Source organism: Micromonospora sp. NPDC020750 (assembly GCF_044334565.1).
In the GTDB taxonomy this organism is placed as follows: Bacteria; Actinomycetota; Actinomycetes; order Mycobacteriales; family Micromonosporaceae; genus Micromonospora.
Genome location: NZ_JBIRTH010000003.1, coordinates 392094 through 447597, shown reverse-complemented (window position 1 = coordinate 447597; position 55504 = coordinate 392094). Strand labels below are relative to the sequence as shown.

Below are 55504 nucleotides of genomic sequence, written 5' to 3'. Positions count from 1 at the left end.
CTTTGCCTTGATTGTCATCAGGCGGCCATCTCCCATGCGGTGATCTCGGCACCCGCGTACGTCCGCGAGTGCTCGAACACCTCGGGGCAGGCGGTCGTACCGCAGCGGCACGGCACCGGCGGGCACAGGTCGCAGCCGGGCTGCGGCACGGGGTGCACCGACGGGTGGCCCAGGCGGACCGCGATGTTCGGGTCGGACCAGCCGGCGTCGTCGGATGGGGTTGGCCACCGGGCAATGTCCGTTCGGGGGATGTTGTGCTGTACTTGGAGGGCCATTGGCCGTGTCCTTTCGCTGGGGTCGGTCGTGGCTGCGAGCGCCGCCGGCCGCAATCCGGGGGCGCTCGTCTCGTCAGGGGGTAGGGCGGGCGGACGCCGTGGAGGCCATCTCGACAGCCGAAGTCGGGGCGAGGAAACCGTGGCCGGCGATCCGACGGACCGCCCGGTCCCACGCGAAGCCCTCACCAGCCGGGGTGAGACGCGGCGACGTGCCCGTCTGCGTGCCGTGGCTGTTGGTCGCGTACTCGGTTTCCTTCACCCGCACGTAATCCCGCTCCGCAGCCCACGCTGTCGGCTGGTTGTGGCGGATCGTGTTGCCGCGGATCAGGAACCGGATGTCGCCGAGGAAGTCCCACACCTGCTGATGGGTGACCTTCGCCGCGTGTTCACGCAGCGCCCACGCCTTGACCTTGTTGGCGAAGTCGGGGACGGAGATGAGGCCGTCGGCGGCCCGGTGGAAGTCGGCTTGCTGGGCGCGGGGCTCCAGTTCGGCGATGGCCTTCTGCTGCTGCTCGATGGCACGGGCCTGGTTCGCGGCGAGTTGAAGCGCGTCGGCGAACGACTCCGGGACAGCCGGCGCCGTTTCGTATCGGCCCGTCTTGCGGATCGAGGGCAGAACCTGGTGAGTGATCCACCGGCGGAACGTCTTCGCCCCGGGCGCTTGGCTGGCGAGCGCCAACGTGTAGAAGCCGGGTTCGGTGACGAACCACATCTTCGGATTGATCGATGTCCGGTTTAGGTTAGGGCTGTCCGTTTCCCGTAGGTCGATGAGGACGCGGTCCTCGGCGTCGACCAACTTCAACGCCACCGACGGGTTGGAGTGCTCCAAGCCTCGGCACACGTCGGGCACGCTGAACAGCGGGTCGCCGTCGCGGACCAGAACGCGAATCGGGGTGGCCTGGTACTCGAACACCTGGGCAAGGGCGGTCACGCGGCACGCCGCTGCTTTGGCGGGACAGCGCGGGTGCGGCCCTCGGCGGACTTCTTCGCCAGCCTGCTCATGTGGGCGCGCTGCAACAGGTTCGCGGCCTGCGCCCGTTCCACCGGGTCGGTGATGTGGGCGGGCACCTGCTCGAAGAACCGGCGCATGCGGCCTTCGGCGGCGGCGGCCTTCCGGACGGCTTCGTTGGTCTTGAGGGCACCGCGTACGAGGCCGCCGATCTTGCCGGCCTGCGTGTGGTGTTTGGTGTAGTCAGCCACGGGGTGCCTGCTTGAAGGCTTTGTCGAACGCCAGGCCGATGCGCTCGGCGAGGACGAGGGCTTCGGAAAGGGGTGCTCCTCGCTTGCCGGTGCGGAGCCGCCAGAAGGTTTGGCGGGTGTAGCCGAGCTGGGCGCCGAGGGTGGCGATGTTGTCGGTGTTGAGCCGCCGTTTGGCTTCCTCGACGGCGGCTGGGGTGAGCTGGTAGCGCACTCGGGCATCCCGAATGATGCTCGGTGCGGCTGTCTGCGTATCAGCCATGATGCCATCATGCGGGTATCAGCACTGATACGCAACCCCCCGACTCGCCAATGGTCGACGGACACGGAGTGTGCAGAAGTCGTGACTGTCTATGTATGCTCCCGCGTATCACACTGGTCAAGCTGGGGAGCGCGATCGTGACCGTTGAAACCGTCGGGCATCACACCAGATACGTAACCAACCTGCTACATGACTGGGGCCCTGACCAGCACTATCGTGACGACATGCCCACCGAGGAACCCGGCGTCGCGCGCCTCGCCCAACTCATCAGAGACGCCCGCGAAACCCTCGGCTGGACCCAGGAAGACCTTGCGAGGGAAGCCGATGTCTCACGACCGACAGTGCAACGCTACGAAAACGGCAAGAGCCGCATTCCCGAACCGGACCAGATCCGGCGGATCTTCCTCGCCCTACGGCTCGACCCCCGGGAGTTGCCCGTCCTCCTCGGCTTGGTCACCCGCGAAGAGATCGACCAACCCGCCCCACAGCCGATGCGCCGGTTTAGCTCGGCCACTGAACGGATCATCGCCCTCCTCGAAGACCCCGCCGTCTCCGATGCCGAACGGCACGCCCTCGCCGAACTCCTGGAAGCTCGCGGCCACGCCCTCAGGGCAGCCGGCGAACGTAGCGACCGGAAAGCCGGCTGAGATCATTCAGCGACCCTTCGCTTACGCGTTTTTCGTTCAAAACCGCAGGCAGGTCACCAGCGTGTGCTTAACCGCTCGGGCCGCTTCTCCTTACAAGCGAGGGGTCGCAGGTTCGAAACCTGCCGCGCCCACACTCTGACCAGCACGAGAACGGGCCGCCGGATGACCGGCGGCCCGCTGTCGTCTCAGTCGTCGTCTCAGTTCGGCCTCTTCCCGCCACCGTGGCGCTGAGGGCACTTGCTGGCGCGCCGGATACAGGCGGGTGGGCACGGGGGCGGGCAAGCCTGCTGGTGGCGGCAGAGCGGGATGCGTGAGCCCGGCGCACGCTGCCGCCACCTGATCCGGTCGCCCGGCGGTCCTAACCCGGCAGCCAAGCCCGGAAGTACCAGCCGTTGTATTCGCTGTTGGGCAGGGTGCGGTATTCGCAGTTGCTGCTCACCTCACCCCAGTAGCTGGCATCGATGCGGTGGAGCTCGCACTCGCCGTAGGTCACGAAATAGCCGTTCCAATCGAATTGCACGGCGGCGGCCGGGGCCGGCTGGACGGTGAAGCTGACGGCTGCCGCGGCGGCGGCGACAACCGCGAGGCGGGTGAGCCGGCGGCGGAGTGGCTGGGGCATGGCGAGTCCTCCCGGAGTGGTGACGAACCTGCCCGACCATCATAGATCCACGGTCACCGATTGATGATCCACCATCCGGACAGCCCGGACCCGCCAATATCAGCTGATTTCACCGTCGCTGCCAGCCTGTCGCGCGGCGCTGGCCAGGCCGGGGCCCAGATGAATGAGTCCGAGTCGGGTGAGGTTGGGGCTGGTCTTGACCTGAGGGTGAGGAAGGGCATCGATGTCGTTTTGTGACGAACAACCTCGATTCGCCCGCAGGCATAGAAGAGCGAAGGGCGGGATGGGAGAGCATTCCGCCCTTCTACGCCAACGGCCCTCACTGGCCAGCGGAGGACAAAATCAGACAGCGGGCGTCTCGTCCCCGGGGATCACCGGGACCGCGCGGCGGCGCCGGGCGAGGAGCAACATGATGCCGCCACCCGCCATCATGGCGAGACCGGTGCCGGCGATCAGCCCGACCTGCGACCCGGTGATCGGCAAACCACCACCACCGCCACCGCCACCCCCGCCACCTCCGCCGCCGTCCCCGCCATCCCCGCCGCTGGCGGCGACCACGACGGCGAACCCGTCCTGGTTGTCGCTGTCGTCCACATCCGCTGCGCGTACGGCGACAGCGTTCGCCGGCAGCTCGGTACGCTCCGGGCCGGAGCGGGGGGCCGTTCGCTCGGTCAAGCCCTCGACCTGCACAGTCCCGCCCTTCAATGTGACGGGTGCCTTGGTGGAGGCCGACACCGTGACCAGATTGTGCAACTCGACAGCGGAGTAAATGCTGTCATTCGGGTCGGTGTCCTGGCCGGCGGGTATGAGCGCGAGCCTGTCGTAGGTGCAAACCGCCGACCGTCTGTCGTTGCCGACCGCACACTCCCTCGGCGGTCGGGTGAACGTCACACCCTCGGGCAGGCGCAGCGTGACCTTGACTCCGCTAACCGCCTTCCGGCCCTGGTTGACGACCCGGTACCGCACCGCGGCCGTCTCACCCGGGTTCAACGTCCCGGTGAGTTCGAGCCCGCCACCCGTACCGACCCGCGCCGACTTCTTCACGTCCGGCGCCACCACCGACAGGTCGGCCTCGGGATCATCGACCAACTTGAGCGTGAACCATTTGCTGGCACTGGGTTGCATGCTGTCCTCACCCCAGGCCATGCCAGCCTCGACCTGGAACCTCCCTTCGTAAGGCTCCTGGCTCTCGTGGATGTGAATATCAATAGGAAAGTCCACTGTCCCGCCGGGTGCAGGCATGAGCTCCGGAAGCACACTCGATTCGATACGGCAGTACCATCCCGCAACGTCGCCGTCGCACTCGCCGGAGCCACCGCCCTCCGGCCACGCGAGTGAGGCTTTGTCCGCCCAGTCCAGCTCCAAGGGGCGGACGTAGAAAAGGATCTCCCTCGGGGTCTTGTCGGTCAGATTGGTGAATTTCAGGTGGACCCTCTTCTTGTTGACCCCCAGCGGAATCGTCGTACCGGTCAGATCGAACGTGAACTTCGCGCCTGTTTCCGCTGAGGCGGGACCAGCGGGGGTAGCCATCCCGGCAAGGAGGAGCAGCGCAGCGGCGACTGTTCGCGACAGCCATCGATGACCAAAGGCCATAGCAGAACCCTTCAAGTTAGCGGACGGTGTGGTTGGGGACACTATCCGCAATGGGCTCGCATCGGTATCCTCCGCTCACCCCACACCACCTGGGCGAGGGCTGAATCGGGGTTGGCCGGCCTGCCCACTCGGCGGGAGGATGCCCCAGGTGATGACCAGCAGGACCACCCACACCCTGACCTGCGACCTGCGCCCCCGCAGAACCACCACCACCGGCGGCAGATGACCTGAGGGAATGGTCGCCCCCAGACAACGGCGACCATTCGGACGGCAAGACGGCGGATGGGTGCCACCCGGAGGGCCGCTCACGTTCCCGCCGCCCAGTGGACCGCAGGCGACGTAGCTGTCAGATCGCCTACTCGCAGCGGTCCTCGGCACCGCGCCCGTACGGCTCGCAGCAATCAGGACGGTGCCTGTACACCCTGACCTGCGCACCGTGGCGCTCGTCCAGGCCGGTGGTGCGCTCGTACAGGCACGCCTGCCACACCACAGTCTCACCGGCACCGGCCACCACCTGGCCGTCACCGGGGCCACCACGCAGCAACACCCTCACCTCGGCGACGCTACCCGCGAGCACCGGCGTGACGTCATGACTTCCGCAACAGCAGAAGCCGTCCCCCTCGCTCGCGGATGAGCGGCTTCGTCGGAGTTCAGTGGTTGCAGTAGGTGTGCTCGTACCGGGTGTCCTTCGTGTCGCCGTCGGAGCCGCCATTGTTGTCGGCGTACCAGAGGATCCCGGTGCTGGTGATCTCCTTCACGTAGTGGTTTCCGGTGATGTGCTTGTGGCCCCGCTGCCACGAAGGTGACTCAGCCCCAGCCCCCGTGTTGATCTCAATCCAGTCGCCAGGGTCGCAGCCACCCCCGGCGTGCGCAGGCGTGGGAAGCGGCAGCAGTACGAGAGACGCGGCGGCGGCGACGGCGACAGCAGTACGGGCGGCTAACCGATGCTTCATGGGCACCCCTCAACGTTGGCGGATGCTAATAGGCAAACATCACGGCCCAACGCTTTTGAACGAAGCGTCGGCACCTTGACAAAGCTGGTCCCGCCACCGCCACGCCAACTACCGGCATCCCGCGCCGGCCGTCGGCGCGCGCCTGGTCGAGCACCGCGAACGGGCCGGACCCGTAGTCGACCGGGCGGCCGTGGCCGTCGCACTCCGGCATGCCCAGCAATTCCTCGGAGAACTCGCGTTGCATGTTGCGCCAGAGCGAAAAGCCGAGAGCCGGGCCGCCGGCAGGATGCTCGACGGCTGGAAGATGCCTACGGGATCACCGGCGACATGCACCGGCCGCGGTCACGGCCCTCGGTCGCCGGTGCATCAGGAACTCGGCCCGGTCTCCGTCTCGTCGGATCATCGGCGTCGAGATCGCCGGCATCACCGGGCGGCGCCCGAATCAGCCCGAACTGTGCGGTGGTCCCGCGCCGGACGCCCGGCGCGGGACCACGGATACCTGCCGGTCAGCTCGCGCAGACGGCGTACGCGCGCACCTTCCAGGTGTCGCTGAAGCCGTTCTCGTCCTCCGCGGCGCGGACGGTGACGACGGTCGAGGACGTGGCCCGCATCTCGGTCAGGCGCACCTGGCCCTCGCCGCCGAGGATCTCGCCGCCCACCCCGTGCACGCGCGTGCCGGCGGGGCAGGTGGCCGTGACCGACTGGGTGGCGGTGGAGCTGTAGACGCTGTCGTCGATCACGCGCTGCTCGCCGGGCAGCGGGTCGGCGCAGATCGCCGTGGCGTCCAACCACCACGTGCCGGCGAAGCCGGTGCCGTCCTCGGCGCCCGCCACCACGACGCTGCTCTGGTTGATGCGCAGATCCTCGAGGACGATCTCGCTGTTCGACGCCCCGACGACCGCGCCGCCGACCCCGATGGCGTGCTTGCCGGCCGGGCACGACTTCTCGAACCAGTTCGACGTGCCGAGGCTGGGCGCCGAACTGCCGGAGACGGTCACCAGGCCCGGGGGCAACGGGGCGCACACCGCGTTGGCCGTGACCGCCCAGTTGCCGGACACGCCGTTCTCGTCCTCGCGTCCGGTCACCGAGTACGTGTCCGAGCCCACCAGCGGCACCATGATGTCCATGCCGACCTGCCCGAGGCCCGAACCGGTGATCGCGCCGCCGCCGCCGATGACCTTGGTGCCGACCGGACAGGTCGCGTTCTGCGACTTCGCGACGCTGTTGCTGGGGCCGGTCGTCGTCTTGAAGCTCAGGCCGGGCACCGCCGCGACCGGTCCGGTGAGGGCCACCTGGCCGAGCACGAGCGCGCTCGACACGCACCCGCCCACGACGGCCATCCGACGCGACCAACGGTTCCGGTTCAATCCTTCTCGCATGGTGTCTTCCTTTTCTAGGAGGTGTTCGACACCGGTAGGAGCGCGGTCGGGTCGGGATGCCAACAGAAAGTTCCGAAGAAAAATTTTCCCGGCTTTACTGGCACGGTCGACGAGCAGCGGGGGACACGATGGACACGGCGGCACAGGACGACACCGCGCTGGTCGAGGCGGTGCGTCGCGGCGAGCGGGCCGGGCTGGAGGGCATGTACCGGCGGTACGCCGACCGGCTGTACACGTACGCCCGGACCATGCTGCGCGAGCCGGAGGCCGCCGCGGACGCCGTCCACGACGCGTTCCTCACCGCCAGCCAGCGCATCGACCAGCTCCGCGAGCCCGACCGGCTGCGCTCCTGGCTGTACGCGATCGTGCGCAACGAGTGCCTCCGGCAGCTCCGGGAGCGGTCCCGCTCCCTGCCGCTGGAGGAGGCCGGCGAGCCGGTGGCTGACACCGCCGACCCAACCACGGGCGTCAACGCCGCGCAGGTACGCGACCTGGTGCACGCCGCGGCCGCCGCGCTGAACCCGGGCGACCGTGAGGTGGTCCACCTGGCGATCCGGCACGACCTGTCATCCGCCGACATCGGCGCGGCCCTCGGGGTGCCCACCAACCACGCGCACGCCCGCCTGTCGCGCGCCCGCACCCAGCTCGAACGGGCGCTGGGGGCGCTGCTGGTGGCCCGTACCGGGGCCCGGGACTGCCCCACCCTCGCCGACCTGATCGACGGCTGGCAGGGCCGGCTCACCCCGACCCTGCGCAAGCGGGTCTCGCGGCACATCGAGGACTGCGCGGTGTGCGGGCTGCTCCGGCGGGAACAGCTCAGCCCGGCCGCGCTGCTGTCGGCGTACACGGCACCGGCCTTCCTGGTCGTCGGCGACACGGTGTGGCCGAGACTGGCCGAGGTCTGCGCGACCGACGTCCTCGCCGGCCCGGCGTCCGACGCGGCAGCCGATCCGGCGGGTGCGGTTCCGGCCGGCCCGGCGTCCGACGCGGCAGTCGATCCGGCGAGTACGGTCCCGGCCGGCCCGGCGGCCGACCTGGCGCCGGCGGCCGACGAACCCTCCGGATCCGGCGATGCCGGGCCGGCGGACGGACCGGCCGACGGGCCCGCTCCAGCGGGCGGCGGTGCGACGGCGTCCCCGGGCGGTGCGGCGGTGCCGCGCGGAACGGCGCACGCCGTGCGGGCGACCTCGCGGGCGGACCGCGATCGGCGCCGTCGGCGGCTGGCCGCGACCGTGGCCCTGCTGATCCTCATCGCCGTGTTCGGCACCTGGGCACTGGCCCCCGGTCGCCCGACCGCCGGCCAGGACGGCTCCGGCCAACCGGTGTCCGAAGTGCTCGGCCAGCCGGCCGGGGAGCCGGTGGCACCCCCCGCCGCGCCGCTGCCGTCCGGCACGGCCACGGAAGCCGACCCGCCGGCTCCGGCCGGCGCCGGCGGTGCGACGTCCGGCCCCGTCGCCGGGCCGGCGGACGGCGGCGGGGCCACCCGGACCGATGCGCCCGTCGCGCCCGATCTCGTGCCGGGTGGCACCGCACCGGCACCGACCGTGGCACCGAGCAGACCACCGACCGTGCCCCGGCCGACCGGCGCACCGCAGGTCGCCGTGCCGTTCACGGTCTCCGCCACCGCGCGGGTGCGATGCGGTGCGGAGACGTACAGCCTCGCGGTTCAGGCCACCGGCAGTGCCACGCTCGGCGGCGCCGAGGTCCGCTGGACACCTGCCGGCGGCCGCACGGCGACCCGGGCCACGACGGTGGACGGATCCGCCGGGCGGGTGACCGTCGGAGGGCTGCGCGCGTCGGCGCTGACCTGGTCGGTACGGGCGACCGCGGTGGACGGCCGCATGGCGCAGAGCCCGACCTACACGATCACCGACCCGTGCGTCCGGCCGGGATAGGAGGGGATTCCGGCCGGCACCATCACTGCCCCCGGTGACCGCGTCGGCGGAGGCCCGCGCCCGGACGCCCGCGATGGCTCACCCCGTCGTCCTGGCCGACCCCGGCCTTTCGGGGCGGTCGGCGGCCCCGCTGGACGTCGTCATGGGGTGGGCCGGGGGCGATCCACGCCTGGATTTCGTACGGCTGGTGTTGGATCGGGGCGAGTGGCCGGACGAGCCGGAGGTGCCCTGGTGAGCTACGCGGAGGTCAACGGCCTGCGGCTGTGGTACGAGGTGCACGGCTCCGGCCGCCCGCTGGTGCTGCTGCACGGCGGGTACGGCGCGGTGGAGATGTTCGCCCCGATCCTGCCCGCCCTCGCCGGGCGCCGCCGGGTGGTCGCGGTCGACCTTCAGGGTCACGGCCGCACCGCCGACGTCGACCGCCCGCTGCGGTACGAGTCGATGGCCGACGACGTCGCCGCGCTGATCCGCCACCTCGGCCTCGGCGAGACCGACGTGCTGGGCTACTCGCTGGGCGGCGGCGTCGCCCTGCGGGCCGCGATCCAGCACCCGGACCTGGTGCGACGGTTGGTGGTGGTCTCCGCCCCCTGCCGACGGCAGGGCTGGTACCCGGAGGTGCTGGCCGCGATGGGCACCCAGGACGAGCGGACGGGCGAGCGGATGCGGGGCACCCCGCCGCACGAGCTGTACGCCCGGGTGGCCCCGCGCCCGCAGGACTGGCCGGCGCTCTGGGCCAAGACCGGCGATCTGCTCCGTCGCGAGTACGACTGGTCGGCCGAGGTGGCCGCCCTGGCCCTGCCGACCCTGCTGGTCTTCGCCGACGCCGACTCGATCCCGGTCGGCCACGTGGCGGAGTTCTTCGGGCTGCTCGGGGGCGGCCACCGTGACGCCGGCTGGGACGGCACCGACCGCCCCGCGTCGCGCCTGGCCGTTCTGCCCGGCCTCACCCACTACGACATCGTCGCCTCGCCGGCGCTGCCCGCCGCGGTGATCCCGTTCCTCACCACCCAGGTCCGCGCGCCAACCTGACCGGGCCGCCGTCGGTCGTCGAGTACGGCGGCGAGGTCCCTGGCCCGGGTCCGATGTTGCTCTTAGGCGTATACGTCTACTAGGTTGTCCCGGTGCCCCTGGACGCCTCCCGGAACAGCCTGGTGCTGCCGCTGCTCGGGCTTCTCGTCGAGCAGCCGTCGCACGCCTACGACCTCACGACGCGCCTACGCGACCGGTACGGGCACCTGTCGGTGACCCGAAGCACTGTCACGTCCCTGTTGAAGGCGCTGGAGCGGGCCGGCCTGGTCGCCGCCCGCGCCCCCGAGCGGGTGGGAAGCCGGCCGCCGCGCACGGCCTACGAGCTGACGGAGGCGGGCGTGACCGACTTCCGCCGCAAGGTCGAGGAGGGACTTCGGGACGCCCAGGTCGCCTCAGTGGACTTCGTCATGGCCGTCGCCTACCTGGGGATCCTCCCGGCCGGCCACGCGACCTCGATCCTGGACGCCCGCGCCGCCCGGCTCGACCAGGAGCTGACGGCCCTGCGGGAACAGCCCGACGGGGTGGTCGAGGCGCACATGCTCGAAGTCGCCTACTGGCGCACCGTGGTCGCCGCCGAGGCGGGCTGGATCAAGAACATGGCGGCGCGGATCCGATCACACGACATCGACTGGCCGAGCGCGGAGCCCGGCGGATTGGGGAGGACCGACGCATGAAGTTCGGGATCTACCCGGGCGGACGGGCAGGCACCGTCTGCTCGCACCCGCCCGATCCCACCGCGATCCGCGCCCTCGTCGACGACCTTGCGGGCGGCCAGCCGTTCGTCGTCCGCGAGTACGTGCACTTCTTCGGCGACGACACACCGCCGGACGTAGTCGCCTCGCTCGGCGCCGACCACGACCTCGCCCACCTTACGATGCCCGACGAGTGGTACGTCGAGGGAGGCCGCGAGCTCGACCTCGTGGTGAGCTACCTCCCCCAGGCCGCCGACATCCCCGGATGGCTGGCCTTCCTCGACACCGTCATCGACCGCTACGGCCACCTTTCGCGGTGCCTTCAGGTGACGCTCGAACCCAACTTTCCGATCCCGCTCATCGACGGAAGCGCCCCCGGCGTTCTCCAGGCACTGACCCTCGGCGTACCGCACGCGCGCGCCGCGCTCGACCGACGGTGCCGGCAGGACGTACGGGTCGGTTTCTCCGTCGCCGAGCCGGCGGAGTGGCTGGGCGGCGACGACGCGTTCTGGGCGTACCTGTCCGCCCTGCCGCGGCGGGACTTCGCGGAACACGTCGACTACGTCGGCCTGGGCCTGTACCCCGACACCTTTTCGCCCGTCGCCCCGCGCGGCAGGCCGGGCGATGTCGCATCCCTCACCGGGCACGCCCTCGACCACCTGCGAAACCACTCGCTACCGCGCGCCAGCATCCCGCCCGGCATTCCGATCCACGTGGTCGAGAACGGCAGCCCCAGCGGGGCACCGCGCACCGAGCAGGGGCAGTGCGACTCACTGTCCGACATGCTCGGCGTGATCCTCGCCCGCCGGGAAGCCCTGAACATCACCCAGTACGAACTGTTCAGCCTGCGCGACGCGGACAGCGGTTCCGACCAGCCCACCGGAACGTTGGGAATCGTCACCGACACCTACCGGCCCAAGCCCGCTCTCGCCAGCTACCGCGAGGTCGTCCACGGCGCCGGTCGGTCACCCGCCGACGGAAGACGTTGACGGCTGCGGCCAACCGGGTGGCGCGTTCGAGATCGCTCTGCTGCACGGTCGACGTTGCGATTCGACGGGTACGCAAACTAGGTTGTCGCGGTGCCCCTGGACGCCTCCCGGGACAGCCTGGTGCTGCCGCTGCTCGGGCTTCTCGTCGAGCAGCCGTCGCACGCCTACGAGGTTGCGACGCGGCTACGCGACCGGTACGGGCACCTGTCGGTGACCCGAAGCACCATCACGTCCCTGTTGAAGGCGCTGGAGCGGGCCGGCCTGGTCGCCGCCCGCGCCCCCGAGCGGGTGGGAAACCGGCCGCCGCGCACGGCCTATGAGGTGACCGAGGCGGGGCTGGCGGAATTCAGCCGCAAGGTCGTGGAGGGGCTCAGCGACGCCCAGGTCGCCTCCCCGGACTTCGTCATGGCCGTGGCCTACCTGATGCTCCTCCCGGCCGACGACGCGGCGTCGATCCTGGACGACCGTGCCGCCCGCCTGGGCCAGCGGCTGACGGCCCTGCGGCAGGAGCCCGCCGGGGTGCCCGAGGCGTACAAGCTCGAAGTCGCCTACTGGCGCAACGTCGTCGCCGCCGAGGCGGGCTGGATCAGGATCCTGGCGGCGCGGATCCGGTCGCGCGACATCGACTGGCCGACCGAGTAGCCGGTCGGTCGAGGCGCTCGGCCAGCCAGGCCAGCACCGCGTCGGCCTGGGCCCGCTGAAACTCCCGCAGCCCGGGGATGCCGACCGGCGGGGGCTGCCGGGCCCTGTCGGCGAAGAAGCCGGCCAGGCCGGCCAGCACGCCGGTGACCGCGTCCGGCTCGGCGGCGGCGGTGAGCGGCCGGGCGCGCAGCAGCGCCTCGGTGTCGTGGCCGCCGTGCAGCCGGACGTTGACCAGCAGCAAAACGGTGTCCAGCCAGGCCGGGCCCCGGCACGCCCAGGGCCAGTCGACCACGCTCACCCGGCCGTCCGGGCCGACGAGCAGGTTGTCGGCCCGCAGGTCGCCGTGGCAGAGGGTGTCGCCGGCCAGCGCGGCGACGCCGTGGTCGGCGCGGGCCCGCAACTCGTCGAGCCGGGCCCGCGCCCACGGATCGAGGTGCTCCGGCGGTTCGGCGGCGATCCGGTGCCAGCCGCCGAAGTCGTTCCCCAGCGTGTCGGCGGCGCGTGGCGCGTGCGCGACGGGCGCGGGGGTGAGCGCGGCGGCCATGGCCTCCAGGGCGTCCAGTACGGCGGCGAGTTCGTCGGCCCGCCACGGGGTGGCCGGGTGGCGGCCCTCCACGTCGTCGAAGACCAGCGCCACCCACTCGCCGTCGTCGTGGCAGCCCCGCAGCCGGGGCGCGGGCGTGTGCGCGGGCAGCGCGGCGGCGTTGCGCGATTCGGCGCGGTGCAGGACGGGGCTGTGGTCGTTCTGCGCGGGGCTGACCGCCTTGACGAACGCCCGCCGGCCCCCGGCCGTGCGTACCCGGTCGGCGCTGCCGGGGGACCAGCCGCCGGGCTGCGTCGCCGCCGCCGCCACCCGGTCGCCGATGATCTCCTCCACGGCGGCGCGCACGTGGCCGGGCAGGTCGACCCACCTGATCCGGGTACGCGTCGCCTCGCTCACCGGCCCATCCTGGCGCGCGGCCGGCGGGCCGGGCAACCGATTACCCCGCGTCCGGGGTGACGCGGGGCCGGCGCGTGCTGCTGCGGCTGGCCCCGGTCGACGACGTCGAGGTCGGCTGGATCGGGGTGACCCTGCCCCGCCCCGGGCGGCCCCAGCACCCCGTGGATCCACGACATCGAGGTGCATCCCGCCCACCGGGGAGGCGGCCACGCCGCGCGGATGATCAGACTCGTCGAGGCCGAACTCGCCGGCCTCGGCTTCGACCGGCTCGGGCTGAACGTCGCAGGTGTGCCCCCGTACCCAGCGGGAACCCTGCCCGGACGCACACCGGGAGGCGGACGCCCGGGCGCACCCCGGGAACCCTGCCCGGACGCACACCGGGAGGAGCGAGGCGATGGGGGACCGCACCGCACTGACGATCGGTGTGCTGGGCTCGTACGGTGGCCGCAACCTCGGCGACGAGGCGATCCTGACCGGCCTCCTGGCCGACCTGCGCTCGCACGAGCCGCGCGCGCGGATCATCGTCTTCTCCCGGAACCCGGACCACACCGCCCGGGCGCATCCCGACGTGGAGGCGGTGCCCTGGGAGGGGGTGAGCCGGGTCGACTCGGCGCAGGTGCTGGCCGAGCTGGACCTGCTGATCCTCGGCGGCGGCGGCATCCTCTACGACCGGGAGGCCCGCCGCTACCTGCGGGTGGTCCGGGTGGCCCAGGAGCGGGGCCTGCCCCTGCTCACGTACGCGGTGGGGGTGGGACCGCTCAGCGACGGGGTGGACACCGGGATGGTCCGGGAGACCCTGGCCGGCGCCACCGAGGTGACCGTGCGGGACCAAGAGTCCCGGATGGTGCTGGAGGAGGCCGGGCTGATCAACCCGATCACGGTGACCGCCGACCCGGCGTTCCTGCTGGAGCCCGAGGAGTTCCCCGAACGGTTCCTGCGCGAGGAGGGGGTACCGGCCGGCCGGCGACTGGTCGGGCTCAGCGTCCGGGAGCCGGGCCGGGCCGCCGAACGGCTCGACGTCGACGGCTACCACCGGCTGATCGCCCAGATCGCCGACTTCCTGATCCACCGGATCGACGCGTACGTGCTCTTCGTGCCCATGGAACGCGACGACATCCGGCACTCGCACGGCGTGATGTCGCACATGACCGCCGCCGAGCGGGGGCGCATCCTGCACGGCGACTACTCGCCCCGGCAGGTGCTCGGGCTGATGCGGCACTTCGACCTGGCCGTGGGCATGCGGCTGCACTTCCTGATCTTCGCCGCGATGGTCGGCACCCCGTTCCTGCCTCTGCCGTACGCGGGGAAGGTCTTCGACCTGGCCCAGCGCCTCGGCGTGCCGGCGCTGCGCGGCGTGGAACGGGAGGTGGAGGGGCCGCTGCTGGCCGAGGTGGACCGGTTGTGGGACGAGCGGGAGGCCCGCGCCGCGCAGACGGCCCGCCGGGTGGCCGAGGTCTGCGACCAGGCCCGGGGCACGTCGCAGGTGACCGGCGCGGTGCTGGAGAGCCTGCGCTCGTCGCGGCTGCCCGGCCGGGTGGACGGCCGGCTTCGCCCGACCGGGGCGCCGGGCGGTCAGACGGCCGACCCCCGCCACCGGTAGAGCCACCCCTGGCCGCCCTCGGCCACAGATTCCAGCTCGTAGATCTCGGCCTCGGCCAGCCCGTGCTCGCCGAGGTGGTGGTGGGTCAACGGCGGACGGCCGTTGCTGTCCAACTCGACCGTGACCGCCTGCCCGTCGGCGGTGCCGCCCGCCAGCGGGATCTCTTCCGTTGCTGCCATGCGCCCAATCCTGCCGGGGCGACCGCCGCCCCGCAGGAGATCCCCGCCCCGCGCACTCGGTCTGCGCCGCGTCCGCGGGGACGGGCGAGATCTTGGTAGGAAACGGCCCCTCCGGGGGCCGGAATCTTCCAAGATCTGCCGCTGGGAGGTGCGGGCGAGCGGGGCAGTGTGATCGGATGGTGACCGTTAGGGTCTGGAGATGGCGGAGATCGCGATCGACCCCACCCTCGGGCCGGTGCTGGCCCGCACCGGCGACGAGCGCGCCGTGCTCGAATCCTTCCTCGACTTCCACCGCGCCACCGTGACGCGCAAACTGCGCGGCCTCAGCGACGCCGACGCCCGGCGTCGGCTGGTGCCCTCCCTCACCACCCTCGCCGGCCTGGTGAAACACTTGACGCTGGTCGAGCGGAACTGGTTCCCCTACCTGTTCGCCCCGGAGCCCGGTGACGTCTGCCCGACCACCGAGGAGGAGGCGGCGGCGAGCTTCATCCTCGACGACGCCGACACGGTGCGGTCCCTCCTGGCCGGCTACGAGCGGGCCTGCGCCCGGTCCCGCGCGGTCGCCGCGCGCTTCGACCTCGACCATGTGGTGCCGCACCCGCAGCTCGGCGAGGTCTCCCTGCGCTGGATCCTGACGCACATGGTGGAGGAGACGGCCCGGCACGCCGGCCACGCCGACATTCTGCGCGAGCTGACCGACGGCTCCACCGGGGCGGTCTGACCACCGGCGCCATCCGGCCGGCCGGATGGCGCGCCCACCTCACCCGGGCCGCTCACCCGGGCCGCTCACCCGGGCCGCTCACCCGGGCCGCTCACCCGGGCGGCAGCAGCCCCGGCGGGTACTCCATGCCGTCGTGCGCGCAGGCCGCCGCGGCGACCCGGGCCGCGTACGCCGCCGCCTCGGGCAGCCCCGCGCCGCGCAGCCGGGCGGCGACCAGGCCGGCCGCGAACGCGTCCCCGGCGCCGTTGGTGTCCACCACCGGCCCCGGCGGCGCGGCGGCGGGCACCCGGGCGGGCGGCCCGCCGGCGACGAAGAGTTCCGCACCGTCCGCGCCCCGGGTGACCACGGTGGTCCGGGGCGCCAGCGCGGCGACGACCGCCCCGGCCCGCTCGCCGAGCCGGACGCCGCTGACGAAAACCAGGTCGGCCACCTCGGCGAACGGGCGGTGGTAGGGGTTGTCGCCGTCCCAGTCGTGCAGGTCGGTGGAGAGGCCGACCCCGGCCGGTAGCCCGGCACGCAGCGCGGGCAGCACGGGCGGCGCCCAATCCATGATCGACAGGTGTACGTGCGCCGCGTCCCGGGCCAGCGCGGCCAGCCGCTCCGGCGCGAACGGCGGCGGACCCTGCCAGGGGCGGGGGTCGTGGAGCGACATCCGCCGGCCGGTCGGGTCCACCAGGTTCACCGACCGGCGGGTCCCGCCCGGGTCCACGGCCAGCACGGTGTGCACCCCGGCGCGGTCCAGCGCGGCCCGGACCACCTCGCCCGCCGGGTCGGCGCCGAGCACGTCGACGACTGCCACCCGTAGGCCGAGGGCACGGGCGGCCAGCGCCACCCCGGCGCCGGTGTTGCCGACCCGCAGGTCGATCGGGGGGACGGTGAGCGAGTCGGCGGCCGGCAGCGGAAGCTGTGGCACGCGTACCCGAAGGTCCACCCCCAGCCCACCGAGCACGAGAAGATCGAACATGGGCCCCACGGTAACGGCGGGGCTCGCTCCAGCGGCATCGGCTCGGGCTGTGCCGGCGCGCCCGCCCCCGGAAACGCAACGAAGGAACCCAGACGACGCCGGGCGTCGCCCCGGTCCGGTCCGGCCGCGCCCGGCTATTCTCGGTGGTCGTCGGTCGGAGGGGGACAGGTGCTGGTCATCCACGGGGCGTGGCTGCCCGGCTCGGGGCTCGCCGTCTGGGCCGAGGACACCGCCCTGCCGGCGCGGGTGCCTCGCCGTCCCGGCCGGGCCCCCCGCGAGCGGCCCCACCCGTTCGCCGCCGACCCCACCGCCCTGGCCGCAGCCCTCGACCCCACCGACCCGCGGACCACCGACCTGCCACCCACCGACCTGCCACCCTCCGGGCCGGCGACCGCGGGCCCCGAGACCACCAGGTCGGCGGCCACCGGCCGGCCGCCCGGCGCGCCGGAAACGACCGCGCCGGGAACGACCGGGTCGGGGACCGCCGAGGCCGGGTCGGTGCTGCTGCGCCTGCCCACCCGGGCGGGCTCGCCGGTCGACTCGACGGAGCTGGTTCGGACCGCCGTCGCCGAGCCGGTCCGCGGGTCGGTCACCCTCGCCGGCTGGCGCGCCCCTGCCCTCCGGTACGCCCCGGCGGACGCGCTCGCGCTGCTGCGCGCTACCGGCGATCACGCCGGGGTGCCCGGCGCCAGCCTTCGGCACCTGGCCGAGCTGGCCGAGTTCGCCGCCGACCTGGTCCGCCGGGGCCGCGTCCTGCCCGGAGTCGCCCCGTCGCAGCCCGAGGACGACGACCCCGGCGCCCTTGCGGCGCGGGCGGAGCCGGCGTTCCGCCCGGCCGGCGGGCCGACGCGGGCCCGGCGCAGGCCCACGCGGACCGGTGCGGTCGCGGCGCGGGCGGTGTGGCGGCCGTTGCTCACCGGTGCCGATGCGGCCTGGGCCCGGTCGCTCGCCCTGGCCCTCCCGCCGGCCGCCCGGGCCGCCGGAGACCTGCCCCCCGGCGCTTTGGTCGCCGACGCACTCGACGCGCTGACCGACGCCGCAGCGCGGGCCGCCCTCACCCGCACCATGCCGACCCGGGGCGGCCGGCCGGCCGGCGCGGTGCCGGCCTGGCTGGCCGCGTTGACCGGGCCGGCCGGGGAGTTCACCGCCGAGCCGGGGGCCCTCGCGGCGCTGCGCGCCGAGCTGGACGACTGGCAGCGGGACGCGGCCGGCGGCGCGGTCCGGGCCAGCTTCCGCCTGGTGGAGCCGGCAGCCGACCCGATCGGTGATGCCTTGACCGACCCGCTCGGCGACGTGCCGGCCGGGGCCCGGGACCTGGGGGAGGCGGTGGCCGACCAGGCCGGGACGCTCCCCGACGCCGCCCGCTGGCGGGTCGAGTTCGGGCTCCAGGCCGCCGACGAGCCGAGCCTGATCGTCGACGCCGGGCAGGTCTGGCGGTCCCCGCACACCGTGCCCGCCCTCGCCGGCCGGCTGGACTCCCCGCAGGAGACCCTGCTCGCCGAGCTGGGCCGGGCCAGCCGGCTCTGGCCGGAGCTGGACACCGCGTTGCGTACGGCCACCCCGGAGGCCCTGGAGCTGGACGTCGAGGGCGCGCACCGGTTCCTGCGCGACGGCGCTCCGGTGCTGCACGCCGCCGGCTTCGGGGTGCTGGTGCCGTCCTGGTGGCGGCGGCCCTCGTCCCGGCTGGGGGCCCGGTTGCAGGCCCGCAGCCGCACCGCGCCGGGCACCGTGGCGGCAGCCGACGGCGGGTTCGGCCTGGACGCGCTGGTCGACTACCGGTGGGAGGTGGCCCTCGGCGACGAGCCGCTCACCGCCGAGGAGCTGGCCGCGTTGGCGGAGCTGAAGACGCCGCTGGTCCGGCTGCGGGGGCGCTGGGTGGAGCTGGACCCGGGGCGGCTCGCCGCCGGGCTGCGGATGCTCCGCTCGGCCGGTGAGCTGACCGTGGCCGACCTGCTCCGGCTCGGCCTCGCCGACGCGGACTCCGACGACGCGCTCCCGGTGCTGGAGGTGACCGCCGACGGGGCGCTCGGCGAGCTGCTCTCCGGGCAGGCCGAGCGGCGGCTCACCCCGCTGGACCCGCCGCCGACGTTCACCGGGACGCTCCGGCCGTACCAGCGGCGAGGGCTGGCCTGGCTGGCGTTCCTCCAGTCGCTCGGCCTCGGCGGGGTGCTCGCCGACGACATGGGGCTGGGCAAGACGGTGCAGCTGCTGGCCCTGATCGCCGGGGACCCGCCGACCGCCGGGCCGACCCTGCTGGTCTGCCCGATGTCGCTGGTCGGCAACTGGCAACGGGAGGCCGCCCGGTTCGCCCCGACGCTGCGCGTACACGTGCACCACGGTGCCGACCGGGCGCGCCGGGATGGGTTCGCCGCGGTCGTGCACGCGGCGGACCTGGTCCTCACCACCTACTCGGTGGCCACCCGGGACGCGGTCGAGCTGGCCGGGATCGACTGGCACCGGTTGGTGGTGGACGAGGCGCAGGCCATCAAGAACGCCGCCACCCGGCAGGCGGAGGCGGTCCGGTCGCTGCCGGCCCGGCACCGGGTGGCGGTCACCGGCACGCCGGTGGAGAACCGGCTCGCCGACCTGTGGTCCATCATGCAGTTCGCCAACCCCGGCCTGCTCGGCCCGGCCGCCAGCTTCAAGAAGGCGTACGCCGAGCCGATCGAGCGGCACGGCGACGCCGAGGCCGCCGAGCGGCTGCGCCGGATGACCGGCCCGTTCGTGCTGCGCCGGCTCAAGACCGACTCGTCGATCATCTCCGATCTGCCCGAGAAGCTGGAGATGGAGGTGCTGTGCAACCTCACCGCCGAACAGGCGTCGCTCTACCGGGCGGTGGTCGACGACATGCTGGCCCGCATCGAGTCCAGCGACGGCATCGAGCGGCGCGGCCTGGTGCTGTCGGCGATGACCCGGCTCAAGCAGGTCTGCAACCACCCCGCCCAGCTCCTGCGCGACGGGTCCGCGCTGGCCGGCCGGTCCGGCAAGCTGGCCCGGCTGGAGGAGATCCTCGACGAGGTGCTCGCGGCGGGGGAGCGGGCCCTGCTGTTCACCCAGTACGCCGAGTTCGGCGGGATGCTGCGCGGGCACCTCTCCGCCCGGTTCGGCCGGGAGGTGCTCTTCCTGCACGGCGGGGTGGGCAAGGCCGACCGGGACGCGATGGTGACCCGGTTCCAGTCCGCCGACGGGCCGCCGCTGTTCGTGCTCAGCCTCAAGGCCGGTGGCACCGGGCTGACCCTCACCGCGGCCAACCACGTGGTCCACGTCGACCGGTGGTGGAACCCCGCCGTCGAGGACCAGGCCACCGACCGGGCGTTCCGGATCGGCCAGCGCCGGAGGGTGCAGGTCCGCAAGTTCGTCTGCGCCGGCACGGTGGAGGAGAAGGTGGCCGCGATGATCGCCGAGAAGCGGAGCCTCGCCGCGTCCGTGGTGGGCTCCGGCGAGCAGTGGGTGACCGAGCTGTCCACCGAGCGGCTGCGCGAGCTGTTCGCGCTGGAGGCTGGGGCGGTGACCGAGTGACCGGGCCGCCGCCGGACGGGTCGGCGTCGACCGGCCGGTTCGCCGACTACGGCCGGCCGCGCCGGGTGGACGGCGGGCTGCGCGCCCGCAGCGCCCGGGGCGCGATCGGTCGTTCCTGGTGGTCCCGCCGGTTCCTGGAGGTGCTGGAGTCGTTCGCGCTGGGCACCCGGCTCACCCGGGGCCGGTCGTACGCGCGGGCGGGCCAGGTGCTCAGCCTCGACGTCGCCCCCGGCGTGGTGACCGCGCGGGTGCAGGGCTCCCGGCCCGGGCCGTACCGGGTGCGGATCGCGTTGGAGCCGTTCCCGGCGGCGCTGTGGGACCGGATCGAGGCGGAGTTGGCGGCGCAGGCGTTCTTCAGCGCCCGACTGCTCGCCGGCGACCTCCCCGCCGAGCTGGAGGAGCTGTGCGCCGGCGTCGGGGCGCCGCTGTTCCCCGCCGGGGTCAACGAGCTGGCCCAGCGGTGCGACTGCCCCGACTTCGCCGTCCCGTGCAAGCACCTCGCGGCGGCGTTCTACCTGCTCGCGGAGGCGTTCGACGCGGACCCGTTCGAGCTGCTGCACTGGCGGGGACGGCGTCGGGCGGAGCTGCTGGACCGGCTGCGCGACCTGCGCGCCGCCGCCCCGGACGGTGCCGGGTCGGTTGCTCCGGCGGTGGCCGGCGGCGGATCCGGGTCGCCGTCCACGAGGGACGATGGTGGCCGGGTCGCGCCGGCCGTCGGCGCCGCCCGGGCGCTCGCCGCGCTGCCCCCGGCGCCGCTGGACGAGGCCGTCGACCGGTTCTGGGTGCCTCCGGTGCCGCTGCCGGACCGGCCGCCGACCCTGTCGACCGGCCCGGACCTGTTGCTGCGGCAGCTCGGCGCGCCCGCGCCCGCGCTCGGCGGGCCCGGCCTGCTGGAACGGCTGCGCCGGGCGTACCAGGAGTTCGGCCAAGCCCGCCCGGAGGCGGGCCGGGCCCCGGCGTCGGGGTCCCGTCCGACGACGCGATGACGGATCCCGGCCGACGGCGGACCATCCGGCGGGGAGGGTCCTGGCCACGGTCCACGTCGGACCGGAGGCCGGGCCGGCGTCACAGCCAGCGGCGGCGGAACCGCCACATGAGCGCGGCGTTGGCCAGCAACACCACCGCGAAGATCGCCCCGGCCAGCCCGCCGGCCAGCACGGTCGCCGCCGGCAGCGAGGCCCACAGCACGATGGTCAACAGCATCAGGTACCGGCCGTGGTGGGCTCGGGCCCGGTGTTCCAGGCGGGCGAAGAACTCCGGATCGCTCTCCCGGAGCTGACGGGTGATCTGTTCGAACCTGCGCTGATCCTCTTTGCTGAGCATGGCGGTGCCTTCCCCTCACGCGTTCAGCGGTTCGGCGGCATACCCGCTGCGGCGGCGGCTCACGCGCTCCTCCTGCTGCTACTTTCGACAGGCCGCCGGGCGGGAGCGGCCGCCGGCGAATCCGTCCACCGCTGCCGGAGCGCGGTTCCCCGGGTCGTGGCCGCCTGAGCACAGCCTTACTCCCGCCTTAAGTTTCCCTGTGCCGTGGAACAGCGCACCTCGCGCCGGGACGGTGCGAAACGGCACGTCCGGGCCCGCCCGGTGCGTGTTCGTCCTGCTCCGGACGTCGCCCCCGGCAGCAGTCGAAACGGACCCCTCGCCGGTGGTGTTGAGCGCCGCCTTAAGTGCCTCCACCGGCTGGTTCGACGTGTCTTGAAGGCTTTTCACCCCCCGGCTACCTTCCGTGGCAACTCCTCCAGCCGTAGCCGCCGCACCCCGCCCCACCCCCGGGCGCAGCCGTGCCGGCGTTCGACGAAAACGGGATTGGTACATGGCCGACCAGAATGTGCCACCGGGCCGGCCGCGGGACGACCGCGGCTGGGACGGACGACAGCACCCCACCCCGGACGGTTACCGCGACCACGGCACGTCCGCCCCCTACGGCCCGACCGGCCAGCAGCCGAACCATCCGTACCCCGGCGCCCACCCCGCCCCGGGCCCGTACTCGGGACATCCGCCCGTCGCCCCCGGGCCGACGCGGCGCGGCCCCCAGTGGGTCGGCCCCGACGGCCTCGGCCGGCCGGCGCAGGCCGCGACCCCCGGCTACGGACTGCCCAACCTCGACGATGACGGCGACCCGGGCCGCAGGGTGGGCCGGCGGCGCGCCCTCGCCGCCATCGGGGGAACCGCCGCGGTGGTGGCCGGCGGTGCCGCCCTGGCCATGACCCCGCAGGTACACGGGCTCTTCGACGACGACGCCCCGGTAGGCGACGCCACCGGCACCACGGTCACCGACGGCACCCCCGCCCGCCCCAGCGGCCAGCGGCCGAGCACGGTGCGCACCTACACCGAGCAGAACGAGAGCTACATGGGCTCCCGGGCCGGCGCGGCGCTGAAGAAGAACAGCCCCTCCGGCGGGCGTACCTTCTCCGGCCCGGCCGCCGCCGCCGAGGCCACCGAGGTCACGGTCAAGACCGTGCTCGCCAAGGACCCGATCCGGCACCTGGCCAGCCGGGCGACCTTCGGCGCCACCCCGAAGCTGACGGCCGACATCAAACGGCTCGGCATCGACGCCTGGGTCCGCCAGCAACTGGAGCCGGAGAAGCTCGCGCCCACCCCGGCGGAGCTGAAGCTGGCCGACCTGCCGACGCTCAAGCTGAGCCCCCAGCAGCTACGCGACCGGCGCGACGCCCTCAACGAGCGGGGCGCGCAGCCCGAGCGCGAGGTGGTCGACGCCACCATCGCCCGGCAGATCTGGTCGGAGCGTCAGCTCTTCGAGGTGATGGTCGACTTCTGGAACGACTTCCTGCACGTCGCCGCCAACTTCGACGGTGGCGAGGTGTACCGGACCTCGTTCGACGCCGACGTGGTGCGCAAGCACGCGTTGGGCAGTTACCCGGAGATGCTGGTCGCCGCGAACAAGCACCCGGCGCTGCTGCTCTACCTCAGCCAGAACGACTCCCGCGCCGACGCGGTCAACGAGAACCTGGCCCGGGAGAACCTGGAGCTGTACTCGGTGGGCGTCGACGGCGGCTACAGCGAGAAGGACGTCCGGCAGGCCGCTCTGCTCCAGACCGGCCGCGGCGTCAACGACGGCAGGTACGTCTTCCGTCCCGAGCGGCACTACCTGGGCAAGGTGAAGGTTCTCGGCTTCTCCCACCCGAACAACTCCGACGACCCGAAGAAGGCCGACGCGGCCATCGACGCGTACATCGCGTACATCGCGTTGCACCCGTCGACCGCGAGGTATGTGGCCCAGAGCCTGGCCACCCGGTTCGTCTCGGACACCCCGCCGAAGTCCCTGGTGGAGCGCCTGGCCAAGACGTACTCGGCGAGCAAGGGCATGATCAGGCCGATGCTGATGACGCTCTTCAGCTCCTCGGAGTTCTGGGCGTCGGTGGGCCAGAAGGTGCGCCGGCCGATGGAGTACCTGGTCGCCACGTACCGCACCCTCGGCGTCTCCCCGCAGGCGGCGCCCGGGTTCAAGCAGGGCGACAACAAGCGCACCGCGTTCGCCCAGGGGCTGCGGCAGATCCACGACAAGATGCGCGAGCTGGGCCAGTACCCGATGGGCCAACCCACCCCGGACGGCTACCCGGACGTCTACGTCGCCTGGACCTCGGCCGGCGCGATGGTCAACGGCTGGAACGAGGCAGGCGAGCTGATCGGCGGCTGGCGCACCCAGTTCACGTACACCAGGCCGGAGAAGCTGGTCGCCCGGCCGCCGGCCACCGCCGGGGCGTACGTGGACGCGCTGGCCCAGCGCCTGGTGCACCAGAAGCTCAGCGCCCGGGAGCGGGAGCTGATCCTCGACGTCGCCGGGGTCCCGGCGAGCGCCAGGGTCGACGCCACGTTCAACGGGGCCGTCGCAGCCGTCGCGCGGGCGATCCTCGCGTCCCCCCAGCACCACCTCCGGTGAGGCATCCGATGGAGAAGACTGTGCACTCGTTCCCCCTGCACCCCGAATGCCCCGACCTGCGGCGGCTGGCCGACAACCCGGCCGAGGCGCTGCTGCGGGCGGAGGCCGATATCGTCGCCGCCGAGAACGCCGCCGAGACCGACCGCTACCGGCGACTCGAGGAGCTGGAGGAGGCCCAGCAGGACGGTCGGGGGGTCACCCGGCGCACCTTCGTGGCCGGGGCCGCCGCCACCGCCACCGCGCTGGCCACCGCCCAGTTCGTCACCACCTCCGCCTCGTTCGCCGCCACGAAGACCGGCACGCTGATCCATGTCTTCCTCTACGGCGGGCTGGACGGGCTGAGCCTGGTCGCCCCGGCCGGCGACCCGGTGCTGGCCAAGGCCCGCCCCGACCTGCTGCTCGGCGACGACTCCCTGGCCCTGGGCCGAGGGTTCAAGCTGACCAGCGCGTTCAAGCCGCTGGAGCGGTGGCTCAAGGCCGGCCAGCTCGGCTTCGTCCCGGCGGTCTCCGACGAGCGGCTGTCCCGCAGCCACTTCCAGGCCGCGGACGCCTGCAACCTGGGGGGCCTGCCCAACGAGACCGGCGGCCGGGGCTGGCTGGACAGCCTGGTCGACAACCTCGGCAAGGGCACCGCGTTCCGCAGCGTCGGCATCGGCAGCACCCTGCCCCGGTCGCTGGTCGGCACCAACGGCGCGCTGTCCATGAACAGCGTCGGCTCGCTGCGGCTCAACGGCGACGCCCGGTACCGGGCCGCCACCGAGAAGGCGATCAGGGGCCTGTTCACCGGGATCAACCACCCGGTCGAGGAGGCGGTGCAGGACGGCCTCGGCGCGCTGGCCACCGCGCAGAAGCTGGCCGCGAAGCCGTACCAGGCGGTCGAGGGCGTCACGTACGAGGGCGTCGGGAACGCGTTTCAGCAGCTCGCCCAGCTCATCAAGGGCGGGGCGAACGTCCGGGTCGCCACCGTCGGGATGGGAGGCTACGACACCCACGAGAACCAGGGCACCCGCTCCGGCGGCCAACTGCACCGGCGGCTGAACGAGCTGGCCGGCGCCATGGCCGCGTTCTTCACCGACCTGGGCGACAAGGCCGCCGACGTCACGATCATGGTGTCCAGCGAGTTTGGCCGCCGGGTCTCCTCCAACGGCGGCGGCACCGACCACGGCCACGGCGGGGTGGTCACCGTCCTGTCCGGCCGCAAGCTCACCGGTTCCCTGCTCGGCACCTGGAACGGCCTGGACAAGCTGGACTCCGGCGACGTGCCCGAGTACAACAACATGTTCAACGTGTACGGATCCGTCGCCCAGGGCCGGTTCGGGCTCACCACCGCGCAGGTGGACAAGATCTTCCCCCGGCAGAAGTTCACCCCGATGAAGCTGTACGCGTGACCCGTCAGCACACCCACGCCGCCGGCCGCCGCACCGGGACCCCGTCCCGGCGCGGCGGCCGGTCGGCTGCTCCCGTACCCCCGGCGGCGGTGCCCCGGCGTGGGCCGGGCGGCCGGCGGGCGCTGACCACCCTGTTCTGGGTGGGCCTGGTCGCGGCCGTGCTGCCGTGGTGGCTGGACACCCCGGCCGGCTCGCTGGACAGCACCGGTGCCGCGCTGACCGCCGCCGGGCGGATCGCCGGCCTGGTCGCCGGCTACCTGCTGCTGGTGCAGGTGCTGATGATGAGCCGCCTCGGCCTGCTGGGACGCCTCGCCGGGGAGCGGATCTCCCGCTGGCACCGCGACGTCGGCGCGACCCTGGTGGTCACCGTGCTGGCCCACCTGTCGCTGATCGTGGTCGGCTACGCCGCCGGCCGGCGGTCGGTGCTCGGCCAGGCCGGCGAGCTGCTGCGCGAGTACGAGGACATGGTCGCCGCGGTCGCCGCCGCCGGCATCCTGGTGCTGCTCGGCCTCACCGGGATCCGGGCGGTCCGCACCGCCCTGCCCTACGAGCTCTGGCACCACCTGCACCTGGCCAGCTACCTGGTCCTGCTGCTCGGCTTCAGCCATCAGTTCAGCAACGGCGCCCAGCTCTTCCCGGCCGGCCCGGTACGCGCCGGCTGGATCACCGCGTACGGACTGGTCGCCGCCGCACTGCTCTGGGGTCGGGTGGTGGCCCCGCTGCGGTTCAACCTGCGGCACCGGCTGCGGGTGGCCGACGTGGTCGCGGAGAGCCCGGACACCGTCTCGGTCTACCTCACCGGTGACCGGCTCGACCGCATCGACCTGCTCGGCGGGCAGTTCTTCCGCTGGCGGTTCCTCACCCGGGGCTGCTGGTGGCAGTCGCACCCGTTCTCCGTCTCCGCCGCCGCGAACGGCCGCTGGCTACGGCTGACCGTCAAGGTGGTCGGCCGGCACACCGCTGACCTGCGCGACCTCGACCAGGGCACCCGGGTCTGGGCGGAGGGCCCCGCGGGCACGTTCACCGCCGCCCACCGCACCCGGGAGCGCGCCCTGCTGATCGCCGGCGGCAGCGGGATCACCCCACTGCGGGCGATGCTGGAGGAGCTGCCGCCCGGCGCGGCGCTGATCTACCGGGCCCGCACCCCCGACGACGTGCTGCTGAACCGGGAGCTGGACTGGCTGGCCCAGGAACGGGGCACCGACGTCTGGTACGTCATCGGCTCCCGCGACGACCAGGGCCCCCGGCAGGTGATGAGCGCCGAGGGCCTGCGCCGGCTGGTGCCCGACGTGGCCCGCCGGGACGTCTACCTGTGCGGCCCGCCCGGCCTGATGGAACAGTCCGTCCGGGCGCTGCGCCGGGCCGGCGTGCCGCGCCGGCAGATCCACCTCGCCACCTTCGAGCTGTAGCCGTCCGCCGCCGCCTTTGTCCGCCGTCGCCTCCGTCCCGTTGCCTCCGTCCCGCCGTCGCCTTCGAGTCTGTGAGGAGATCCCCGCCCATGCGTCGTGTGCTGCTCGCGATCACCGGCCTCGCGGCCGGCACCACCGCGCTGGTGGTGCTCAAGGGTGCCCCGGAGGCCAGCCCGGTCGCCCAGGAGTTGCCCGCCACCCGCCCGCCGGTGGTGCCGTCCGGGTCGGCCGCGCCCACGCCGACCTCCGCCGCGTCGGCCCGCGCCACCGCCACCCCGAAGCCCCGCGCCAGCGCCACCCGCACCCCGGGCTTTCGGACCGGCACCTCGGCCCGGCCCACCCCGGCGCCGCGCACCACCACCACCACCACCGCGCCGCCGAAGTCCACCACCCGCAAGGTGACCGGGTCGGTGGTCTCCAACGAGTACGGCAACGTGCAGGTGCGGATCACCCTGTCCGGGACCCGGATCGTCGACGTGGTGGCGCTGGAACTGCCCCAGGAGACCGCGCAGTCCGACCGGCGCAGCGAGGAGGTCGACGGCCGGTACAGCGGCACCGCCGGGCAGGTCGTGCGGAAGCAGGGCGCCGACCTGGACACCGTTTCCGGGGCGACCGCCACCAGCACCTCGTACCGGAAGTCGTTGCAGGCCGCCCTCGACCGGGCCCGCTGACATGACCGTGCCGGTGACCCGCCCCGGCCTGCGCCGGGTCGAGCAGGTCATGGGTACGGCGATCAGCCTCGACCTCGCCGACGACCTGCCCACGGCGCGGCTGCGCGAGCTGACCGTGGACGTCTTCGCCTGGCTCCGCGAGGTGGACGCCCGGTTCAGCACGTACCGGGCCGACAGCGAGGTGTGCCGGTTCGACCGGGGCGAGGTGCCGCTGTCCGAGGCGTCCGGGGACCTGCGCACGGTCCTGGAGCGCTGCGCCGACCTGTGGGGTGCCACGGACGGCTTCTTCGACGTGTACGCCACCGGGCGGCTGGACCCGTCCGGCTACGTGAAGGGCTGGGCGGCGCAGGTCGCCTCGGACCGGTTGGTCGCTGCCGGGGCGCCGAACCACTGCCTGAACGCCGGCGGGGACGTCCGCGTCCGGGGGCACTCGGCGAGCGGCCGGCCGTGGCGGGTCGGCGTCCGGCACCCGTGGGACGAGTCGTCGGCCTGCCTGGTGCTCACCGGCACCGACCTGGCCGTGGCCACCTCCGGCGTGTACGAGCGCGGACACCACGTGCTCGACCCGCGCAGGGGCGTCCCGGCCGTAGGCCTGCGCTCGGTCACCGTGGTCGGCCCGGACCTCGGGGTCGCCGACGCGTACGCCACGGCGGCGGTGGCGATGGGAGCGGCCGGCATCGGCTGGCTCGACCGCCTCCCGGGCCACCTGCACGCGGTGATCACGGACGACGCCCGCTGCCTACACTCCCCTCACCTCCCCCTCCTCCCCGACTGACGGACCTGCGCGCCCCGCCGCTCGCCGTGATCATGCACTCGCGGCCCCCGGGACGGGGCTTTCGTCCCGGTGTGACCGGGCCCGAACTGCAAGATCGCGGAGGGCGGGACGGTCAGCGGCGGGGGCGGGGCGGTCGGCGGGTGGGGTGGGGTGGTCAGCCGGCGGGGCGGCGGGTGCCGGCCGGATGGGCGCCTCCGGGGCGGGGGCGGCCAGGGCGAGAGCCGGCCGGGCGGGTCGGCGGCCAGCGGTGCCCGCGTCGGTGGTGCGGTGGCGGTTCCGCGCCGTCTGGCCGGCGTGCCGCGTCATCCCTGCTGGACATCACACCCCCGCTCGGGGCGCTGTCGCCCCCTCGTCCGGGTCAACGACGTCCCGGGGCGCGGGGACGCTGCCCGGGGCGCGTCGGCTCCCCGACAGGTGGGCCCGCCCGCGTCGGGCCGACGGCGGACGGATCCACCAGCGGCGTCGGCGCGGCAGGGGTGTGGTGGGACCGGTCGCAACCGGCCACGGCGCGTGACTACCTGACGGTGTCCGTCGCGGCGGGGGTGTGGCGGGGCGGGTTCACCAGCCGCGTCGTGGCAGGGGCAGGTGGCCGGGGAGCAGCTCGGGGGTGAGCGTCACGCCGGTGGCCCGCAGCGCGTCGACCAGCACGTTCTGCACCAGGTAGGAGTCCGGGAGCTGCCAGCGCGCCTGTTCCGGGGCGACCGCCCAGCGGACCGTGCCCTCCGGCAGCCGGGTCGGCGGCGCCGGGATCCACGAGCCGACGCCGTGCCGGACCACGTGGAAGCAGTGCTCCAGCTCCGGGCGCAGCGGGTCGCCGGGACGGACCAGGAACATCCAACGCCCGGTCGGCGTCACCACCACCGGGCCGCGGACCCCGAAGCCGGCCGGGTGGTTCCCGACCACGTCGAGTACCCCCCGCCCGAGGTGGGCCGGCACCTCCAGGACGTCGAAGGCCCGCCCGGTGGGCAGCAGCACGCCGTACGGGCGGCTGCGCCACCAGGTCGCCACCCGCGCCGCGTCGGTGCTGGCCGCCCGCTCCCAGTCCTCCAGGGCGGGATGACAGCCGACGGTGGGACAGCCGGCTCGACCGCACACGAAGCGGCTGCGGGCCAGGCATGCGCCGGGGGTCACCTCCCAGCCGTGGACGGCGTAGCGGACGGCGACCCGGCGCAGCCGGACCCGTTCCAGCGGCGACAACTGCGCGACCCGCGGCCCGACGTTCCCCCACATGCCTACGAACTCCTCTCGCCCGGACCGGTAGGTGCCAGGTCGCTTGTCGAGCGCCGTCACTGCCGTAACCCGCGTTCGTTGACTTGACGGAACGGCTGATGCAACTTGCACGAAAGCTAAGAGTGCTGACCGCACGGCCGACGTACAGGCTGTGCGACCAGCGAAAACTTGAAAACGAACGGACCATCGATCCGTCCGTACGGTCGCCGCCGAGGCCAACCGGCCCGGCCAGGGGAGGAATGGACATGGACGAGTTACCCATAGGTCGGCGGGTGGCGTACTGGCGCGGCCGGCGCAAGATGTCCCAGCAGGTCTTCGCCGACCGGCTCGGCAAGTCCAAGAGCTGGGTGGACAAGGTCGAGCGCGGGGTGCGCCGGCTGGACAAGTTCTCCGTCCTCTACGAGATCGCCTACATTCTCGAGGTCGACGTGCAGTTGCTGCTCGGCAAGGACCCGGAGCGGCGTGCCGACGTGCTCAACTGCATCGACCCGGTCGAGGTCCAGGAGATCCGGGCGGCCCTGGAGCGGTACGACTCGATGAGCGCCTACTTCGACGCCGCCCCGTTCCCGCCGCCGCTGATGGACATGCGCAAGGCGGTCAACCACGCCTGGCTGACCTACCAGTACGGCCGCTACGGGATGCTCACCCGGGCGTTGCCGAAGCTGCTGCGCGACGCCCAGGCCGCGGACGCCGGCCACGACGGCGACCAGGCCCGCGACGCCGCCCACCTGCTCGGCCAGGTGTACCAGATCGCCTCCTCGGTGCTGCGCAAGCTCGGCGAGTGCGACCTGGCCTGGCTGGCCGCCGACCGGTCGATGGCGGTCGCCCAGCGGGCCGACGACCAACTCCTCGCCGGGATCGCCACCACCCGGGTCTGCAACGCGATGGTCGCCATGGGGCGGGCCCGTTCCGCGCTGGAGCTCAACGTCAACATCGCCAACCGGCTGGCCCCCGGCGGCGGCAACGACGCCACCCCGGACCGGCTCTCCGTCTACGGGATACTGCTGCTCCAAGGCGCGATGGCCGCTGCCCGGCTCGGCGACTCGGCGACCGTGGACGACCTGATCAACGGCGCCCAGGAGGCGGCCGTCCTGCTCGGCGGCGACCAGAACCACTACTGGACATCCTTCGGCCCGACGAACGTCGAGCTGCACCGGGCCGCCGCCGCGGTGGAACTGGGCGACGGGGGGCGGGCGGTGGAGGTGCACCACCAGCGCATCCCTGAGTCGTCCTTCAACGGCCTGCTCCCCGAGCGCCGGGCCCACCATCTGCTCGACATCGCCCGGGGCATGGCCCAGATCGGCGATGTGGCCACCGCCGGGGAGATGCTGCTGCGCGGTGACCGGCTCGCGCCCTCGGAGATCCGCTGCCGCCCCATCGCCCACGAGGTGATGTCGGACGTCCTGCGTCGCACACGGGGTGCGCTGCCTCCGCCGATTGCGGAGTTGGCTGAGCACATGGGAGTGGGAGTATGAGCGCGGCGGGGGTCGGTATGAACGGTCTGCACCGCGGCAGCGAGCGCCATGGGGTGCTCTACGTCATCGCCTGCGGGTCGCCGCTGGCCGGTCACGTCGGCCGCCTGGTCGAGCTGGCACAGCAGGACGGCCGGGAGGTCTGCGTGGTCGTCACGCCGGACGGCGCGAAGTTCGTCGATCGGCCGGCGCTGACCCGGCAGACCGGCCATCCGGTCCGCAGCCGGTACAAGGACCCGGGTGACCCGGACGTGCTGCCGCCGGCCGACGCGATGATCGTCTGCCCGGCCACGGTCAACACGGTCAACAAGTGGGCGGCCGGGATCACCGACACCCTCGCCCTCGGCCTGCTGGTCGAGGCGCAGGGCAAGGGGGTGCCGATCGTGGCGGTGCCGTTCACCAACGCCGCGATGGCCGGGCACCCGGCCTTCCGGGCCAGCCTGACCCGGCTCGCCGAGTGGGGGGTGGACGTGATCTTCGGCGAGCACGTCGTGCCGCTGCATCCACCCGGTGCAGGCGAGCGCCACCTGCACGCGTTCCCGTGGGGTGCCGGCCTGGCGGCGCTCCGCGACCGGCGCTGCCCGGTCACCCCAGCCGCCTGATCGAGGAGCAGGGCCCCCTTGCCGACGGATTCCGTTGCACCCGGGGGCCCTGTCCACAGCCGCGGCCCTGACCTACGGCGCGCGCCGGTAGAGTGGCCCGCCGTGAGCACAACCCCGACACCGCCGACGGTGGCCGACGTGGTGGCGACGCTGCACCGGCACTACCCGCCGGCCTGGGCCGAGGACTGGGACCGGGTCGGGCTGGTGCTCGGCGAGCCGACCGCCGAGGTCCGCCGGGTGGCCTGCGTCGTCGACGTCGTCCCCGAGACCGTCGCCGAGGCCCTCGCCGCCGGGGTGGACATGATCGTCGCCCACCACCCGCTGCTGCTGCGCGGGGTCTCCTCGGTCGCCCCGACGACGTACAAGGGGCGGATCGTCCACCAACTGATCAAAGCCGATGTGGCGCTCCTCGTCGCGCACACCAACGCCGACGTGGCCGATCCCGGCGTCTCCGACGCGCTGGCGGCCCGCTTCGGGCTGACCGGGCTGCGCCCGCTGCACCCCCCGGCCCCGGGCACCCCGGCCGCCGGCGCGGGCCGGGGGATCGGCCGGATCGGCGAGCTGCCCCGGCCGATGACCCTCGCCGAGCTGACCCGGTACGCCGCCGCCGTGCTGCCCGCCACCGCCTGGGGCGTCCGCGCCGCCGGCGACCCGGCGCGGACGGTGCGTACCCTTGCGGTCAGCGGTGGCTCGGGGGACGCCTTCCTCGGCGCGGCCACCGCGGCCGGCGTCGACGCCTACCTCACCGCCGACCTGCGCCACCACCCCGCCGGCGAGCACCTCGCCGCCGGTGGCCCGGCTCTGCTCGACGCCGCCCACTGGGCGACCGAACGACCCTGGCTGGACGACCTGGCCGCCCTGCTTCGGGCGGAGTTGGGCGTCGAGACCATGGTGTCCGACCTGGACACCGACCCGTGGACGGTGCACGCCGCCGCGACCGGCGGCGGCTCGGCACCCGCCGACCCCGTCACCATCGACCCCGCGCCCGGCGGCGCCGCCCCGGTATCCGACCCCGACCCCGACCCCGCCCCGCCGCGGACGACAAGGAGCCCAGACCGTGAAGGCTGACCCCAAGGTCCAGCGCCGCCTGCTCGACCTCCAGGCGATCGACACCTCCCTCGCCCAGCTCGCCCACCGCCGCCGTTCCCTGCCCGAGCGGGCGGAGCTGGAGGGCCTCGCGCGGGAGCTGTCCGCGCTGGAGGACGAGCGGGTCCGCGCCCAGGTTGCCGTCGACGACCTGGACCGGGACATCGCCCGGCTGGAGAAGGACGTCGAGCAGGTCCGGGCCCGCAAGAGCAAGGACGAGGTGCGGCTCGCCGCCGGCACCGGGCCGGCCCGGGAACTGGAGGCGCTCCAGCACGAACTGGTCTCGCTGAACCGCCGGCAGAGCGACCTGGAGGACGCCGAGCTGGAGCTGATGGAGCAGCGGGAGACCGCGCAGGGGGTGCTCGACGGCATCGAGCGGCGGGCGGCCGAGGCGCGGGAGCGGCGGGCCGCGGCCGAGCAGCGTCGTGACGAGGCCCTCGCCGAGATCGCCAAGGAGGAGGAGTTCAAGCGGACCGCCCGCCAGCCCCTCGCCGGCGACCTGCCGGGCGAACTGGTCACCCTCTACGACAAGATCCGCGAGGACAGCGGCCTCGGCGCGGCGCTGCTGACCGGCGCCCGCTGCGGCGGCTGCCGGCTGGACCTCTCCGGCGCCGACATTGCCCGCATCCGCAAGGCCGCCCCGGACGAGGTGGTCCGCTGCGAGGAGTGCCGCCGGATCATGGTCCGCACCAACGAGTCCGGGCTGTAGGCGCGATGGCGGTACGCGCGGTTGTCATCGAGGCCGACGGCGGGTCCCGGGGCAACCCCGGCCCGGCCGGCTACGGCGCGGTGGTCCGGGACCCGGCCAGCGGCGAGGTGCTGGCCGAGCGGTCCGAGGCGATCGGCACCGCCACCAACAACGTCGCCGAGTACCGCGGGCTGATCGCCGGCCTGGAGGCCGCCGCCGAGCTGGGCGCGGCCGAGGTCGACGCCCGGATGGACTCCAAGCTGGTGGTCGAGCAGATGTGCGGGCGCTGGCAGATCAAGCACCCGGGGCTGCGTCCGCTCGCCGCGCAGGCGGCGGCCCTGGTCGGCCGGTTCGCCGCGGTGCGCTTCCAGTGGATCCCGCGGGAACGCAACCGGCACGCCGACGCCCTCGCCAACGCGGCGATGGACGCCGCCGCCGGCAAGCCGGCCCGCACCGCCGCGCGGGCTGCGATCGTCGAGCCGGCCCGCACCGCCGCGCCGGCTGCGATCGTCGAGCCGGCGCGCGAGGTGGCCGCCCCGGACTCGCCGGCCCGGGCCCGTGCCCGCGAGGCAGCCGCCCGCGCCGCCACCCGGAAGGCCGGCTCCGACCCGGCCACCATCCCCGCCTCCTGGGAACCGCAGCCCAGCGACACCGCCACCCGGCTGATCCTGGTCCGGCACGGCGAGACCGAGTTCACCGAGCAGCACCGCTACTCCGGCCGGGGCGACGTGCCGCTGTCCGCGCGGGGCCGGGCCCAGGTGCGGGCCACAGCCGCCAGGGTGGCCGCCCTCGCGCCGTCCGTCGCGGCCGTGGTCAGCTCGCCCCTGTCCCGGTGTACGGCGACCGCCGAGGCGATCGCCGGGGCGCTCGGCGACGTCCCGGTACGCACGGCCGGCGACCTGATCGAGTGCGACTTCGGCGCCTGGGAGGGGCGCACCTTCGCCGAGGTGCGCGCCGGCTGGCCGGGGGAACTGGACGCCTGGCTCGCCTCCACCCGCGTCGCCCCACCGGACGGCGAGTCGTTCACCGAGGTCGCCGCCCGGACGACCCGGGTCACGGACGCGCTGATCGAGGCGTACCCCGGGGAGACCGTGGTGGTGGTCTCGCACGTCTCGCCGATCAAGCTGGTGCTGCGCGACGCCCTCAGCGCCGACGACGCGTTCCTGCACCGGCTCTACCTCGACGCGGCCGGCATCTCCGTCCTGGACCGCTGGCCCGACGGCGGCCTGGCGGTCCGCTCGATCAACGACACCGCCCACCTCCCCACCCCCTAACCCCGCCCCACCCCCACCCCACCCCGCCCCGCCCCGCGCACTTTCACGGAAAGAGTGGCTATTCCTCGGCGAATGGCCACTCTTTCCGTGAAAGTGCGCGGGGTTTTGGTGGGTGGGTTCGTCCGCAGCCGGTTCGACTCGTCGGTGCTGGCGCTGCTCATCGCGATCACCGGCATCGTCGCCACCATGCCGTACATCGCGTTGCAGCTCGTCGGCATCGAGGCGGTGCTCAAGACCATGGGGGGTGACCGGGGACAGCGCGGTGGCCCGGCACCTGCCGATCATCATCGCGTTCGCGATCCTGGCCGCGTACACGTACCAGTCGGGGCTGCGCGTCGTGGTCGCCGCCCTGGTCACCCTGGACCTGCGGGCCGCGCGGGTGGCCGAGGGCGCCGACGGCACCACCCCGGACGACTACTTCGCCGACTAGGGCGACCCGCGCGTCACCCCCGGTGCCGCCCGGGGCGCGGACGCCGCCCCCGAACCCGTCGCCTGAGCGGCGCGGCAGGACCCAGGTCGACCCGGGGCTCTGCCGCGTGCCGATCGGTCGGGGCTCAGCGGCGGGCGCGGTTCTCCAGGGCCTCGTTGAGCCGGGCGAGCATGTCGGCGAGGGTGTCCCGGTCCCCGGGCGTCCAGTCGGCGAGGATGTCCCCGTAGAGCCGGGTGCGGGCCGCCCGCACGGCGTCCATCCGGTGCAGCCCCGCCGAGGTGGGGGAGATGACCGTGCCCCGGCCGTCGGTCGGGTCGGGGGACCGGGCGATCAAAGCGTCCCGCTGCATCGCCGAGACCTGGCGGGTGACCGTGGAGCCGTCGAGGTTGAGCCGGGCGGCCAGCGCCGACACGTTCTGCGGCCCGGCCACGGCCAGGTGCCGCAGGATCACGTACGCCGCGCGGTCCAGCACCCGGTGCTCGGCGGTGCCGGTGGCCCGTCGGGTCGCCTCGCCGAGGCGCATCAGCATCGCCACCTCGGTCTCGATCCGCGCGAGGGCGGTCTCGTCCGGCCCGCTTCCCGTGGTGTGGTCGTCGCTCATGATTGTATGATACAACCGAATTGCCTGTACGATACAGCTACTTGGGAGGCGGAGTGGACCGGCGTACCGAGCCCAACCGCAGTGCCATCTACGCCACCACACTGGTGGCCTTCCTCGCCATCGCCGGCATCGCCGTGGTCGACCCGATCCTGCCCGCCATCGGCGAGGCCATCGGGGTCACCGCCTGGCAGGTCGAGCTGCTGTTCACCGCGTACATCGCGGTGATGGCCATCGGGATGATCCCGGCGACCCTGGCCAGCGGCCGGTTCGGCTTCAAGCCGGTGCTGATCACCGGCGTCTCGGTGGTCGGCCTGGCCGCCATCGGAGCCTCGTTCAGCAACGACATCGTCGCGCTCTCCGTGCTGCGCGGCGTGTGGGGGCTGGGCAACGCGATGTTCTTCGCCACCGCCATGGTGGTGCTGGTCAACCTCGCCAACGACCGCGAATGGGTGGTCGGCCTCTTCGAGACCGCGCTCGGCCTCGGCTTCGCCGTCGGACCGCTGATCGGCGGCCTGCTCGGCCAGGTGAGCTGGCGGCTGCCGTTCTTCGTCTGCGGAGTGTTCATGGTGCTCGCCCTGGCCGTCGCGTCCCGCAGGATCCGCGAGCCCGCCAACCGGCAGGCGCCCGTACGCGTCGGGCAGATCTTCTCGACCTACCGCAGGCCCGCGTTCGTCACCCTGTGCGTGGTCACCGCCGCGTACAACTTCGTCTTCTTCGTGGTGCTCGGCTACACGCCGCTCTTCCTCGGCCTGGACATCGTCCCGCTGGGGCTGGCGTTCACCGGTTGGGGCCTCGGCCTGGCCGCCGGCATCCTGGTGATCGGCCACCGGCTCGCCCACCGCATCGGCGCCGTGCAGACCGTCGGCGTGGCCATCGCCGGCCTGCTGGTCTGCATGGTCCTGTTCGCCACCTCGACCGGCACCCCCATGTCGCTGGTGGTGCTCGTGATCTCCGGCCTGTTCATGGGCCTGGCCAACGCCAACCTCACCGACCTGGCGCTCGGCCTGGGCTCCGGTGACCGTCGGGTGGCGACCGGCGCGTTCAACCTGGTCCGCTGGGGCGCCGCCGCGCCCGCCCCGATCATCTCCGGCAAGCTCGCCGAACACAGCCTCGCCCTGCCGTTCTGGGTCGGCTTCGGCGTCCTCGCCGTCGGCGTGCTGGTCTACCTGGCCTTCGCCCACGTGATGGCCGCCGGCTACGGCGAGCGGGTGCTCTGGTCCCGCTGGAACCGGGCCGCCGCCGGCGCCGAGCACACCCCGGAGGAGCCGGTCGGCGAGGCGTACTGAGCCGCCGCTGAGCCCGCTCCCTGCTGGCCCCCGGTCGCGGGCCCAGCGCGGCGCGCCCCGTTCCCCAGGCGGCCCCGGTCGCCGGCTCAGCGCAGCGCGCGCCAGAGCAGGCACAGGCCGATGCCGGTGCCGAACACCACGATCAGCGTCTTCAACACCACCGGCGGCAGCCTACGGACCAGCCGCGCGCCCACGTACCCGCCGACCAGGGTCGCCGGGGCGACCACCGCGACGGCGGCCCAGTTGACCGGGCCGAACAGCGCGAAGACCACCAGCGTGGTCAGCCCGACCGTGGCGGACAGCAGGTTCTTGACCGCCGACACCCGGGCCAGCGTCGCGTCCAGCACCAGGGCCAGGCCGGCCACCAGCATCACCCCGAGCGCCGCGCCGAAGTAGCCGCCGTACACCGCGCCGACCGCGACCATGGCCTGCACGGTGACCGTACGACGGCGCGGAGCCAGGTCGGCCGGGTGCCCGACGAGGCGGCGCAGCGGATCCTGGAAGGCGAGCACGGCGGTGGCCCCGAGCACCAGGAACGGCACCGTCAGCTCGAACGCCCGCGCCGGGGTGGCCAGCAGCAGCAGGCAGCCGACGATCGTGCCGGCGACGGTGGTCGGCAGCAGCAGCCACAGCGACCGCCCGCGCGGCAGGTCCGCCCGGCTGCCCGCCACGCTGGCCACGTAACCGGGGAAGACCGACACGGAGTTGCTCACGTTCGCCGGAATCGGCGGCAGGCCGACCGCGATCAGGGCCGGGAAGGTGATCAGCGAACCGCCCCCGGCCACCGCGTTCACCGTGCCCGCGGCGAGACCGGCGGCGACCAGGAGCGCGGCGCTGGAGAGATCCACGATCCCCGAGGCTAGTACGCCCGAGGCACCCCCGCCCCCGACCTTGATCCATTTCACGTCATGCACCCCGCAGTGTCCAGGCCCCGTCACCCCCGATGTCCATGACATCGAGTGGATCAAGGACGGGCGAGGGTCGGCAATAGGCGAGGCCGCTGCGTCGTTAGGATGGGTGGTGCGACGGACGAGTCGACCGGGCGGTCGCGTCGACGGGCTCCGGCCCGTCGCCGAGGAACGTCCGGACTCCACAGGGCAGGGTGGTTGTTAACGGCAACCCGGGGCGACCCGCGGGACAGTGCCACAGAAAACAGACCGCCGGCCCCAACGGGGACGGTAAGGGTGAAACGGTGGGGTAAGAGCCCACCAGCATCCCGGGTGACCGGGATGGCTCGGTAAACCCCACCCGGAGCAAGGCCAAAATGGGCCGCCATCGCAAGATGACGGCCCAGCGCAGACGCTTGAGGGCTGCCCGCCCGATGTCTGCGGGTAGGCCGCACGAGCCTGCCGGCGACGGCAGGCCTAGATGGATGGCCGCCGCCGGCGCGGACCCCGCGAGGGGTACGCGCCGGGCACAGAATCCGGCGTACAGGTCGACTCGTCCGTCGCCCACCAGCTCAGAGCCTCGATCAAGGCTCTGAGCTGCTTCTATTTTCGGGCGTCGATGGTCGTCGTTGGTCAACATTGTCCGGCGTTTGACGCCCTGAGGACGCCCTGATGCCCTGGAGACGCCCTGAGCGCGGGCTCAGTTGGCCTTGGCCTCGGCCTAGCGCGCTAGGCCGTCGTGAGGGCCTTTCCGGGTCGGTGCTTGGGGCCTGAGTCGATGGCCGGCGGCTATGGGGGAGGGCCGGGCACGTCCTGGCGGTGGAGCTGGTGCCACGACTCGGTGACCCGGTGGCAAGTCAGTCCCGGGGTTGGACTGGCGCGGCAGCCGGAAGCCCCGACCACCCGACCAGAGCAGCCCCGCCAGCTTCCGTCACGGCCTCGCTGGCGCTCGCCCTGTCTTCAGGTGGGGCGGGTGCCCCGGCGGCTGTCGGTGGCTCACCGCCCCGGCGCCGTAGGCGGCCGAGGCGGCTTGCCGCCAGCCGGGCTTGCCGCCCCGCACCGCGCGGAGCGCGGTGCCTTGATCCAAAAGAGAGCAATTCGGCAAGCAGCCCACCACCGGCCCTGTCGTGTCACGGGAGATGCTTGACAAGATCCGGAGATTGAGGAGCCAAGGGTGTGGATGAGGTCCACTACGCTCCTGGCATGTTGGCCACGATCTCCGCCGTGACAGTCCGATACCGGCGGCCGATCCTCACCATTGCGCTTGTCCTGGCCGTGGTCCTGGCCGTGGGCCGTCGGCTGTCAGATTTGCTGGACTCAATCCTGGGCATCGCGACCATCCTCGCCGGGGTATTGGCGTTGTCGCTGGCCTTGCTCACCCTGCTCATCCTGCTTTCACCACGGCCGGCGGCCTTTCTGGTCAGGCCCGAGGTTCGGGCGTTCGCCACTGAACCGAGCGCGGTCCAGATCTACCTGGCCGTGCAGCTCACGTTCTTGGCCTCGCTGTTCCTGGGCACTGACCACCTTGGCGAAGTCGTCGGGGGCCCGTTCATGGTGTTGCCGTTCCTGCTCCTGGTCGGCGTCGGTGTAAACGTTGCTGCCGGCTGGCGCGGTTCTTTCGTCGAGCTGCGACCGGACGGTGTCTGGCAACGCGACTTCACCGGATCCTTGATGGTGCCGTGGGAGGCCCTGGCACCTGGCTGCCCTTCCCAGCCCGCAGTTAGGGCCTCCATCCTGGCCCTGACCTACGCACAACCGGACCTGGTACGCCGCCGCGGTATCCTCCCGCTGGGCCGGCGGCGGCTGCGCATCGACAACGTCCACCCGTGGTTCATCGCCGACGCGATCCGGCACTACGTCGACCATCCACAGCACCGGGCCGCGATCGGAGAACCAACCGAATACCAACGGCTCTGGCATGCGTTGACGTCTGCGCCCACTGGCTTCGGCCATGGGCACGCTTCCTAGGCCCACTGTCAAGCAGGTGCTGGGACGGATTCGTCAAGCATGTGGTGGGACTAGACAGCCCACCACCGGCCCCGCCGCTGAGTCTTTAAGGGCCATGCATGATGGGTGTACCTTCAGGGGTGGCTAGGTGTTGAGATCTGCGCGAGCGGCATCCAAGAATGCTCTCATAAGGGTGTCTAGCTCGTCGCGCTCAGCTCCTGCTGCTATTGCGCTGTAGATTGGTGCGGCGGCTTTTCGTACCTCTTCGCTGCCTACAAGGCGAACTATCTGGTCGGCTTCGATAAGCTGCTGACGGGTTCCTAGGAGCGGGCTGCTCGATCTCGGTCCCTCAACCGGGTGCTTCGCACCGTGTTTCGTTACCGATTACGATTACGACCACGGCCGGGGACGTTTCGTTACAGGCTTCCGGGTCGGTGAAGCGCCGGGTGTCACCGATGCCCCAGAGCATCCGAGGAATGTCCGCCTGGTGGTGATCGGTCCGCGTAGGCGACGCTGTGCCCCGAGTGCGAGGACTACCTGCGAGTCGGATCACGCACCGGTCAGTTTCGTGCGCTGAACCGGTCTAAACTTCCGAGACCTGACGGAAGGCATGGCGCGATGCGGAAACTGATCTACGGCATGAACCTGACACTGGATGGCTACGTCGCCGCATCCGGCGACGACCTCGGGTGGAGCGAGCCGAACGACGAGCTGTTTCAGTGGTGGCTCGATCAGGAGCGAGCGATCGGCCTGTTGCTGTATGGGCGCAAGCTTTGGGAGGAGATGAGTTCCTACTGGCCGACCGGCGACCAGCAGCCCAATGCCACCCCGGCGCAGATCGAGTTCGCGCGGAACTGGCGGGACACGCCGAAAATGGTGTTCTCCTCGGCGCTGGAGAAGGTCGACTGGAACACCCGCCTGGTCACCGGCGACGCGGTCGCGGAGATCACCCGGCTCAAGGCTGAGGGCGGCGAGCCGATGAGGGTTGGTGGTGCAACGCTCGCCCGGGCGGCCATGCGGGCCGGGCTGATCGACGAGTACACGGTCGTGACCCATCCGGTCCTGGTGGGCGGCGGCACGCCGTTCTTCACCGCGCTGGACAGCTGGGTGAAGCTGAACCTGGTGGAGACGCGGACGTTTCCCGGCGGGGTGGTCCTGACCAGGTACGAGGCGAGGCGCTGAGCGCGTTTCCTCCACGCGGCCAAGGAAGTGACGAGGGCAGCAGTGGCCGAGGTGCGATCCGACTTGAAGCAGCATCCACAGCTTCGGGCTGCATGGCGCACGAAGCCGGTCGACAGCGACCCCGCCATCGACCGCGCCGATTGGCCCGCTGGCGCACCGATCTCGGCACGCCAGCGGCCCGGACATGACCTTGCGGAAGCACCGCACTCCTACGGCCGGTTACGGAGCCTCGTCCGCCCTGTGCGCTCGCTTGGCGGCAGATCCGCATGGGTCAGAATGTGCCGATGACGATCTCCGCTGACGACTCCGGTCCGGTCCGGATTGTGACGGCCGTTCTTCGCGACGGCGATCGGGTGTTGCTGTGTCATCGAAGCGCCGGACGCCGTTGGTATCCCGACGTGTGGGACCTGCCGGGCGGTCATGTTGAGGAGGGGGAGGATCCGAAAGAGAGCCTTGTCCGCGAGCTTCGGGAGGAGTTGGGAATCACGGCATCGGTGCCGTCCAGCCCGCCGATGCATGAGATCCGGACCGCGACGTTCGACATGCAGATCTGGTTGGTCGACAGGTGGACCGGAACACCCGTCAACGCCGCGCCGGACGAGCACGACGCTGTGGCGTGGTTCGAGACGTCCGACCTTGACAGCCTGCGTCTCGCCCATGAGTCGTATCTCTCGATGCTCACCGCCGTGCTCGTCATGTGACGTCGCTCCGGAAGCCAGGGGTGAGTGTCCTCCGTCTACTGATGTGCGACAGTCGTTCGCCAACTGATCTGCGATACCTCAGTGCGCTGATCGCGGTAAAGAGAGTTCACCGAAGCTGGAGCAGCCCACGTTTGGCCATATAGGCTCGCAACGTCTCGACGTCCTCGGCGGACATCAAGCGGCGTGGGATCACGGTCGCCGGCATCCGGCCGACGTACACGATCCAGAACTCAGGGGTGTCTCTTACCTGGGCGACCCCGTCCCAGGCGATACCGCCGGACTCCGAGCCGCTGCGCATCATGATGTTGTCGTCGGTGATGTCGTAGGCGCCCTCGACCGCGTAACGACCGGAGCGCCGCCGGGCGCGCAACCGCACCCACGGCGAGTACAGCATCGACAGCACGCCACCCACGACCATCACCATGCACAGCGGCGAGATCTGGTCGCCCCACGCGAACCCCCGCGAGACGGCGAAACCGATCGTCCCGACCGCCGCCAGCACCGCGCCTATATAACCGTACTTGCGCAGCCGAACACTGCTGAGCGCAGCGGCCACCCGGCCTGGGTAGGCGGGATCGGCTGGGACGTCAAAACGGATGTGCACGCCAGAACGATAGTGCCCCCACCCGCCCCCGGGCAGCGCCTGACTCGCACCCCGCTGTCCGGATCGTCGGGGCCGCCCCTGGCCAGCGGCAGAAGCGGATGCTTCGCGTGGCATTGAACTGAACACAGCGGGCTGCTGGGGGTGTCGACCGGACCGGACGTGAGTCAACGCGCCCAGAACGCTTGACCGACGACGGAATCCTGCCGTCGATGGGCCCCGTCGGCGACTCGTACGACAACGCACTACCCGGACGACAATCCCTAGACCAACCGTCAAGCATCAGGTGGGACGCATCAGCCTCATGAGGTACCGGCGGACCTGGCTGGAGCCGCAGGTGAGACCCCCGTTCGCTCGTGCTGAGCGAGGACTCTGCGGTGCACAGACCAGGAGCGGGCGAGGGGCCGGGGTGCGGCTGCGGGGGCTCGTCCGGGCCGGGCATCGGGGACACGATCCTGGCGGTACTGGCGTCTCCTGGTACGGTCGCGAGGTGAACGTCGAGGAGCACTGGTGGAATGGGGAGGCGACGCCGCGGGGACGTCGCGACATCTACATCCGTACTGATGGTCAGCGCTGGGAAGTTCAGGCGCAGATCGGTGGCGCGCAAGGCCGTTCAAAGGTGCTGGAGTGTTCCAGCCGCAGCTCGGCGAGCATTCTCGCCGGGGCTTGGCGCGGGAGCAGCCCGACCTGGCGCGAACTGCCTCACTGAGCGTTGTTTCCGTCAGACTGACGGTAGCGGCAGTGGTCGGAGGCCGCACGCAGGGCAGCAGTCCGCAGGCGTGCGGCCGGCCGGCTGTACGGGACTCGTAGTCTCACCAGGATGGGCGACGACGAGCGGGACCTGGTCCGACGAGGGTACGACGCGCTCTCCTACCACTACCGCGCGGATAATGCCGATGACGGTCAGTACGCGCCCTGGCTCGCCGACCTGCACCAGCGCCTGCCGGCCTCGGCGGCGGTCCTCGACCTCGGCTGCGGCTGCGGCGTGCCGGTCGCCCGCTTCCTCACCCACGCCGGGCACCAGGTCACCGGCGTCGACATCAGCGACGTGCAGATCGAACGGGCCCGCCGCCTGGTGCCCGCCGCCACCTTCCTGCGCGCGGACGCCACCCGGCTCGATCTGGCACCGGAGTCGTTCGACGCCGTGGTATGCCTCTACGCCCTCATCCACCTGCCCCTGCCCGACCAGCCGCGTCTGGTCGAACGGATCGCGACGTGGCTACGCCCCGGCGGCTGGCTGCTGACCACCGTCGGCCACGACGCGTGGACCGGCACCGAGGACGCCTGGCTCGACGGTCCCGCCGCCATGTGGTGGAGCCAGGCGGACGCCCCCACCTACCGATCCTGGCTCCGGCACGCCGGATTGACGATCACCGCCGAGGCATTCGTCCCCGAGGGCGCGGGCGGGCACACCCTGTTCTGGGCGCGGCGACCGGTGAGCTGATCGGGTGGGTCGGGCGTTCCGGGATCCGGGAGCGTCCGCTGCGCGCCTCGTCGGCATCGGCGCGTGACGCGTGCTCGCCAGTCGTGACCTCGGCTCGCGGCAGGGCGGGTGTCGGGTCGCTGTTACGATCTTGCCGTGCCCGCTCACCCCACCCCACCAGGCCGAATGCAGTCTGGCCCCTGGCAACCAGTCGACGGGCGACCCGCCCGGCCGGGGCCGGCCGGACACAACCCGTATCCGTACGGATTCCCCCAACCCGGAGGGCCCCCGACCGGTCGCGTTCCGGCGGCGGGCGCCTGGTCGGCCGGCAGGTCGGTCCGGAGGACCCTGCTGGTGGTGCTGCTCGGCCTGGCCGTCGTCGGGCTGAGTACCGCCGTCGCGTACGCCACGGTCGGCTGGCCGAAGGCGGTGCCGATCATCGCCGGCCTCGCCCTCTGCGTCGTCTTCGCGTCGGTCGTGGGTGTGTTGCACCGGGCGGCGTGGCTGGCTTTCCTCGCGATGGTTCCCGCCCTGTTCGTCCTCGTGGGGTCGGTGCAGTTCGCCCCCGAGGCGGTGCTGGAGGAGCGCGGCGTCCGTCAGCAGGTGACCATCGTCAACGTCGAGGTCGCCGGTAAGCGACACGCGTTCACCCTCCGGGGCGAGGACGGGCCGCTCGACGAGCCGATGATCTATCGGGGCAGGAGCCACGGCTACCAGCTCGGCGACACCCTGGTCGTGCTCACCGATCCGGACGGGGTGGTCCCGCTCCGGGACGTCGATCGAGTCGACTCCGGTGGGAGGCTGGTGGCGTTGGTCTCCGGTGCCGCCGGCTGGACCGTCATCGCACTGCTCGCCGGCTGGCGCGGGCACGTCCGCCGCCGCGAGGGCCGGTTCGAGACCCTGATCATCTAGCCGGTGCCGACCGGGACCCGCCCGATTTGATGCTCTGCTCGATGCCGTCGGCGACGCGTCGGTAGTGCGGCGGTTTGGTGCCATGATCAGCTTCCGCCGAGCACACGCCAACCCGTACGCCGGTGAACGGCGACCGCGTCAGCTCTTGCTGATCGCCAGCTCGGCCAGCTGGTCGAAGGTGCGTACGAGGACCTCGCGCCGCTGTGCCCGGTACTCCGGGCCGGGCTCCAGGCCGTCGATCGTCTCGTCCCAGACGGCCAGGAACCGGGTCTTCCAGGCGGCGATGGTGGCCGGGTCGGGCAGGATGGCCCCGACGTAGTTCTGCCGCGCGACGAGGTGGAGCAGTTCCAGGTTGCAGGGCACCGCGACGCCCCAGTAGTCGTCCGGCTCGATCCCGGTCGGGTCGCCGGACATCGCCTCGGTGACCTCGGCGATCAGCCGGTTGGTCAGGTCCGTGAGATGGTCGGCCGCCGTGTCGTCGTCGAAGTTCCCGCTGCCCCAGGTTCCCATGCTGTCCGCACCCTCTTCGTTCTCGAATCCGATCGGTATTGAAGCAGGTCCCACCGACGGTTCTCCCGGACGCCGGTTGTCCCGTGCGGCCCGGGCGACTCGCATAGGGTCGTGACGTCGGGGCCCGGCCGTCGTCCCGAACCTTCGGTACGCCGGGGGCGGGCCGGACGACCGGCGGCCGAGCGACGGCGCCTCGGGCAGCGACCGGCTTGCCGACGAGCTCCGTCCCGAGGAGGATGGCACGATGCCGGACAGTGAACTCGAGGCCGAGCTGCTCGACGCCGAGCGCCGGCTTCAGGCCGCCCAACGGGCGGGGGACGTGGCCGCCCTCGACGGGCTGCTCGACGAGCGCCTGATCGCCTTCGGCCCGGACGGGAGCAGGTTCACCAAGCAGGACGACCTCCTCGCCCACCGTGACCGGACCTCCGTCATCGACGAACTGGTGGAGGAGGAACTGGACCTGATCGTCGAGGGGACGACCGGGGTGACGTTCTTCCTGGGCCGGGTGACGGGGACCTTCGGTGGCGTCCCGGTTACGGCGAGGCTCCGATACACCAGGACGTGGACGTACGGCGATCGCGGCTGGCGGATCCTGGCGGCCCACATCAGCCCGGCCTGAAGGCGGCCCGGCCGGCGGGACGGGTCACTCGGTGGCGTCGACCGTCCGGGGCCGGTCGTCCTCGGCCGGGCGCGGCGCGACGATCTGCACGGACACCCCCGCGTTGCCGTTGTGCGTCTCGATCCAGGAGTCCAGCGCCGACCGGCAGGCGAGGTCCACGTGCCGCAGGCCGCGCAGGTCCAGCCGTACGGTCCGGTCGGACGGCAGCCCGTTCAGCGTGGTGAGGATGGTGGGCAGCCGCAGGAACGTCGCGTTCCCGGAGATCGTCACGTCGATCGGCCCGGCCGTGCCGTCCCGCACGGTGACCCGCACGTGGGACGTCTCCCACGCCGTCTTGACGATGGCCAGGCCGAGGCCGACGAGCACGCCGGTGAACATGTCCATGGTGAGGATGGCCGTGGCGGTCACCGCCAGCACCACCACCTCGCCCTGGTGCTGCCCCCGCCACAGCTGCGGCGCTGCCCGCAGCGGCAGCAGCTTCACCCCGGCGTGAACGAGCACGGCCGCGAGCGCGGGCAGCGGGATCAGCCCGAGCAGGCCGGGCGCGGCGGCGGCGAACAGCAGCAGCCACACCCCGTGCAGTACCCGGGACGCCTTCGTCCGCGCGCCGGCCCGCACGTTCGCGGAGCTGCGTACGATGACCGCCGTCATCGGCAGCGCGCCCAGCAGGCCGCAGACGGTGTTGCCGGTGCCCTGCGCCACGAGTTCCCTGTCGAAGTCGGTGCGCGGGCCCTGGTGCAGCCGGTCGACCGCCGCCGCGCTGAACAGGCTCTCCGCCGAGGCGACCAGGGTGAACGTCGCGATGGTGGCGAGCACGCCGACGTCCGCCAACGTGCCCCGGTGCCCGAGCGAGGGCCGTACCGCCTCGATCAGGCCCCCGACGCTGATCGTGTCCACCGGCAGCCCGAGCACGGCGGTGGCCCCGGCCGTCCCGGCCACGGCGACCAGCGCGCCGGGGACCGTCCCCAGCCGGCCGGGCAGGGCGTCCCAGAGCACCATGACCACGATGGTGGCGACGCCGACGCAGAGCGAGACCTGCGCCGTGGTGGACGTGACGAGGTCGCCCACCAGGCCGGGCAGGCCGGTGAACTTGCCCGGCCCGGTGTGCGGCGTGGCGGCGCCGGCCAGGACGTAGAGCTGCCCGACGATGAGCAGCAGGCCGATGCCGGCGAGCATGCCCTGCACCACGGCCACCGAGATGGCCCGGAACCAGCGGCCCAGCCGCAGCAGCCCCAGGCCGACCTGGAGCAGCCCCGCGACCAGGACGATCGTGCCGAGGCCGGCCAGGCCGTAGCGGTCCACGGCCTCGGCGACCAGCACGGTCAGCCCGGCCGCCGGGCCGCTGACCTGCATGCTGCTGCCGGGCATGAACCCCACGACCAGGCCGCCGACCACGCCGGTGACCAGGCCCAGTTCGGCGGGTACGCCGGAGGCGACGGCGATGCCCACGCAGAGCGGCAACGCGACGAGGAAGACGACGATGGAGGCGGGCAGGTCGGCACGGAGAGTGCGCCAGGGCTGGGCGGGAAACGGCATGGTCCACTCCGGGAGGCGGTGGGGCGAGCAACGGAGGCGCGCCACCGTCGGCGTGAGGCCGGGCGCACCGCCGGCTCGGTCGGCGGTACGGGTCGGTGGGGCGCGCGTGGTCGACGGGTGTGCGGGGCCGCTCCGGCCGGTCGGGTCTGCGCCGCTGCCGCCCGCCCGGCAGTGGCTCGGGAAGGCGGTGGGTGTGCGGTGGGCGGGCGGGTGCGGCGGGGACTCGCGACGCGCGGCGGTCAGCAGCGCAGGACGCTCGACCGGATCGGGTCGGGGCCTGTGACCGTGCCCAGCGGACGCCCGTCGGCGATGTTGGCCCGGCGCAGCGGCGCGTCGGGCGGCGCGCACGCCTCCTGGCCTACCGGGTCGCGGCGGTCGGTCGTCGGGTTGTTGCGCCCGGAGCGGGTGACCGAGCCGCACGCCTTACCGGCGAAGTTCGCCACCACGGTCCGCTTCGGTGACTGCCCGGCCGGCGCGGCGAGGGTGGTCACGGGGAGGTGCGCTTCGAGCCGTACCGAATCGGCCCGCGATGCGACGCCGTCTCGTGTCGTGCGGACCGGCGGATCGGTGCGGGGCGGCGCGGTGTCCGACACCCGGGCGTGGGTCGTGGCGGGTCCGGGGAGCGCCGTGGCGAAGGCGAAGCCGAGATGCAACAGGAGCACGCAGGCGAGCAGCGGGGCGAGGGAGAGAAGTCTGCGCTGCACCGCTCACCCCCAGGCCGTGACGCGTGCCCGCGGGCATTCGCCCACGTCATGGGGATCAACCCGTCGTCGGGGGCGTCGGTTACGCCCGTTTCAGCAGGTGAACCGGGGTGCTACGGGTTCGGCGGGTGGAACGGCCCCCGGGCCGGGCTCTGCCCGGCACAGCCCGCCCCGGAACTCGACCCCGGCACCGACCGCGCCCGTCCCGGCCTGACGCCGGACGCGGTGCGGCCCCGGAGCGAGCGGGCGCTCCGGGGCCGCACCAGGGGGGTGGGAGGATCAGTTGGCGGGGGAGACGTACAGCAGGCGGTTCGGGGAGCCGGTGCCCGGGCCGCCCACCACGTTCGGGGTGGCGGTGGAGATCAGGTACGACGCCACCTGGGCCGGGGGCCAGCCCGGGTTGTTCTGCAGGACGCGGGCGGCGGCGCCGGCCACGTGCGGCGAGGCCATCGAGGTGCCGCTGATGGTGTTGGTCGCCGTGTTGCTGGTGTACCAGGCGGACAGGACGCTGGTGCCCGGCGCGAAGATGTCCACGCAGGTGCCGTAGTTCGAGTACGACGCGCGGGCGTCGTTGCTCTGCGTCGCGCCGACGGTGATGGCGCTGGCCACGGAGGCCGGCGAGTAGTTGCAGGCGTTGGCGTTGGAGTTACCGGCGGCCACCGCGTAGGTGACGCCGTCGGCGATGGAGTTCGCCACGGCGGTGTTGAGCGACGAGTTGAGCCCGCCGCCGAGGCTCATGTTCGCCACCGCCGGCTGGCCGGCCTGGTGGTTGGAGGTCACCCAGTTGACCCCGGCGATGACGCCGGCGGTGGTGCCGCTGCCGGCGCAGTCGAGCACCCGCACGGCCACCAGCCGGACGCTCTTGGCGACGCCGTAGGTCGAGCCGCCGACGGTGCCGGCGACGTGGGTGCCGTGGCCGTTGCAGTCGGCGGCCGGGAGGGCGTTGTCGACCGCGTCGTAGCCGTCGACGGCCCGCCCGCCGAAGTTGGTGTGGGTGGTCCGGATACCGGTGTCGACGATGTACGCGGTGACGCCAGACCCGGTGCTGGTGTAGCTGTAGGCGCTGTTCAGCGGCAGGTTGGTCTGGTCGATCCGGTCCAGGCCCCACGGCGGGTTGGCCTGGGTGGTCTGGAGGGTGACCTCGTGGTTCTGCTCGACCCAGGCGACCGCCGGGTCGGCGGCCAGCCGCTTGGCGGCGGCCTCGGACAGCCGCGCCTCGAAGCCGTTGAGCGCCTCGCCGTACACCTGGGCGATGTCGCCGCCGTAGCGCTTCGCGAGCTTGTCCGCGGAGCTGGTGACGGCGGCGACCCGGGTGCCGGCCTTGCCGCCGACGGCGGTGTCGTTCAGCACGACGATGTAGCTGGAGGGGACGGCGGTGGCACCGCCGGCGGAGCGGATCTCACCGGTCGTCGGTGCCGCGGTAGCCGGGCCGCCGATCATGGCCGTGGCCATCGCCGATACGGTCAGCACGCCGAGTGCAGCGACCTTGCGGGGGAGCGTCATGTGTCGGTCTCCTCTGTCGTCGACCGCGTCGGAGCTGGTCGTACGCGGTCCGAGATCGTGATGACAGGCTATCGACATATCCACGACTGACTATATATCAGTCAGGTCATAGCATCGCGCGCAGCTCGTCGAGGGCGGCCCGCTGGAAGGCCCGCGCGGTCTGGCCGCCCGGCGGCGGGCCGCCGTGCCGGGCGGCGATCGCCCGCTCGACCAGCGCCGCCTCGGGATGCCCCCGCTCCACCAGCCGCCGTCCGGCCGCGACCTTGGGCAGCCACACCCCGTCGCGGCAGCGCACCAGCGAGCGGCAGGCGCCGAGCACGGCGTCCTCGGCGCCGGCCGCCGGCGCGTCGCCGGGCGGCGTCGGCAGCGCGAGCCACCAGGTCAGCGCGTCCACCAGCAGTCGGCGCAGGTCGGCCGGCGTCAGGTCGGCGAACGTCTCCGCCGCCGGGGGCCCGGCCAGGGCCAGCCCGCCGGAGTGCAGGATGCTGCGGTCCAGCCCGTACCAGAACCGGCCGTCCGCCGCCGGCCGCCCGTCGCCGGACCAGGTCACCCGGAACGGCATCCGGGCGCCGGTGTTCAGCTCGACCTCGAAGCCCGGCTCCGGGTTGCCGGAGTGGGCCACCTCCCGCCGGTAGACGACCAGTTCCAACCCGCGCGCGGGGCAGGGCAGCGCCTCGTGCCGCAGCCGGGCCACCAGCTCCCGCTTGCGCCCGTCGGTCAGGGCGTGCGCGCAGACCAGCGCCACGTCGATGTCGCTGCGCCCCGCCTGGTACGCGCCGAGGGCGACCGAGCCGGCCGCGTACGCACCCACCAGGTCGACGCCGAGCACGTCGCGGGCCGCCCCGACCAGGTCGGTCATGTACCGCCGTACGTCCGGGTCCATGCCGCATTGTGGCGTGCCGACCCGGGGCGGGTGGCCCCGGGCCGGCACGAGCGGTTGCGGCGTCGGCACGGCCGGACCGTGGCGGGGCGCCGCCCGCGTGTTCCCGGTCCGGTCAGTTCGGCGGCGGGCGCCGGGTCACCGCTGCCGGTCCGGTCAGTTCGGCGGCGGCGTCGGGTCACCGCTGCCGGGAGGTCGGCGTCACGCCGTCGAGCAGTGCGGCGAGCCGCTCGGCCACCGGCGGGGCGTGCAGGTGCAGCCGGGCCACGTTGATGGTGTCGCTCCCGACCACGGCGAGCAGCGCCTGCGCGCTGACCGCGTAGACGCTCAGGTAGCCGAGCGCGTTGCGGACCGTGGACTGTTGAAAGTCGCCCTGCCCCAGCCGCAGGCCGACCTGACGACCCAGGCCGTACGTGGTCGCCGCGAGCGCCGCCAGGTCGCTCGGGTCGACGTCGGTCTGCATGTTGTGGGTGATCATCAGACCGTCCACCCCGCCCAGCACGCAGCCGTGCACCCCGGGGATCTCCAACCGCAGCTCGGCCAGCGCCTGACCGATCTGCGGGTACGGCAGCGTCGGGTTCCCCGCGAGCGACGGCGGGAGCGACCGGGGCGGTGGCATCCCCTCGGGCGGCCGGGCGGTGCGGCGGGGGAGAGCCGTCCCGGTGTTGTCCAGTCCGCTCACAACTCCAGGCTCTCCTCGATCGTGCGCAGCTGGTGACGGGCCATCGCCAGGTTGGCCCGGCTCTTGCTCACCATCAGGTAGAGGAAGAGCCCCTTGCCGGTGCGGCTGGTCACCGGCCGGATCAGGTGGTACTGGCCGCCGAGCGTGATGAGGATGTCCTCGATCTCGTCGTCGAGCTTCAGCATCTCGATGGTGCGCATCTTGGCGCGTACCACGTCGGTGTTGCCGGCGGCGGCGACGGTCAGGTCGATCTCCCCGGTGCCGCCGGCCACGCCGAGCGTCATGCCGCTGTTGTAGTCGACGAGCGCCACCCCGATCGCCCCATCGATGCTCATCGCACTCTTCAGTGCGATGTCAAGATTCGCCACAGTTCTTCTCCCCAGCTATGGCTGGCCGGCGCCACCGTCTCCGTCCCGAGGGTGACCCCGCGGTGACAGGTGGCGCGACGCAGTGAAAATGCTCCGACGAGGCTCGCATACGGGCGGTCCCGGCGCACACGGAGGTCGTCGCATCGACCTGAGCGGCCCAAGCTACTGGTCCCGCCAGTCCCGTAAGTGGGACGCTCCGACGGATGGTTGATCTCGGGTCCAGCTGATATGAAGTTCCCCAGGTCAAGCGGTTGCTCCGACGTCGCCGGCAGGCCGATCAGCCGAGGGCGGCCCGCCAGCATCCGGTGCCGCCGCCCGTCGCGTCGAGCGGTCGGCCGACCAGCCGGTCGAACTGCCCGCGGGCCAGCCGGAAGGCGAGCCGGTACGTCCGGCGGGGCACGGCAGACGCACCCGGTCCGGCGGGTTTCGCGGTTCCGGCCCGGCCGCTGACCAGCACGTCTACTGTGGAAGCCGCCACCGGTTCTGGTTGAACCGGTGGCGGTCGGGCGGTTCGCGGTGCACAGTGATCCCATGAGCGACAGCGGAAGTGGTGGGCACTACTACTGGTGCACCCGACACCACCGGGTCGAGACCGATGCCGACGTCTGCGCGGCGCGGCACGTGCTCGGGCCGTACGCCTCGGCATCCGACGCGGAGAACGCCCTGCAGCAGGTGCGGGAGCGTAACGACGCGTGGGACGCCGCGGACGCCCGTTGGGCCGGGGAGGACAGATAAGCGGCGCGGGACCGCCCGCGTCGAGGAACTCCGTGCCCCGCGAGGAGGCACGTGAGCGCATGTCCCCAAGGAGGGAACCCAGATGGCCGAAGCACAGAAGGCCACCACCCGCCCGGCCGCCAAACGTACGCCCGCGAAGAAGACCGCCACGGCCGGGCGGGCCGCGGGCGGGACCCGTGCCACGGCCGCGCGCCCTTCGGGGACGGCCGGCGCGGCGGCCCGGGGGTCGACCGTGACCAAGGCGTCCCCCAACGCCTCCGGCGCCGGGGCGGGCCGGGTGCCGGCGAAGGCGGCGGTCGCGAGGAAGGCCGCCACGACGAAGATCGTCACACGTAAGGCCCCGGCCTCGAAGACCGCCGCGAAGAAGGCCCCGGCCACCAGGACCACGGTGAAGAAGGCCCCGGCCGCCCGGAGCACGGCGAAGAAGACGACCGCCGCCGCAGGCACGGCGGCGAAGCGGACCACCACAGCCGCAGCCACCGCGACGAAGGCCGCGGCGAGGAAGACCACCGCGACGAAGGCCACCGCGACGACGAAGGCCACCGCGAAGAAGGCGCCGGCGGCGAAGAAGACGACCACGGCGGCGAAGAAGGCGACCACCGCGGCCAGGAAGGCCCCGGTGAAGAAGACCACCGCCGCGACGAAGATCGCCTCGACCCGGCCCACCGGCGGCGCCCGCAAGGCCGCCGCGAAGAAGGCCCCGGCGAAGAAGGCGACCGCCACCTCGTCGAGCACCACCCGCAAGGCGGCGGCGAAGAAGGCTCCGGCGAAGAAGACCACGGCGAAGAAGGCGACGGCCCGGACGGCGGCGCCCCGGACGGCGGCGGCCCGCGCGAGCGCGCCGCGCGGTACCCGGGCGACGGCCCGCAAGGCCACCGGCTGAGCATCGCCGCCCGCCGCTGACCGTCCGTCGCCGGCCCGCCACCCGCACCGGTACGCGGCCCGGGCGGCGGGTCCGCGAGGGTGCCGGGGAGCGGATCACCCGTGTCAGGATTGACCCCGTGGTGATCCGACGCGTACTGGCACCCCGCATCGACTTCGGCGCGCTGCGCCGCGAGCTGGGCTTGCCCGAGCAGTTCCCGCCCGTGGCGCAGCGCGAGGCCGAGGCGGCGGCAGCCGCGCCGCCCCGCGCCGCCGCCGACCGCACCGACATCCCGTTCGTCACCGTCGACCCGGCCACCTCGCGGGACCTCGACCAGGCGATGCACCTTGCCCGCCGTCCCGGCGGTGGCTTCCGGGTCCGGTACGCGATCGCGGACGTCGCCGCGCACGTGCGCCCCGGCGGCGCGCTGGAGGAGGAGACCTGGCGGCGGGGGCAGACCGTGTACCTGCCCGACGGCAACGTGCCCCTGCACCCGCACACCCTGAGCGAGGGCGCGGCCAGCCTGCTGCCGGGCCAGGACCGGGCGGCCGTGGTGTGGACCGTCGACCTCGACCCCGACGGCGGCACGGTCGCCGTCACGCTGGAACGCGCCCTGGTACGCAGCCGCGCCAAGCTGGACTACGCGGGCGTCCAGGCCGACGCCGACGCGGGGCGGCTGCCCGAGCCGATCGCCCTGCTGCCCGAGATCGGCGCCCTGCTCACCGCGCGCGGACTGCGCCGGGGCGCGGTGAACCTGCCGCTGCCGGAGCAGGACGTCGAGGCGGACGGCGACGGCTGGCGGCTGGTGCTGCGCGGGCCGGTGCCGATGGAGGACCACAACGCCCAGATCTCCCTGCTCACCGGGATGGCCGCCGCCGACCTCATGCTGGCCGGCGGGATCGGGCTGCTGCGCACCATGCCGGCGCCGAAGCCGGAGGCGGTGGCCCGGCTACGCACCGCAGCCGCCGCGCTCGGCGTCGACTGGCCGGCCGGTGTGGGCGTGGGCGAGGCGCTCGCGGGGCTGGACGCCTCGAAGCCCCGGGCGGCGGCGTTCGTCGACCAGGCGGCCGAGCTGATGCGCGGCGCCGCGTACACGGCGTTCGATGGCGTGCCGCCCGACCGGCCGGAGCACGGCGGGGTCGCCGCCGCGTACGCCCACGTCACCGCGCCGCTGCGCCGGCTGGCCGACCGGTACGCCACCGAGGTGTGCCTGGCCCTGCACGAAGGGCGGGCGGTGCCCGACTGGGCCCGGGCCGCGCTGCCGAAGCTGCCGGAGGCGATGGCCGCGACCGACCGGACCGCCGGTGCGGCCACCCGGGGCGCGGTCGAGCTGGCCGAGGCGGTGCTGCTGGAGCACCGGGTAGGCGAGACGTTCGACGCGGCGGTGCTCGACGTGGACACCCCGCCGAACGGCCAGCCGAAGCCGGGCCGGCAGCCCGGCGGCACGGTGGCCCTGGACTCCCCGCCGGTGCGGGCCCGCTGCACGGGCGAGCTGCCGCTGGGGGAGCGGGTCCGGGTCCGGCTGGTCACCGCCGACCCGGTCGCCCGGAAGGTCCTGTTCGCGCTGGCCTGAGCGCGCCACCGGCCGGTCCCAGCGCAGATTCTCACTGCGGTGGGCGCCCGCCGGGCGCCCACCGCAACCCGCGTACCGGTCAGAAGGTGTGCTCGGCGGCGGGGAACTCGCCGCCGCGTACCTCGTCGGCGAACCGGCGGGTGGCGTCGGTCAGCGCGCCGGCCAGGTCGGCGTAGCGCTTCACGAAGCGCGGGGCCCTCCCGGTGCGCAGGCCGGCCATGTCCTGCCAGACCAGCACCTGCGCGTCGGTGTCCGGGCCGGCCCCGATGCCGACGGTCGGGATCGGCAGCTCCGCGGTGATCCGCCCGGCCACCTCGCCCGGCACCATCTCCAGCACCACCGCGAACGCGCCCGCCTCGGTCACCGCCCGCGCGTCGGCGAGCACGTCGTCGGCCGAGTCGCCCCGCCCCTGCACCCGGTACCCGCCGAGGGTGTGCTCGCGCTGCGGGGTGAAGCCGATGTGCGCCATCACCGGGATGCCGGCGTCGACGATCGCGGCGATCTGCGCCGCGCAGCGCCGGCCGCCCTCCAGTTTCACCGCGTGGCAGCCACCCTCCTTCATGAACCGCACCGCGGTGCGCAGCGCCTGAGTCGGCCCCTCCTCGTACGAGCCGAACGGCAGGTCGCCGACGACCAGCGCCTGCCGGGTGGCCCGCACCACGGCGCGGACCAGCGGCAGCAGCTCGTCGACGGTCACCGGCAGCGTCGTCTCGTAGCCGAAGACGTTGTTCGCCGCCGAGTCGCCGACCAGCAGCGCCGGGATGCCGGCGGCGTCGAAGATCGACGCCGTGTACTGGTCGTACGAGGTCAGCATCGACCACCGCTCGCCGCGCTCCTTGGCGGCGAGCAGGTCGCGGGTGCGGACCCGCCGGGTGGCCGGGCCGCCGTACAGCGCCGTCACCTCGGTCGGGGTGGACTCCACCATGACTGTCTCCTTCCTCGAGGCCGCCTTCGCGGTCCCCGGGTTCCGCCGC

Annotated in this window: 56 protein-coding genes, 1 other RNA gene and 3 pseudogenes (1 of these 60 running past the window's edge); 33 read left to right on the top strand and 27 right to left on the bottom strand. The window is 73.1% G+C overall.

The window, feature by feature from the left end:
• From ACH4T9_RS12285 to ACH4T9_RS12265, 5 genes are all read right to left on the bottom strand, one after another.
• On the bottom strand, positions 1–18 hold the 5' portion of the coding sequence (locus tag ACH4T9_RS12285) for a DNA cytosine methyltransferase (protein WP_396671118.1). The gene continues 1818 nt to the left of window position 1, outside the view; only the first 18 of its 1836 coding nucleotides appear in the window; it begins with the start codon at positions 16–18; its stop codon lies beyond the left edge, outside the window.
• Positions 18–275, bottom strand: a complete 258-nt coding sequence (locus ACH4T9_RS12280; RefSeq protein WP_396671117.1) for a hypothetical protein — start codon at positions 273–275, stop codon at positions 18–20. Before ACH4T9_RS12280 ends, ACH4T9_RS12285 begins: the two co-directional genes overlap by 1 nt.
• 73 nt (positions 276–348) lie before the next feature.
• Positions 349–1206 (bottom strand): phage antirepressor, encoded by an 858-nt coding sequence (locus tag ACH4T9_RS12275; protein ID WP_396671116.1) that lies wholly within the window; start codon positions 1204–1206, stop codon positions 349–351.
• Positions 1203–1475: a hypothetical protein gene (locus ACH4T9_RS12270; RefSeq protein WP_396671115.1), complete on the bottom strand. Its 273-nt coding sequence runs from the start codon at positions 1473–1475 to the stop codon at positions 1203–1205. The genes ACH4T9_RS12275 and ACH4T9_RS12270 overlap by 4 nt, the downstream gene beginning before the upstream one ends.
• The gene (locus tag ACH4T9_RS12265) at positions 1468–1734 is read right to left on the bottom strand and encodes a hypothetical protein (protein WP_396671114.1); all 267 of its coding nucleotides are present in this window, start codon (positions 1732–1734) and stop codon (positions 1468–1470) included. The genes ACH4T9_RS12270 and ACH4T9_RS12265 overlap by 8 nt, the downstream gene beginning before the upstream one ends.
• 137 nt (positions 1735–1871) lie before the next feature.
• Between ACH4T9_RS12265 and ACH4T9_RS12260 the strand changes: the two genes are divergently transcribed.
• Positions 1872–2381 carry a multiprotein-bridging factor 1 family protein gene (locus ACH4T9_RS12260; RefSeq protein ID WP_396671113.1) on the top strand — a complete coding sequence of 170 codons (510 nt, stop codon included), beginning with the start codon at positions 1872–1874 and terminating at the stop codon, positions 2379–2381.
• A gap of 358 nt (positions 2382–2739) precedes the next feature.
• On the opposite strand, the gene ACH4T9_RS12255 is transcribed toward ACH4T9_RS12260, so the two are convergent.
• From ACH4T9_RS12255 to ACH4T9_RS12235, 5 genes are all read right to left on the bottom strand, one after another.
• Positions 2740–3000: a hypothetical protein gene (locus tag ACH4T9_RS12255; RefSeq protein ID WP_396671112.1), complete on the bottom strand. Its 261-nt coding sequence runs from the start codon at positions 2998–3000 to the stop codon at positions 2740–2742.
• A gap of 342 nt (positions 3001–3342) precedes the next feature.
• Positions 3343–4593: a hypothetical protein gene (locus ACH4T9_RS12250; RefSeq protein ID WP_396671111.1), complete on the bottom strand. Its 1251-nt coding sequence runs from the start codon at positions 4591–4593 to the stop codon at positions 3343–3345.
• A gap of 355 nt (positions 4594–4948) precedes the next feature.
• The gene (locus ACH4T9_RS12245; protein ID WP_396671110.1) at positions 4949–5146 is read right to left on the bottom strand and encodes a hypothetical protein; all 198 of its coding nucleotides are present in this window, start codon (positions 5144–5146) and stop codon (positions 4949–4951) included.
• Between the two features lie 97 nt (positions 5147–5243).
• Positions 5244–5546, bottom strand: coding sequence for a hypothetical protein (locus ACH4T9_RS12240; RefSeq protein WP_396671109.1), 303 nt, complete (start codon positions 5544–5546; stop codon positions 5244–5246).
• Positions 5547–6052: 506 nt separating this feature from the next.
• Positions 6053–6925 (bottom strand): hypothetical protein, encoded by an 873-nt coding sequence (locus ACH4T9_RS12235; protein ID WP_396671108.1) that lies wholly within the window; start codon positions 6923–6925, stop codon positions 6053–6055.
• A 128-nt stretch (positions 6926–7053) separates the two neighbouring features.
• Between ACH4T9_RS12235 and ACH4T9_RS12230 the strand changes: the two genes are divergently transcribed.
• From ACH4T9_RS12230 to ACH4T9_RS12210, 5 genes are all read left to right on the top strand, one after another.
• Positions 7054–8820 (top strand): sigma-70 family RNA polymerase sigma factor, encoded by a 1767-nt coding sequence (locus ACH4T9_RS12230; protein ID WP_396671107.1) that lies wholly within the window; start codon positions 7054–7056, stop codon positions 8818–8820.
• A gap of 231 nt (positions 8821–9051) precedes the next feature.
• On the top strand, positions 9052–9849 hold the full coding sequence (locus ACH4T9_RS12225; protein WP_396671106.1) for an alpha/beta fold hydrolase: 798 nt from the start codon (positions 9052–9054) through the stop codon (positions 9847–9849).
• Positions 9850–9941: 92 nt separating this feature from the next.
• The gene (locus tag ACH4T9_RS12220) at positions 9942–10523 is read left to right on the top strand and encodes a PadR family transcriptional regulator (RefSeq protein ID WP_396671105.1); all 582 of its coding nucleotides are present in this window, start codon (positions 9942–9944) and stop codon (positions 10521–10523) included.
• Positions 10520–11530: a hypothetical protein gene (locus tag ACH4T9_RS12215; RefSeq protein ID WP_396671104.1), complete on the top strand. Its 1011-nt coding sequence runs from the start codon at positions 10520–10522 to the stop codon at positions 11528–11530. Before ACH4T9_RS12220 ends, ACH4T9_RS12215 begins: the two co-directional genes overlap by 4 nt.
• 90 nt (positions 11531–11620) lie before the next feature.
• Positions 11621–12172, top strand: coding sequence for a PadR family transcriptional regulator (locus ACH4T9_RS12210; RefSeq protein WP_396671103.1), 552 nt, complete (start codon positions 11621–11623; stop codon positions 12170–12172).
• Here ACH4T9_RS12210 and ACH4T9_RS12205 read toward each other — a convergent pair.
• Positions 12117–13112 (bottom strand): phosphotransferase, encoded by a 996-nt coding sequence (locus ACH4T9_RS12205; protein WP_396671102.1) that lies wholly within the window; start codon positions 13110–13112, stop codon positions 12117–12119. The genes ACH4T9_RS12210 and ACH4T9_RS12205 overlap by 56 nt on opposite strands.
• Positions 13113–13506: 394 nt before the next feature.
• On the opposite strand from ACH4T9_RS12205, the gene ACH4T9_RS12200 reads away from it, so the two are divergent.
• Positions 13507–14712 carry a polysaccharide pyruvyl transferase family protein gene (locus ACH4T9_RS12200; RefSeq protein ID WP_396671101.1) on the top strand — a complete coding sequence of 402 codons (1206 nt, stop codon included), beginning with the start codon at positions 13507–13509 and terminating at the stop codon, positions 14710–14712.
• On the opposite strand, the gene ACH4T9_RS12195 is transcribed toward ACH4T9_RS12200, so the two are convergent.
• Positions 14685–14891, bottom strand: coding sequence for a hypothetical protein (locus tag ACH4T9_RS12195; protein ID WP_387025712.1), 207 nt, complete (start codon positions 14889–14891; stop codon positions 14685–14687). The genes ACH4T9_RS12200 and ACH4T9_RS12195 overlap by 28 nt on opposite strands.
• Positions 14892–15090: 199 nt before the next feature.
• Between ACH4T9_RS12195 and ACH4T9_RS12190 the strand changes: the two genes are divergently transcribed.
• Positions 15091–15612, top strand: a complete 522-nt coding sequence (locus ACH4T9_RS12190; protein WP_396671100.1) for a DinB family protein — start codon at positions 15091–15093, stop codon at positions 15610–15612.
• Positions 15613–15703: 91 nt separating this feature from the next.
• On the opposite strand, the gene ACH4T9_RS12185 is transcribed toward ACH4T9_RS12190, so the two are convergent.
• Positions 15704–16576 (bottom strand): carbohydrate kinase family protein, encoded by an 873-nt coding sequence (locus ACH4T9_RS12185; protein WP_396671099.1) that lies wholly within the window; start codon positions 16574–16576, stop codon positions 15704–15706.
• A gap of 501 nt (positions 16577–17077) precedes the next feature.
• Here ACH4T9_RS12185 and ACH4T9_RS12180 point away from each other — a divergent pair.
• Both ACH4T9_RS12180 and ACH4T9_RS12175 read left to right on the top strand, forming a co-directional pair.
• Positions 17078–20095: pseudogene (locus ACH4T9_RS12180) on the top strand (SNF2-related protein); the annotation flags it as partial.
• Positions 20092–21081 (top strand): SWIM zinc finger family protein, encoded by a 990-nt coding sequence (locus ACH4T9_RS12175; protein WP_396671098.1) that lies wholly within the window; start codon positions 20092–20094, stop codon positions 21079–21081. The pseudogene ACH4T9_RS12180 and the gene ACH4T9_RS12175, both read left to right, overlap by 4 nt.
• 79 nt (positions 21082–21160) lie before the next feature.
• Here ACH4T9_RS12175 and ACH4T9_RS12170 read toward each other — a convergent pair whose 3' ends face one another.
• On the bottom strand, positions 21161–21418 hold the full coding sequence (locus ACH4T9_RS12170; RefSeq protein ID WP_396671097.1) for a DUF3040 domain-containing protein: 258 nt from the start codon (positions 21416–21418) through the stop codon (positions 21161–21163).
• 490 nt (positions 21419–21908) lie between these two features.
• On the opposite strand from ACH4T9_RS12170, the gene ACH4T9_RS12165 reads away from it, so the two are divergent.
• The 5 genes from ACH4T9_RS12165 (at position 21909) to ACH4T9_RS12145 (ending at position 28239) form a co-directional block, all read left to right on the top strand.
• Complete coding sequence (locus ACH4T9_RS12165; protein WP_396671096.1) at positions 21909–23996, top strand: DUF1800 domain-containing protein; 2088 nt, start codon at positions 21909–21911, stop codon at positions 23994–23996.
• A gap of 8 nt (positions 23997–24004) precedes the next feature.
• Complete coding sequence (locus ACH4T9_RS12160) at positions 24005–25384, top strand: DUF1501 domain-containing protein (RefSeq protein WP_396671095.1); 1380 nt, start codon at positions 24005–24007, stop codon at positions 25382–25384.
• Positions 25381–26793, top strand: coding sequence for a ferric reductase-like transmembrane domain-containing protein (locus tag ACH4T9_RS12155; protein ID WP_396671094.1), 1413 nt, complete (start codon positions 25381–25383; stop codon positions 26791–26793). Before ACH4T9_RS12160 ends, ACH4T9_RS12155 begins: the two co-directional genes overlap by 4 nt.
• Before the next feature lie 89 nt (positions 26794–26882).
• Positions 26883–27464: an FMN-binding protein gene (locus tag ACH4T9_RS12150; RefSeq protein ID WP_396671093.1), complete on the top strand. Its 582-nt coding sequence runs from the start codon at positions 26883–26885 to the stop codon at positions 27462–27464.
• A 49-nt stretch (positions 27465–27513) separates the two neighbouring features.
• Complete coding sequence (locus ACH4T9_RS12145) at positions 27514–28239, top strand: FAD:protein FMN transferase (RefSeq protein WP_396671470.1); 726 nt, start codon at positions 27514–27516, stop codon at positions 28237–28239.
• Between the two features lie 558 nt (positions 28240–28797).
• Here the strand turns inward: ACH4T9_RS12145 and ACH4T9_RS12140 are convergent.
• Positions 28798–29469: a bifunctional DNA primase/polymerase gene (locus ACH4T9_RS12140; protein ID WP_396671092.1), complete on the bottom strand. Its 672-nt coding sequence runs from the start codon at positions 29467–29469 to the stop codon at positions 28798–28800.
• A 245-nt stretch (positions 29470–29714) separates the two neighbouring features.
• Between ACH4T9_RS12140 and ACH4T9_RS12135 the strand changes: the two genes are divergently transcribed.
• From ACH4T9_RS12135 to ACH4T9_RS12110, 6 genes and pseudogenes are all read left to right on the top strand, one after another.
• The gene (locus tag ACH4T9_RS12135) at positions 29715–30944 is read left to right on the top strand and encodes a helix-turn-helix domain-containing protein (RefSeq protein WP_396671091.1); all 1230 of its coding nucleotides are present in this window, start codon (positions 29715–29717) and stop codon (positions 30942–30944) included.
• 17 nt (positions 30945–30961) lie between these two features.
• Positions 30962–31543, top strand: a complete 582-nt coding sequence (locus ACH4T9_RS12130; protein ID WP_396671469.1) for a flavoprotein — start codon at positions 30962–30964, stop codon at positions 31541–31543.
• 102 nt (positions 31544–31645) lie between these two features.
• Positions 31646–32476, top strand: a pseudogene (locus tag ACH4T9_RS12125) (Nif3-like dinuclear metal center hexameric protein); the annotation flags it as partial.
• A 124-nt stretch (positions 32477–32600) separates the two neighbouring features.
• Positions 32601–33338, top strand: coding sequence for a zinc ribbon domain-containing protein (locus ACH4T9_RS12120; RefSeq protein WP_396671090.1), 738 nt, complete (start codon positions 32601–32603; stop codon positions 33336–33338).
• A gap of 5 nt (positions 33339–33343) precedes the next feature.
• Entirely contained in the window at positions 33344–34591 is a 1248-nt protein-coding gene (locus ACH4T9_RS12115; protein WP_396671089.1) for a bifunctional RNase H/acid phosphatase, read from the top strand.
• A gap of 111 nt (positions 34592–34702) precedes the next feature.
• A pseudogene (locus tag ACH4T9_RS12110) lies at positions 34703–34925 on the top strand (sodium:solute symporter); the annotation flags it as partial.
• 220 nt (positions 34926–35145) lie between these two features.
• On the opposite strand, the gene ACH4T9_RS12105 reads toward ACH4T9_RS12110, so the two are convergent.
• Positions 35146–35622: a MarR family winged helix-turn-helix transcriptional regulator gene (locus tag ACH4T9_RS12105; RefSeq protein ID WP_396671088.1), complete on the bottom strand. Its 477-nt coding sequence runs from the start codon at positions 35620–35622 to the stop codon at positions 35146–35148.
• 53 nt (positions 35623–35675) lie between these two features.
• Here ACH4T9_RS12105 and ACH4T9_RS12100 point away from each other — a divergent pair, with 53 nt between their 5' ends.
• Positions 35676–36908 (top strand): MFS transporter, encoded by a 1233-nt coding sequence (locus tag ACH4T9_RS12100; RefSeq protein WP_396671087.1) that lies wholly within the window; start codon positions 35676–35678, stop codon positions 36906–36908.
• 86 nt (positions 36909–36994) lie between these two features.
• Here the strand turns inward: ACH4T9_RS12100 and ACH4T9_RS12095 are convergent, their stop codons facing one another.
• Entirely contained in the window at positions 36995–37756 is a 762-nt protein-coding gene (locus ACH4T9_RS12095; RefSeq protein ID WP_396671086.1) for a sulfite exporter TauE/SafE family protein, read from the bottom strand.
• Between the two features lie 182 nt (positions 37757–37938).
• Here ACH4T9_RS12095 and rnpB point away from each other — a divergent pair.
• The 4 genes from rnpB to ACH4T9_RS12075 all read left to right on the top strand — a co-directional run bounded on the left by rnpB (position 37939) and on the right by ACH4T9_RS12075 (position 41625).
• Positions 37939–38355, top strand: an RNA gene (gene rnpB / locus ACH4T9_RS12090) — RNase P RNA component class A.
• Positions 38356–38998: 643 nt separating this feature from the next.
• Positions 38999–39763, top strand: a complete 765-nt coding sequence (locus ACH4T9_RS12085; protein WP_396671085.1) for a hypothetical protein — start codon at positions 38999–39001, stop codon at positions 39761–39763.
• 597 nt (positions 39764–40360) lie between these two features.
• Positions 40361–40924, top strand: coding sequence for a dihydrofolate reductase family protein (locus tag ACH4T9_RS12080; RefSeq protein ID WP_396671084.1), 564 nt, complete (start codon positions 40361–40363; stop codon positions 40922–40924).
• A 284-nt stretch (positions 40925–41208) separates the two neighbouring features.
• Positions 41209–41625: an NUDIX domain-containing protein gene (locus ACH4T9_RS12075; protein ID WP_396671083.1), complete on the top strand. Its 417-nt coding sequence runs from the start codon at positions 41209–41211 to the stop codon at positions 41623–41625.
• Positions 41626–41731: 106 nt separating this feature from the next.
• On the opposite strand, the gene ACH4T9_RS12070 is transcribed toward ACH4T9_RS12075, so the two are convergent.
• Complete coding sequence (locus tag ACH4T9_RS12070) at positions 41732–42229, bottom strand: YcxB family protein (protein ID WP_396671082.1); 498 nt, start codon at positions 42227–42229, stop codon at positions 41732–41734.
• Positions 42230–42716: 487 nt separating this feature from the next.
• Here ACH4T9_RS12070 and ACH4T9_RS12065 point away from each other — a divergent pair, with 487 nt between their 5' ends.
• The 3 genes from ACH4T9_RS12065 to ACH4T9_RS12055 all read left to right on the top strand — a co-directional run bounded on the left by ACH4T9_RS12065 (position 42717) and on the right by ACH4T9_RS12055 (position 44561).
• Complete coding sequence (locus tag ACH4T9_RS12065; RefSeq protein ID WP_350882678.1) at positions 42717–42935, top strand: hypothetical protein; 219 nt, start codon at positions 42717–42719, stop codon at positions 42933–42935.
• Positions 42936–43046: 111 nt separating this feature from the next.
• Complete coding sequence (locus ACH4T9_RS12060; RefSeq protein ID WP_396671081.1) at positions 43047–43670, top strand: class I SAM-dependent methyltransferase; 624 nt, start codon at positions 43047–43049, stop codon at positions 43668–43670.
• A 333-nt stretch (positions 43671–44003) separates the two neighbouring features.
• On the top strand, positions 44004–44561 hold the full coding sequence (locus ACH4T9_RS12055) for a hypothetical protein (protein WP_396671080.1): 558 nt from the start codon (positions 44004–44006) through the stop codon (positions 44559–44561).
• Positions 44562–44699: 138 nt separating this feature from the next.
• Here the strand turns inward: ACH4T9_RS12055 and ACH4T9_RS12050 are convergent, their stop codons facing one another.
• On the bottom strand, positions 44700–45071 hold the full coding sequence (locus tag ACH4T9_RS12050) for a DUF4259 domain-containing protein (RefSeq protein WP_387025655.1): 372 nt from the start codon (positions 45069–45071) through the stop codon (positions 44700–44702).
• 244 nt (positions 45072–45315) lie between these two features.
• Here ACH4T9_RS12050 and ACH4T9_RS12045 point away from each other — a divergent pair, with 244 nt between their 5' ends.
• Positions 45316–45690: a nuclear transport factor 2 family protein gene (locus ACH4T9_RS12045; RefSeq protein WP_396671079.1), complete on the top strand. Its 375-nt coding sequence runs from the start codon at positions 45316–45318 to the stop codon at positions 45688–45690.
• 24 nt (positions 45691–45714) lie between these two features.
• Here ACH4T9_RS12045 and ACH4T9_RS12040 read toward each other — a convergent pair whose 3' ends face one another.
• The 7 genes from ACH4T9_RS12040 to ACH4T9_RS12010 all read right to left on the bottom strand — a co-directional run bounded on the left by ACH4T9_RS12040 (position 45715) and on the right by ACH4T9_RS12010 (position 51760).
• Positions 45715–47226 carry a SulP family inorganic anion transporter gene (locus ACH4T9_RS12040; RefSeq protein WP_396671078.1) on the bottom strand — a complete coding sequence of 504 codons (1512 nt, stop codon included), beginning with the start codon at positions 47224–47226 and terminating at the stop codon, positions 45715–45717.
• A gap of 239 nt (positions 47227–47465) precedes the next feature.
• Positions 47466–47930, bottom strand: coding sequence for a hypothetical protein (locus ACH4T9_RS12035; protein WP_396671077.1), 465 nt, complete (start codon positions 47928–47930; stop codon positions 47466–47468).
• Between the two features lie 276 nt (positions 47931–48206).
• Complete coding sequence (locus tag ACH4T9_RS12030) at positions 48207–49430, bottom strand: S8 family peptidase (RefSeq protein ID WP_396671076.1); 1224 nt, start codon at positions 49428–49430, stop codon at positions 48207–48209.
• Positions 49431–49536: 106 nt separating this feature from the next.
• Positions 49537–50313 carry a nucleotidyltransferase domain-containing protein gene (locus ACH4T9_RS12025; protein ID WP_396671075.1) on the bottom strand — a complete coding sequence of 259 codons (777 nt, stop codon included), beginning with the start codon at positions 50311–50313 and terminating at the stop codon, positions 49537–49539.
• Between the two features lie 175 nt (positions 50314–50488).
• Positions 50489–50992 (bottom strand): roadblock/LC7 domain-containing protein, encoded by a 504-nt coding sequence (locus ACH4T9_RS12020; RefSeq protein ID WP_396671074.1) that lies wholly within the window; start codon positions 50990–50992, stop codon positions 50489–50491.
• Positions 50989–51327: a hypothetical protein gene (locus ACH4T9_RS12015; RefSeq protein ID WP_396671073.1), complete on the bottom strand. Its 339-nt coding sequence runs from the start codon at positions 51325–51327 to the stop codon at positions 50989–50991. The genes ACH4T9_RS12020 and ACH4T9_RS12015 overlap by 4 nt, the downstream gene beginning before the upstream one ends.
• Positions 51328–51637: 310 nt before the next feature.
• A complete protein-coding gene (locus ACH4T9_RS12010; protein ID WP_396671072.1) occupies positions 51638–51760 on the bottom strand; it encodes a hypothetical protein in 123 nt (40 codons plus the stop codon).
• A gap of 131 nt (positions 51761–51891) precedes the next feature.
• Between ACH4T9_RS12010 and ACH4T9_RS12005 the strand changes: the two genes are divergently transcribed.
• The 3 genes from ACH4T9_RS12005 to ACH4T9_RS11995 all read left to right on the top strand — a co-directional run bounded on the left by ACH4T9_RS12005 (position 51892) and on the right by ACH4T9_RS11995 (position 54530).
• Positions 51892–52095: a hypothetical protein gene (locus ACH4T9_RS12005; RefSeq protein WP_387025640.1), complete on the top strand. Its 204-nt coding sequence runs from the start codon at positions 51892–51894 to the stop codon at positions 52093–52095.
• 82 nt (positions 52096–52177) lie between these two features.
• Positions 52178–52978 (top strand): histone, encoded by an 801-nt coding sequence (locus tag ACH4T9_RS12000; protein ID WP_396671071.1) that lies wholly within the window; start codon positions 52178–52180, stop codon positions 52976–52978.
• A 118-nt stretch (positions 52979–53096) separates the two neighbouring features.
• Positions 53097–54530, top strand: a complete 1434-nt coding sequence (locus tag ACH4T9_RS11995) for an RNB domain-containing ribonuclease (protein WP_396671070.1) — start codon at positions 53097–53099, stop codon at positions 54528–54530.
• A gap of 79 nt (positions 54531–54609) precedes the next feature.
• Here the strand turns inward: ACH4T9_RS11995 and panB are convergent, their stop codons facing one another.
• Positions 54610–55455 carry a 3-methyl-2-oxobutanoate hydroxymethyltransferase gene (gene panB / locus ACH4T9_RS11990; RefSeq protein ID WP_396671069.1) on the bottom strand — a complete coding sequence of 282 codons (846 nt, stop codon included), beginning with the start codon at positions 55453–55455 and terminating at the stop codon, positions 54610–54612.
• Between the last annotated feature and the right edge of the window lie 49 nt (positions 55456–55504).

Coding starts and splice junctions, on each gene's coding strand:
- ACH4T9_RS12115 (WP_396671089.1), top strand. CDS start 33,344: ATGGCGGTACGCGCGGTTGTCATCGAGGCCGACGGCGGGTCCCGGGGC.
- ACH4T9_RS12005 (WP_387025640.1), top strand. CDS start 51,892: ATGAGCGACAGCGGAAGTGGTGGGCACTACTACTGGTGCACCCGACAC.
- ACH4T9_RS12255 (WP_396671112.1), bottom strand. CDS start 3,000: ATGCCCCAGCCACTCCGCCGCCGGCTCACCCGCCTCGCGGTTGTCGCC.
- ACH4T9_RS12170 (WP_396671097.1), bottom strand. CDS start 21,418: ATGCTCAGCAAAGAGGATCAGCGCAGGTTCGAACAGATCACCCGTCAG.
- ACH4T9_RS12250 (WP_396671111.1), bottom strand. CDS start 4,593: ATGGCCTTTGGTCATCGATGGCTGTCGCGAACAGTCGCCGCTGCGCTG.
- ACH4T9_RS12040 (WP_396671078.1), bottom strand. CDS start 47,226: ATGCCGTTTCCCGCCCAGCCCTGGCGCACTCTCCGTGCCGACCTGCCC.
- ACH4T9_RS12015 (WP_396671073.1), bottom strand. CDS start 51,327: ATGAGCATCGATGGGGCGATCGGGGTGGCGCTCGTCGACTACAACAGC.
- ACH4T9_RS12185 (WP_396671099.1), bottom strand. CDS start 16,576: ATGTTCGATCTTCTCGTGCTCGGTGGGCTGGGGGTGGACCTTCGGGTA.
- ACH4T9_RS12075 (WP_396671083.1), top strand. CDS start 41,209: ATGACGATCTCCGCTGACGACTCCGGTCCGGTCCGGATTGTGACGGCC.
- ACH4T9_RS12160 (WP_396671095.1), top strand. CDS start 24,005: ATGGAGAAGACTGTGCACTCGTTCCCCCTGCACCCCGAATGCCCCGAC.
- panB (WP_396671069.1), bottom strand. CDS start 55,455: ATGGTGGAGTCCACCCCGACCGAGGTGACGGCGCTGTACGGCGGCCCG.
- ACH4T9_RS12280 (WP_396671117.1), bottom strand. CDS start 275: ATGGCCCTCCAAGTACAGCACAACATCCCCCGAACGGACATTGCCCGG.
- ACH4T9_RS12060 (WP_396671081.1), top strand. CDS start 43,047: ATGGGCGACGACGAGCGGGACCTGGTCCGACGAGGGTACGACGCGCTC.
- ACH4T9_RS12080 (WP_396671084.1), top strand. CDS start 40,361: ATGCGGAAACTGATCTACGGCATGAACCTGACACTGGATGGCTACGTC.
- ACH4T9_RS12235 (WP_396671108.1), bottom strand. CDS start 6,925: ATGCGAGAAGGATTGAACCGGAACCGTTGGTCGCGTCGGATGGCCGTC.
- ACH4T9_RS12135 (WP_396671091.1), top strand. CDS start 29,715: ATGGACGAGTTACCCATAGGTCGGCGGGTGGCGTACTGGCGCGGCCGG.
- ACH4T9_RS12045 (WP_396671079.1), top strand. CDS start 45,316: ATGCCGGACAGTGAACTCGAGGCCGAGCTGCTCGACGCCGAGCGCCGG.
- ACH4T9_RS12030 (WP_396671076.1), bottom strand. CDS start 49,430: ATGACGCTCCCCCGCAAGGTCGCTGCACTCGGCGTGCTGACCGTATCG.
- ACH4T9_RS12195 (WP_387025712.1), bottom strand. CDS start 14,891: ATGGCAGCAACGGAAGAGATCCCGCTGGCGGGCGGCACCGCCGACGGG.
- ACH4T9_RS12165 (WP_396671096.1), top strand. CDS start 21,909: ATGGCCGACCAGAATGTGCCACCGGGCCGGCCGCGGGACGACCGCGGC.
- ACH4T9_RS12025 (WP_396671075.1), bottom strand. CDS start 50,313: ATGGACCCGGACGTACGGCGGTACATGACCGACCTGGTCGGGGCGGCC.
- ACH4T9_RS12200 (WP_396671101.1), top strand. CDS start 13,507: ATGGGGGACCGCACCGCACTGACGATCGGTGTGCTGGGCTCGTACGGT.
- ACH4T9_RS12150 (WP_396671093.1), top strand. CDS start 26,883: ATGCGTCGTGTGCTGCTCGCGATCACCGGCCTCGCGGCCGGCACCACC.
- ACH4T9_RS12000 (WP_396671071.1), top strand. CDS start 52,178: ATGGCCGAAGCACAGAAGGCCACCACCCGCCCGGCCGCCAAACGTACG.
- ACH4T9_RS12230 (WP_396671107.1), top strand. CDS start 7,054: ATGGACACGGCGGCACAGGACGACACCGCGCTGGTCGAGGCGGTGCGT.
- ACH4T9_RS12105 (WP_396671088.1), bottom strand. CDS start 35,622: ATGAGCGACGACCACACCACGGGAAGCGGGCCGGACGAGACCGCCCTC.
- ACH4T9_RS12145 (WP_396671470.1), top strand. CDS start 27,514: ATGGGTACGGCGATCAGCCTCGACCTCGCCGACGACCTGCCCACGGCG.
- ACH4T9_RS12265 (WP_396671114.1), bottom strand. CDS start 1,734: ATGGCTGATACGCAGACAGCCGCACCGAGCATCATTCGGGATGCCCGA.
- ACH4T9_RS12140 (WP_396671092.1), bottom strand. CDS start 29,469: ATGTGGGGGAACGTCGGGCCGCGGGTCGCGCAGTTGTCGCCGCTGGAA.
- ACH4T9_RS12215 (WP_396671104.1), top strand. CDS start 10,520: ATGAAGTTCGGGATCTACCCGGGCGGACGGGCAGGCACCGTCTGCTCG.
- ACH4T9_RS12240 (WP_396671109.1), bottom strand. CDS start 5,546: ATGAAGCATCGGTTAGCCGCCCGTACTGCTGTCGCCGTCGCCGCCGCC.
- ACH4T9_RS12050 (WP_387025655.1), bottom strand. CDS start 45,071: ATGGGAACCTGGGGCAGCGGGAACTTCGACGACGACACGGCGGCCGAC.
- ACH4T9_RS12190 (WP_396671100.1), top strand. CDS start 15,091: ATGGCGGAGATCGCGATCGACCCCACCCTCGGGCCGGTGCTGGCCCGC.
- ACH4T9_RS12085 (WP_396671085.1), top strand. CDS start 38,999: ATGTTGGCCACGATCTCCGCCGTGACAGTCCGATACCGGCGGCCGATC.
- ACH4T9_RS12130 (WP_396671469.1), top strand. CDS start 30,962: ATGAACGGTCTGCACCGCGGCAGCGAGCGCCATGGGGTGCTCTACGTC.